At 31.7% G+C, this 57,671-nt stretch carries 49 protein-coding genes and 6 tRNA genes (1 of these 55 cut by a window edge); 21 read left to right on the top strand and 34 right to left on the bottom strand.

Features of this window, described 5'->3' with window-relative positions; translation table 11 throughout:
* Positions 1-1,352, top strand: the 3' portion of a protein-coding gene (locus L3J35_00670; GenBank protein MCF6364692.1) for an alkaline phosphatase family protein. 280 nt of this gene lie to the left of the window's left edge; 1,352 of the gene's 1,632 nt are visible here — the last part of the coding sequence; its start codon lies off the left edge, out of view; it ends in the stop codon at positions 1,350-1,352.
* On the opposite strand, the gene L3J35_00665 is transcribed toward L3J35_00670, so the two are convergent.
* Positions 1,344-1,961, bottom strand: coding sequence for a WbqC family protein (locus tag L3J35_00665; protein ID MCF6364691.1), 618 nt, complete (start codon positions 1,959-1,961; stop codon positions 1,344-1,346). The genes L3J35_00670 and L3J35_00665 overlap by 9 nt on opposite strands.
* 153 nt (positions 1,962-2,114) lie before the next feature.
* Between L3J35_00665 and L3J35_00660 the strand changes: the two genes are divergently transcribed.
* Positions 2,115-2,756 carry a peroxiredoxin gene (locus tag L3J35_00660; GenBank protein MCF6364690.1) on the top strand — a complete coding sequence of 214 codons (642 nt, stop codon included), beginning with the start codon at positions 2,115-2,117 and terminating at the stop codon, positions 2,754-2,756.
* Positions 2,757-2,926: 170 nt separating this feature from the next.
* On the opposite strand, the gene L3J35_00655 is transcribed toward L3J35_00660, so the two are convergent.
* Positions 2,927-4,792 (bottom strand): T9SS type A sorting domain-containing protein, encoded by a 1,866-nt coding sequence (locus tag L3J35_00655; protein ID MCF6364689.1) that lies wholly within the window; start codon positions 4,790-4,792, stop codon positions 2,927-2,929.
* Between the two features lie 49 nt (positions 4,793-4,841).
* Positions 4,842-5,633, bottom strand: a complete 792-nt coding sequence (locus L3J35_00650) for a PASTA domain-containing protein (GenBank protein ID MCF6364688.1) — start codon at positions 5,631-5,633, stop codon at positions 4,842-4,844.
* Positions 5,634-5,806: 173 nt separating this feature from the next.
* Between L3J35_00650 and L3J35_00645 the strand changes: the two genes are divergently transcribed.
* Positions 5,807-6,766, top strand: coding sequence for a M23 family metallopeptidase (locus L3J35_00645; protein MCF6364687.1), 960 nt, complete (start codon positions 5,807-5,809; stop codon positions 6,764-6,766).
* Here L3J35_00645 and L3J35_00640 read toward each other — a convergent pair.
* The 3 genes from L3J35_00640 to L3J35_00630 all read right to left on the bottom strand — a co-directional run bounded on the left by L3J35_00640 (position 6,763) and on the right by L3J35_00630 (position 12,953).
* Positions 6,763-8,790 carry a leucine-rich repeat domain-containing protein gene (locus tag L3J35_00640; GenBank protein MCF6364686.1) on the bottom strand — a complete coding sequence of 676 codons (2,028 nt, stop codon included), beginning with the start codon at positions 8,788-8,790 and terminating at the stop codon, positions 6,763-6,765. The two genes, L3J35_00645 and L3J35_00640, sit on opposite strands and share 4 nt — an antisense overlap.
* A 99-nt stretch (positions 8,791-8,889) precedes the next feature.
* Complete coding sequence (locus L3J35_00635) at positions 8,890-11,547, bottom strand: tetratricopeptide repeat protein (GenBank protein ID MCF6364685.1); 2,658 nt, start codon at positions 11,545-11,547, stop codon at positions 8,890-8,892.
* A gap of 119 nt (positions 11,548-11,666) precedes the next feature.
* Positions 11,667-12,953: a bifunctional folylpolyglutamate synthase/dihydrofolate synthase gene (locus tag L3J35_00630; protein ID MCF6364684.1), complete on the bottom strand. Its 1,287-nt coding sequence runs from the start codon at positions 12,951-12,953 to the stop codon at positions 11,667-11,669.
* A 126-nt stretch (positions 12,954-13,079) separates the two neighbouring features.
* On the opposite strand from L3J35_00630, the gene L3J35_00625 reads away from it, so the two are divergent.
* Positions 13,080-14,399, top strand: coding sequence for a PhoH family protein (locus L3J35_00625; GenBank protein MCF6364683.1), 1,320 nt, complete (start codon positions 13,080-13,082; stop codon positions 14,397-14,399).
* Positions 14,400-14,444: 45 nt separating this feature from the next.
* Positions 14,445-15,383 carry an NAD(P)-binding domain-containing protein gene (locus L3J35_00620; protein ID MCF6364682.1) on the top strand — a complete coding sequence of 313 codons (939 nt, stop codon included), beginning with the start codon at positions 14,445-14,447 and terminating at the stop codon, positions 15,381-15,383.
* 44 nt (positions 15,384-15,427) lie between these two features.
* On the opposite strand, the gene L3J35_00615 is transcribed toward L3J35_00620, so the two are convergent.
* Positions 15,428-16,255, bottom strand: a complete 828-nt coding sequence (locus L3J35_00615; GenBank protein ID MCF6364681.1) for a CDP-alcohol phosphatidyltransferase family protein — start codon at positions 16,253-16,255, stop codon at positions 15,428-15,430.
* 83 nt (positions 16,256-16,338) lie between these two features.
* Between L3J35_00615 and L3J35_00610 the strand changes: the two genes are divergently transcribed.
* From L3J35_00610 to upp, 10 genes are all read left to right on the top strand, one after another.
* The gene (locus L3J35_00610) at positions 16,339-17,412 is read left to right on the top strand and encodes a hypothetical protein (protein ID MCF6364680.1); all 1,074 of its coding nucleotides are present in this window, start codon (positions 16,339-16,341) and stop codon (positions 17,410-17,412) included.
* Positions 17,413-17,521: 109 nt separating this feature from the next.
* Positions 17,522-18,343, top strand: coding sequence for an outer membrane protein assembly factor BamD (bamD, locus tag L3J35_00605; protein MCF6364679.1), 822 nt, complete (start codon positions 17,522-17,524; stop codon positions 18,341-18,343).
* A gap of 33 nt (positions 18,344-18,376) precedes the next feature.
* On the top strand, positions 18,377-18,709 hold the full coding sequence (locus tag L3J35_00600; protein ID MCF6364678.1) for a DNA-directed RNA polymerase subunit omega: 333 nt from the start codon (positions 18,377-18,379) through the stop codon (positions 18,707-18,709).
* A gap of 27 nt (positions 18,710-18,736) precedes the next feature.
* Positions 18,737-19,936, top strand: a complete 1,200-nt coding sequence (coaBC, locus tag L3J35_00595) for a bifunctional phosphopantothenoylcysteine decarboxylase/phosphopantothenate--cysteine ligase CoaBC (protein ID MCF6364677.1) — start codon at positions 18,737-18,739, stop codon at positions 19,934-19,936.
* Positions 19,936-20,847 carry a DUF4835 family protein gene (locus tag L3J35_00590; protein ID MCF6364676.1) on the top strand — a complete coding sequence of 304 codons (912 nt, stop codon included), beginning with the start codon at positions 19,936-19,938 and terminating at the stop codon, positions 20,845-20,847. Before coaBC ends, L3J35_00590 begins: the two co-directional genes overlap by 1 nt.
* A 93-nt stretch (positions 20,848-20,940) precedes the next feature.
* A complete protein-coding gene (gene udk / locus L3J35_00585) occupies positions 20,941-21,567 on the top strand; it encodes a uridine kinase (GenBank protein MCF6364675.1) in 627 nt (208 codons plus the stop codon).
* A complete protein-coding gene (locus L3J35_00580) occupies positions 21,557-22,264 on the top strand; it encodes a 3'-5' exonuclease (protein ID MCF6364674.1) in 708 nt (235 codons plus the stop codon). Before udk ends, L3J35_00580 begins: the two co-directional genes overlap by 11 nt.
* Before the next feature lie 62 nt (positions 22,265-22,326).
* On the top strand, positions 22,327-22,911 hold the full coding sequence (locus tag L3J35_00575; protein ID MCF6364673.1) for a bifunctional nuclease family protein: 585 nt from the start codon (positions 22,327-22,329) through the stop codon (positions 22,909-22,911).
* Positions 22,912-22,935: 24 nt separating this feature from the next.
* Complete coding sequence (locus L3J35_00570) at positions 22,936-24,195, top strand: nucleoside permease (GenBank protein ID MCF6364672.1); 1,260 nt, start codon at positions 22,936-22,938, stop codon at positions 24,193-24,195.
* Positions 24,196-24,262: 67 nt separating this feature from the next.
* Entirely contained in the window at positions 24,263-24,913 is a 651-nt protein-coding gene (gene upp, locus L3J35_00565) for a uracil phosphoribosyltransferase (GenBank protein ID MCF6364671.1), read from the top strand.
* A gap of 52 nt (positions 24,914-24,965) precedes the next feature.
* Here the strand turns inward: upp and L3J35_00560 are convergent.
* Positions 24,966-25,039, bottom strand: a tRNA-Met gene (locus tag L3J35_00560).
* Between the two features lie 104 nt (positions 25,040-25,143).
* Between L3J35_00560 and L3J35_00555 the strand changes: the two genes are divergently transcribed.
* The 6 genes from L3J35_00555 to L3J35_00530 all read left to right on the top strand — a co-directional run bounded on the left by L3J35_00555 (position 25,144) and on the right by L3J35_00530 (position 31,737).
* Complete coding sequence (locus tag L3J35_00555; GenBank protein ID MCF6364670.1) at positions 25,144-25,524, top strand: START-like domain-containing protein; 381 nt, start codon at positions 25,144-25,146, stop codon at positions 25,522-25,524.
* 168 nt (positions 25,525-25,692) lie between these two features.
* Positions 25,693-27,177: an LptF/LptG family permease gene (locus tag L3J35_00550; protein ID MCF6364669.1), complete on the top strand. Its 1,485-nt coding sequence runs from the start codon at positions 25,693-25,695 to the stop codon at positions 27,175-27,177.
* Between the two features lies 1 nt (position 27,178).
* On the top strand, positions 27,179-28,390 hold the full coding sequence (locus tag L3J35_00545) for a glycosyltransferase family 4 protein (protein ID MCF6364668.1): 1,212 nt from the start codon (positions 27,179-27,181) through the stop codon (positions 28,388-28,390).
* Between the two features lie 91 nt (positions 28,391-28,481).
* Positions 28,482-29,582, top strand: a complete 1,101-nt coding sequence (locus L3J35_00540; protein ID MCF6364667.1) for a glycosyltransferase — start codon at positions 28,482-28,484, stop codon at positions 29,580-29,582.
* 28 nt (positions 29,583-29,610) lie between these two features.
* Positions 29,611-30,828: a bifunctional 3,4-dihydroxy-2-butanone-4-phosphate synthase/GTP cyclohydrolase II gene (locus L3J35_00535; GenBank protein ID MCF6364666.1), complete on the top strand. Its 1,218-nt coding sequence runs from the start codon at positions 29,611-29,613 to the stop codon at positions 30,826-30,828.
* A gap of 12 nt (positions 30,829-30,840) precedes the next feature.
* Positions 30,841-31,737, top strand: a complete 897-nt coding sequence (locus tag L3J35_00530; protein ID MCF6364665.1) for a hypothetical protein — start codon at positions 30,841-30,843, stop codon at positions 31,735-31,737.
* A 4-nt stretch (positions 31,738-31,741) separates the two neighbouring features.
* On the opposite strand, the gene L3J35_00525 is transcribed toward L3J35_00530, so the two are convergent.
* The 26 genes from L3J35_00525 to L3J35_00400 form a co-directional block, all read right to left on the bottom strand.
* Positions 31,742-32,053, bottom strand: a complete 312-nt coding sequence (locus L3J35_00525) for a DUF3467 domain-containing protein (GenBank protein ID MCF6364664.1) — start codon at positions 32,051-32,053, stop codon at positions 31,742-31,744.
* Positions 32,054-32,145: 92 nt separating this feature from the next.
* A complete protein-coding gene (gene rpoC / locus L3J35_00520; GenBank protein MCF6364663.1) occupies positions 32,146-36,396 on the bottom strand; it encodes a DNA-directed RNA polymerase subunit beta' in 4,251 nt (1,416 codons plus the stop codon).
* 64 nt (positions 36,397-36,460) lie between these two features.
* Complete coding sequence (rpoB, locus tag L3J35_00515) at positions 36,461-40,267, bottom strand: DNA-directed RNA polymerase subunit beta (protein MCF6364662.1); 3,807 nt, start codon at positions 40,265-40,267, stop codon at positions 36,461-36,463.
* 96 nt (positions 40,268-40,363) lie between these two features.
* Positions 40,364-40,738, bottom strand: a complete 375-nt coding sequence (gene rplL, locus L3J35_00510) for a 50S ribosomal protein L7/L12 (protein MCF6364661.1) — start codon at positions 40,736-40,738, stop codon at positions 40,364-40,366.
* 36 nt (positions 40,739-40,774) lie between these two features.
* Positions 40,775-41,299 carry a 50S ribosomal protein L10 gene (gene rplJ / locus L3J35_00505; protein MCF6364660.1) on the bottom strand — a complete coding sequence of 175 codons (525 nt, stop codon included), beginning with the start codon at positions 41,297-41,299 and terminating at the stop codon, positions 40,775-40,777.
* Positions 41,300-41,326: 27 nt separating this feature from the next.
* Positions 41,327-42,025, bottom strand: coding sequence for a 50S ribosomal protein L1 (rplA, locus tag L3J35_00500; protein MCF6364659.1), 699 nt, complete (start codon positions 42,023-42,025; stop codon positions 41,327-41,329).
* A gap of 27 nt (positions 42,026-42,052) precedes the next feature.
* Positions 42,053-42,490: a 50S ribosomal protein L11 gene (gene rplK / locus L3J35_00495; GenBank protein ID MCF6364658.1), complete on the bottom strand. Its 438-nt coding sequence runs from the start codon at positions 42,488-42,490 to the stop codon at positions 42,053-42,055.
* Between the two features lie 66 nt (positions 42,491-42,556).
* Complete coding sequence (gene nusG, locus L3J35_00490) at positions 42,557-43,114, bottom strand: transcription termination/antitermination protein NusG (protein ID MCF6364657.1); 558 nt, start codon at positions 43,112-43,114, stop codon at positions 42,557-42,559.
* 7 nt (positions 43,115-43,121) lie between these two features.
* A complete protein-coding gene (gene secE, locus L3J35_00485; protein ID MCF6364656.1) occupies positions 43,122-43,310 on the bottom strand; it encodes a preprotein translocase subunit SecE in 189 nt (62 codons plus the stop codon).
* Positions 43,311-43,323: 13 nt separating this feature from the next.
* A tRNA-Trp gene (locus L3J35_00480) sits at positions 43,324-43,396 on the bottom strand.
* 64 nt (positions 43,397-43,460) lie between these two features.
* On the bottom strand, positions 43,461-44,648 hold the full coding sequence (tuf, locus tag L3J35_00475; protein MCF6364655.1) for an elongation factor Tu: 1,188 nt from the start codon (positions 44,646-44,648) through the stop codon (positions 43,461-43,463).
* A gap of 61 nt (positions 44,649-44,709) precedes the next feature.
* Positions 44,710-44,781, bottom strand: a tRNA-Thr gene (locus tag L3J35_00470).
* A gap of 13 nt (positions 44,782-44,794) precedes the next feature.
* A tRNA-Gly gene (locus L3J35_00465) sits at positions 44,795-44,867 on the bottom strand.
* A gap of 30 nt (positions 44,868-44,897) precedes the next feature.
* A tRNA-Tyr gene (locus tag L3J35_00460) sits at positions 44,898-44,979 on the bottom strand.
* A gap of 15 nt (positions 44,980-44,994) precedes the next feature.
* A tRNA-Thr gene (locus L3J35_00455) sits at positions 44,995-45,068 on the bottom strand.
* A 139-nt stretch (positions 45,069-45,207) separates the two neighbouring features.
* On the bottom strand, positions 45,208-45,507 hold the full coding sequence (raiA, locus tag L3J35_00450; protein ID MCF6364654.1) for a ribosome-associated translation inhibitor RaiA: 300 nt from the start codon (positions 45,505-45,507) through the stop codon (positions 45,208-45,210).
* Between the two features lie 5 nt (positions 45,508-45,512).
* Positions 45,513-46,403 carry a tyrosine-type recombinase/integrase gene (locus L3J35_00445; GenBank protein MCF6364653.1) on the bottom strand — a complete coding sequence of 297 codons (891 nt, stop codon included), beginning with the start codon at positions 46,401-46,403 and terminating at the stop codon, positions 45,513-45,515.
* Positions 46,404-46,503: 100 nt separating this feature from the next.
* Positions 46,504-46,698 carry a 30S ribosomal protein S21 gene (gene rpsU / locus L3J35_00440; protein ID MCF6364652.1) on the bottom strand — a complete coding sequence of 65 codons (195 nt, stop codon included), beginning with the start codon at positions 46,696-46,698 and terminating at the stop codon, positions 46,504-46,506.
* 108 nt (positions 46,699-46,806) lie between these two features.
* Positions 46,807-47,952 carry an acyl-CoA dehydrogenase family protein gene (locus L3J35_00435; GenBank protein MCF6364651.1) on the bottom strand — a complete coding sequence of 382 codons (1,146 nt, stop codon included), beginning with the start codon at positions 47,950-47,952 and terminating at the stop codon, positions 46,807-46,809.
* Positions 47,953-48,030: 78 nt separating this feature from the next.
* A complete protein-coding gene (locus L3J35_00430) occupies positions 48,031-48,309 on the bottom strand; it encodes a hypothetical protein (protein MCF6364650.1) in 279 nt (92 codons plus the stop codon).
* A 3-nt stretch (positions 48,310-48,312) separates the two neighbouring features.
* Positions 48,313-49,479 carry a helix-hairpin-helix domain-containing protein gene (locus L3J35_00425; GenBank protein MCF6364649.1) on the bottom strand — a complete coding sequence of 389 codons (1,167 nt, stop codon included), beginning with the start codon at positions 49,477-49,479 and terminating at the stop codon, positions 48,313-48,315.
* Between the two features lie 4 nt (positions 49,480-49,483).
* A complete protein-coding gene (locus tag L3J35_00420; GenBank protein ID MCF6364648.1) occupies positions 49,484-51,325 on the bottom strand; it encodes an amino acid carrier protein in 1,842 nt (613 codons plus the stop codon).
* A 73-nt stretch (positions 51,326-51,398) separates the two neighbouring features.
* The gene (gene accD, locus L3J35_00415; GenBank protein ID MCF6364647.1) at positions 51,399-52,256 is read right to left on the bottom strand and encodes an acetyl-CoA carboxylase, carboxyltransferase subunit beta; all 858 of its coding nucleotides are present in this window, start codon (positions 52,254-52,256) and stop codon (positions 51,399-51,401) included.
* Between the two features lie 75 nt (positions 52,257-52,331).
* Entirely contained in the window at positions 52,332-53,414 is a 1,083-nt protein-coding gene (gene fbaA, locus L3J35_00410; GenBank protein MCF6364646.1) for a class II fructose-bisphosphate aldolase, read from the bottom strand.
* 99 nt (positions 53,415-53,513) lie between these two features.
* Entirely contained in the window at positions 53,514-54,167 is a 654-nt protein-coding gene (locus tag L3J35_00405; protein ID MCF6364645.1) for a hypothetical protein, read from the bottom strand.
* A gap of 12 nt (positions 54,168-54,179) precedes the next feature.
* Positions 54,180-57,560 (bottom strand): methylmalonyl-CoA mutase family protein, encoded by a 3,381-nt coding sequence (locus tag L3J35_00400; protein ID MCF6364644.1) that lies wholly within the window; start codon positions 57,558-57,560, stop codon positions 54,180-54,182.
* Between the last annotated feature and the right edge of the window lie 111 nt (positions 57,561-57,671).

Below are 57,671 nucleotides of genomic sequence, written 5' to 3'. Positions count from 1 at the left end.
CTTCACAACACGGCATTGTAAATGATTGGTGGTATAAACGTCTTTCAAACAAAAAAGTATATTGCGTTTATGATAAAAACGTAACAGCACTCGGAACCGATTCCGAAAATTATAAAAACTCACCGAAATCATTACTTGCATCAACTTTCTCTGACGAATTAAGGCTCTCAAATTTCAAACAATCAAAAGTTATAAGTATTTCACCTAAAGATTATGCAGCCGTATTACCTGCAGGACATCTCGGAAATGCTGCTTACTGGTTTGATAAAAAAACAGGAAACTGGATTTCAAGCAGTTATTATTTTCCGCAACTTCCGAAATGGGTAAACAGATTTAACAGTAAAAAATTTCCCGATATTTATTTATTTAAAGAATGGGATACTTTTTTGCCGAAAGAAAAATACAATGAATGCTTAGGTGATGATAACTCTTTTGAAATAGGTTATTTAGGAGGTCACAATACTTTTCCGTATCAACTTCCGATGTTAAAAAAAGATGCAGGCAATTACGATATTCTTAATTATACTCCTTTCGGAAATACATATACAAAAGATTTTGCCGTATCGGCTATTGTAAATGAAAATCTCGGAAAAGATGAATATTGCGATTATTTAAATATAAGTTTTACGGCAAGTTCAAATATTACAAAAAAATTCAGCATTCGTTCTATGGAAATTGCAGACACCTACATAAGGTTAGACCGTGATTTACAGCATTTTATAAATTTTATTGACGATTTTGTCGGAATTGAAAATACGGTTATAATACTTATTTCCGACAGAGGTTCAACCGATTCTCCCAGATTATTGAAAAATATTAATATGCCCGGCGGTTATTTTAAAGATAAAAACGCCGAAACCCTAATAAAAAGTTTTGTAAAAGCAATATATAATAACGATAATTTCATTGAATATTTTGACGGTTCTTATATGTACTTAAACCGAAACAGAATTGAAGACGAAAAATTTAAATTAGCCGAAATTCAAAATAAAATTGCAAGTTTTATTGTTGATTTTACCGGTGTTGCAAATAGTGTAACTTCAAACGATTTAGAAAGCAGAAATTATACATCGGGAATGTTAATGAGAGCACAAAACAGTTATCATAAAAAACGTTCGGGCGACATTTCAATTATTTTAGAACCCGGTTATGTTCCCGGCAGCGACAATGAATACGGCTCAGGTTACAGAAATTTCACAAATGTTCCTCTGATTTTCTACGGTTGGAAAATAAAAGCGGGAGAAAGCTATAAATCTGTTTCAATTACAGATGTTGCTCCTACACTTGCACGATTTCTGCAAATTGCATATCCTAACGCTTCAACAGGTAAAGTTTTGGAAGAATTATTTTAATAACAAATAGTTTATAGAATCGGGACCTTCATTAAACAACAAATCTAATATTGATAAATTCGGTATAAAGTCGAACTTTTCAAAAAACACTTGCGTATATCTTTTTACGACAAATTTATTGCATGCTGTTAGAAAACTTTTCTTCGGATGAATTGAACTTCTGAAATCCGAATAATTATAAGTGGTTTTATATTCATTCGTTAAAGTTATTTTCTTTTTAATTTGCAGTTCTTCCAAAATTGTCATAATAATTTCCAAATTCAAATCAAATAAAAATTTATACTTTTTTTCAAAAAAAGGCAACAAAGCATCAATATAAAATTCATAAAAAGGAGAAGAAAGGTATGCAGCCTGCAAACTTTTTAAATGAATGTTTTGCCAATCGTTTTTATAATCAATCTTTACGTCTTTAATTAATTGTTTATTACCTGACTTTTTTATTATCGGAATACTTAGAGTTTGTTTTACGTTCGAAGACAATATCTCGCAACGATTTCTGTATGACTGCTTTGTGTAGTTTTCATTTTGTTCAATAATATTTTCTTCAGAATTAATTAACTCTGAAAAATATTGTACCGGCGGAAAATATGCAATTGAAAATATAGCCATTACTAAAAATAATAATTCTCAAAAGTAATAAATTAGCATGATTTCAAAAAAAACAAAATTATTCTTATTTATAATTTGTCTAAATAAGAATAATTTCATACATTTGCATCTGTAAATATTTTATTCATATAAATAACTTTAAAAAAATAGATTATGGCAGTTTTAACAGGGAAAAAAGCTCCTTTATTTACGGCTCCGGCTGTATCAAACGGAGGCGAAATGATAGACGCATTCAAATTAGAAGATTATATAGGAAAGAAATATGTTGTTCTTTTCTTTTATCCTGCAGATTTTACTTTTGTATGTCCCACGGAAATTATTGCATTCCAAGAAAAAATGGAAGAATTTGACAAAAGAAACGTTCAAGTAATAGGAGTATCAACCGATTCTCAATTCTCACACTGGAAATGGTTACAAACCGAATTAAACGACGGCGGAATTAAAGGTGTAAAATATCCTTTGGTTGCAGATCAAAATAAAACAATTTCATTAGATTATGATGTTCTTGCAGGAAATTATGATTTTGAAGAAGGTTCTGATGATTACAAAATGGTTTTTAACGGAACACCTATGGCATACAGAGGCTTATTTTTAATTGATAAAGAAGGAACGGTTCAGCACCAAGTTGTAAACAATATGCCTTTGGGAAGAAGCATTAACGAAACATTAAGAATGATTGATGCTTTACAATATTTTGAAAAAAACGGTGAAGTTTGTCCGGCAGACTGGAAACAAGGCGACGAAGGATTAGTTGCAACACAAGTAGGAATTGCTGAATATCTCGGCAAAAAATAATTAGTTATCAATACAAATTTTAAGACCGCTGTTTTAGGCGGTCTTTTTTATTAATATTGTCGGGTGTAAGAAATAAAACTAAAACCTGAAATAAACCGTACAAACTTTATTTTTTAACTGTTTTTTGTTTAACCGAGAATTTTTCGCATGTTTATTAAGTTGGCAATATTTTATTGCTTAATAAATTTTGTGTTAAAAAATTCATTGGCAGAATCGGTAATTCTTACAAAATACAATCCTTTCACTAAATTACTGATGTCAATTGTATTTTCTTCAAAATTATTTTTAACAAATACTTGCTTACCTTGTATATTATATATTGAAATTGTATAATTTTCAGCAGGATTTTTATTATAATCTATATGCAAAAAATTACTTGCCGGATTAGGATATATATTTATTTCAAATTTTTCGGGTTTCGAAATTCCGGCATAAACTTCACCGAAAACAGGCCTTATCATTACGGAACCTTCAATTAATGACGGAATCCATTCGCCCGAGATATTATAAAATAAGTTTTCGTTCTTAATATTGTTATAATCAAAACCTATATTTAATTTATCATCGGTTGTTTGTGTCCAACCTATAAAAATTGTTCCTTCCAAAAAAACAGGTTCTTCAAATTTGTAATATATAAATTTATTAAGTTCATCGTCATATTCAGGAAGTTGCCCTTCAAACGAAATTATTGTTGTGTCGGGTTTTCCGTCGTTACCTTGATTCCAAACATTCAGCCAAAAATATTTTTGACTTGCATCTTGAAATGTTTGCGTAAAATACATTTTCACACCTTGTATATAATCTGCTTTTAAAGGAGTAAATTTATATGCAACAGAACCGTATTTTGTTCCGTTTCCGAAAATTCCGTAACCGGCTTCTGCACTTCCGTCGTCATAAGCATAATAATCTCTGAACTTTTGTGTATATTTTATTACATTATTTTGTGCCGAATCAAAAGAACTTGTAACTATTCTTGCTTGAAGTTCAAAATCACAGAAGTAATCATTATTGTAAGGAAATAAAAAAGGATGCCCGATAATATCATTTGCTTGTCTTGAAAAAGCTGTCGGGAAAAAAGTTCCTGCAAAATAGTTTTGTGTTGCGGCATTTCCGCTTAAATCTGTTAAAGAAAAATTAAGGCTGTCGATTATTCTAATAACATTATCGTTATTCATAAATTCAATTGATATTTTATCTTTTACATCTTGTGAAGATAATGATTTATAATGCGACCAAGGAACTGCTTCAAAATTATTTATAAGAGAACGAAACGGTTTTGTAAAAGCAATATCGTGAAAAATATTATCGTTTTCTGTTCTGTCTTTATTCAAATAAACATAATCAATATGCCAAAAATCACAATTACCTGCTAAACTCGGGTATGTAGCAGAGCCGAAACTTGCAATATTTTTAAATCTGAATTTAAAACCGTCTTTCAAAAACTTATCATCAATAACATTTATTATAACAAATTGAAATTCCGGATTATTATTTCCTTCTTTCGACCATATTTGATACCAAGCATCTTCTTCGGATGCATAAAATTCCAATATTAATGAATCTTGTGTTTCAGGTTCTGCACCTACATCTCCGAAATCTTCATCAACACTCGGTCTGTAATAAAAACTTAAATATATTGAATTTTCACTCGGATAATTCAAGTTAATTGCTTGCGAGGTAAGCGTATCTGCAAAAAACGGTGTTAAATAATCGGCATGTTCATATACCGTACCTTTATCATTAATCGCATCAAAAGTTGCAACACCTATTGAGGGAGAGTTTGATACTAATGTTGAATTAATATAAACATAATTATCTTGCCACAGTTCAGCTTTCGGATAAATTTGACTGTCGGAAAAATCGTCCCAAAAAGGAAGTTCTAAAGAACTTTTTATTTCTTTTTCGGCATTACGGTTTTGCTTTGATTTTTCTTTAATTTGTGCATTTACGGTAACTCCTGATATATATTCTTGTGCAAGAACAAAGTTTAAATTTATGAATAAAAACAGAGTTATAAATACAAAAAGTCTTTTCATGTTCTTAAAATATATAGCAAAAACGACAAATTAATAATATTATTACTAATTACTCAGGAATTGTATCAGTAATCATGCTCAGAACAATATCAATTTCATTTCCGGGTTGAGAAGATATATTTGCTTTAGGTCTTTGCCGTAAAACTCTTGCCGAAACGGAATCGTTATATGAAATAACTGTTTCGTCATAAAGTACGGTTCCTATATTCATCATAAATTCGGCAGCTTCCAATTCTGCGTTTTCTAATGTTAATCCGTATAAATCAGGCGTTATTGTTCTTCCCATATCTTCCGACCTTCCGAGTACAAGTTCTATTTCTGCTCCTTGCGGGATTTCAGTTCCTGCCGCAATAGGAAAATCTCTGTATTTTTGTTCAAGAACAACATTATCATAAATTGAAGGTTCGTAAGTAATTTTACCTATCCTTAAACCGTAAGTTTCAATATCAGATTTTGCTTGTACTAATGTTGTATGAATAAAATCGGGCATTTTTATTATTTTCGGAGAAACAGATTTTATTGTGATAAAAATTTTCCTGTGAGATTTTACCTTAAAATCAGGCGGAGGGTTTTGGTCAATAACTGTCCCTCTCCTCCCGAGTCCGTTATAAACAGAATCAATAACTTCAATTTTGAGGTTTAAATCATCTCCTTTTTTAAGAGCTTGGTTTACCGTTAAACCCGTAAAATCAGGTAAAGAAAATGCTTCTCCGTGATTTGTTGAAATTCTTAATGATAAAAATGTTATTGAAATAACTGCTATTATAAATAAAACTGCTATTCCGTACTGAATTAAAAACTTTTTACTAAAAATAACTTTAAAGAAACCTTTTATTTTCATGTGACTTTTATATTAATGCTTACTTTTTGTTTAAGATTTTGTAAGAATATTGAAAAGAAGCACAATTTTACAAAAAAATATTAAATAAATCGAATTTGAATTTTTGAATTTTTTAATATATATGCAAGAATAAGAAATAAGTTTATTTAAATTTGTCGAAATTTTATTGAGAAATGACCGAAAATAAATATAATTTCAATCCTGAGACATTGGATTTTGAAGAAAAATCAATGCCAAAATCAAAACGTTTATTGATTTCGGGAATATCAATTTTCATAGGAGCAATTTTTATTTTTATTATAATTTTTATTGCGTTCTCATATTATTTTGAAGCAAAAAACTCAAAACAAACTGAAGCGGAATATGCAATTTTAGAAGAGCAATATAAAAACTTACTGGACAGGAAAAAGCAAAACGATGAATATTTAAACGAGTTGGTAGAAAAAGATAAGAAAATTTATCAAGCCGTATTTAAAAGCGAGCCGGATAACAGTGTTTTTGAAAGAAAAAATCCTTACACAAAATTTTCGGATGTTGATGTTAATATAGTAATACAACAAAATAACGAAAGGATGTCTTCTTTTGAAAAAGAAACAGATACACAACGAAAAGAGTATAAAAAAATATTGAATATCCTAAAGTCTTCAAAATCCGAGGAATTAATGCGTATTCCTGCTATTCAACCAATTTTCAATAAAAACTTAAAGTTTCCTGTTTACGGTTTCGGCAAGCGAATTGATCAAGTTTATAAATCATTGGTTTTTCACCCCGGAATAGATTATGCCGCTCCTGAAGGAACAGCTGTTTTTGCAACTGCTGACGGAAAAATTGAACAAGCAGGCACAAAAAGGGGTTTAGGAAAACGCATTATTATCAATCACGAAAACGGATATAAAACTATTTATGCTCATTTGGGAAGAATAAATGTAAGCAAAGGAAAGAAAATAAAAAGGGGAGATAAAATAGGTTCGATAGGCATGACAGGAAAATCATTAATACCTCATTTGCATTATGAATTGCATTATAACGGCAAACCGATTAATCCGGTAAATTATTTTTTTATTGATTTATCTCCGGAAGAATTTTATCAAATAAGATTGCTTTCTGCAAAATCGGGTCTCAGTTTAGATTAATTTGAGTCGAATCTTACTTCGGCACCTTCAACATATCTTCTTATTTTGTATTTATCGCCTTCGTTTATCGGGTTCATTCTCAAATCAATGAGCCTTATATTTGTGCAACTTGAAATTTCTTGCGGTAATGTTTTTATTTTATTAGCGAATAAATTAAGGATTGATAATGACTCCATTCCTGCAATTTCGGCAGGTATATCGGTTAATTGATTTCCGAACAAATCAAATTCCTCCACAAAAACCAAGTTTTGAATATCCGGAGGTAATGTTTTAATTTTATTATCGCTGATTGATAACTTATTCAAACCGGGAATATTCATAAGGCTTAAAGGAATTTCCTCAAACTTATTTGAACTTAAATCAATTATTATTAAATATTGCAAATTTTCGATACTTGCGGGCAAGTCTGTCAAAAAGTTACCTCTTACGTCAATATCTGAGAGGTTCGAGATGTTTCCTATTTCAGAAGGTAATGAATCAAGATTATTGTTTCCTGCAGAAAACTTTATCAAATTATCCATATTACTTATTTCGGCAGGTATTGAACTTAAGTTTACATTTTGGCTTACATCAAATTCGGTAACATTTTTCAGCTTTCCGATTGATGCCGGTAAACTTTCCAGTTTATTTTTTGCTGCATATAAAGTTACAAGTTTTTTTAAGTTTCCTATTTCTTCAGGAAGTTGAGTTATGCTGTTTTCTTCAATACTTAATACTTCTAAATTCTCAAGATTCCCTATTTCGGGCGGTAATGAAGTTAAATTATTTTGTCTGAAGTCTATATATTCTAATTTTTTAAGTTCTCCTATCTCATGCGGTATTTCGCTTAATTGATTGTCTCTCATATCAAGCATTTTTAAATACTTGAGGTCTTTTATTGATTTAGGAATATATGTTATGCTGTTTCGTGCTAATTTTAATATTTCTAAGTTAGTTAATCGACCTAAAAATGAAGGAATATTTGTAATATTATTTTCTTCTAAATTAAGTGATTGAAGATTTGAAAGCATCTTTAATTCATTCGGAATTACGGGTGTATTTATCAAAGTGAGAATATATACTTTTTCAGGATTTTTTAAAGCTTCTTCCATTGATGTAAATTCAATTGCTTCCTGCAACTCTGCTGTATTTAACTTCATATTAACCTCGCAACTTTTTAAAGAGTCTCTTAATTGCTTAACTTGATAATACGGAATTTTATTTCCTCTTAAATCAATATATTTTAATGCTGTCATTTCTAACAGACCTTTCGGAACGGCTTTTAATTTGTTGAATCCGAAATTTAAATACGGTATATTTGTTTCTTTATAAATTACAGGATGAATTATTGCGATTTTATTATACTCGAGGTTAAGAGTCTGCAATTTATTCATATCTTTAATTTTCTCACTTAATTCTACTATCCTGTTATTGTTAAGATACAGCTCTTTCAGATTTATATTTTTTGTGACATTTTTAGGAAATTCAGTAATTTTATTTTTATTTAAATATAGTACTTCTAAATTCAACATTTTAGCGAAAGACGGAACTTCAATAATTTTATTTTCGCCAAGATTCAGTTTTTTAATTTGTTCAAGCTTGAGTAATTCTTTCGGAATTTCTAATATCCTGTTATGTCGAAGATTTAATTCGGTTAGTGAAGTTAGTCCTATAAAATCTTTCGGTAATGATGTAATTTTGTTATTTCTTAAATTTAATTTTTTCAAACTTTTTAAATTCCCGAAGCCTGACGGTAATTCTTTAATTTGATTATCTTCAATAATTAAAGTTTCTAATTTTGTTAGCTTTGTAATTCCTGACGGCAATTTTTTCAGGTTATTAAAACTAATATCCAAATACTTTAAGTTTACTAACTTTCCTATATCTTTAGGCAAAGTTCCCAGAAAAGCACTGTTTAAATCCAAGGAATCAACACTTTCGGGATCGGTAAGTGCTACATTTATGTTATAATATACTTGTGCATTTAAAAAAAATGAACTTAAACTTAAAATAACAACCAAAAAAAATCTCATATGTGTTTTCATTAGAAAAGTATTATAATTTATCGCCTTAAATAATTTAAAAATATTATTTCCTGAAATCGTATTAAATTTCAAGCCACTAAAGTATAGTTTTTTATGATTTTATTCAATTTTAATTCCTAAAAAAGTAATATCGTCTCTTTGGTAAACATCTTTTTTGTGTGAATTAAGAAGTTTAATCATTATTTCTTTTTGTTGTTTAAGGGGTAATAAGCCTATTTTATTAAGAAGCCCTGCAACACCGGCACTTCCTATTTTTTTCCCTTCGGGAGAGTCTTGGTCAATGTAACCGTCGGTTAATAAATACAACATATCATTTTGTTCTAATCGAAAAGATTTATTTGAAAATTCTGCATCATCATAATAATGTCCGCCTATTGTTTTTACGTCTCCTCTTATTTTTATAAGTTTCTTTTGCTTTGTTTTATAATAATATACTGATTGCTTTGCACCGCTGAAAACAATATTGACAGAACTGTTTGATTTTTTTTCAATTCTGCATAACGAAATGTCCATACCGTCTTTATTGCCGGATAAGTTTTGTTTAAGTGCGATTTTAACAGAAACGTGCATTTGTTCTAAAATATCGGCAGGGTCTGATATATTTTTTTCGTTTACTATAAAATTCAAAAGCCTTGCTCCTATCATACTCATAAATGCACCGGGAACACCGTGTCCGGTGCAATCAACAACTGCAAAGAATGTGTAAGGACTGTTTTTTTGATCTGAAAACCAATAAAAATCGCCCGAAACGATATCTTTAGGTAAATATACAAGAAAAAAATCATGATTTTTTCTCATTGTTAGGGGTGCCGGTAAAATTGCTTTTTGAATTGTTTGAGCATAACGCAAACTGGAATCAATTTCTTCTTTTTGTTTTTCCAGTTCGTAATTTTTTTGTTCTAAAATTCGTCCGGTTTTCACTTTTTCGGAAACATCTGTGTCAATCACTATTAAATTCATAATATTTCCGGATAAATCCGTAACAGCTTTTATATTTGTTTGAATCCAAATTTTTTCGCCTTTTTTATTAAATGTTGAAAACTCATAGCTGCCCGATGTTTTATATTTAATACATTTTTTAATTACTTTTGACATAGTATCGTAATTACTTGATTTTTTTGAAGCATCGAGAATACCGGGATATTTTGCTCTGAATTCCTCAAAATTAACATCATATAATCTGTCAAATCCTTTATTCCCCCATTCAAAGTTGCCGTTTTTATCAAGTATTACAACTGCATTATCTGTTTCGTCAATTGCTGTTTTAAGTTGCATTAAATCATCGTTTATTGCATATAGCTGCTCTGTTTGATTTTTTATTTCTTCATTTTGCAAGGTTATTTCATAGTTTTTTTTGAGCAATATTTGTCGGTTTTTTTGCAATAAAGCAGTAGCTTTTCTATTTTTTCTTAATTGTATTTGAACAATTAAAAATGAAATTATTCCTATAATTACAAAAAATATAGTTCCGATAATATAAAACTTATTTTTTTTAAGTTTTTGTTCTTGCTTTTCGGCTTTAATTTTATTTAGTTCTGTTTCTGCATTTAATCTTTTTAATTCTTTTTCTTGTGATTCAAAGTCGAATTTTGCTTTTTGTTTTGCAATTTTATCGTTTATTTCTGTATTATGTAAACTGTCTTTCAATTGTGTGAAAATTTTATAATTCTTTAACGCAGTACCATAATTTCCTGTTGCTTCGTAATATTGAGATTTTACTTCATAAAATTCAGGAAATAATAACTTCTCCAGTTGATTATTCAACAATGAATCTGCCTGTTTAATATAATAAAATGCAGAATTGAATTTCTTATTCTTTATCAATACTTTTGCTAAATATATGTTTATAGTTACTTTATTTTTGTAGTTTCCGCCTTCAGAAAAAAGTTCGTAAGCAAGATTATAGTACTTCTCAGCTTTTAAATAATCTTTTGTTAAAAAATACACTTCTCCTATATTTTCGTATGTAAGAGCAAGTCCGTATTTTCCGCTGATAATTTTTTTAAGTTTTAATGCTTTGAAAAAATACTCTAATGCTTTATCATATTCTTCTTTATAAGTATAAATAACCCCGATATTAGCATAGGCTCTTGATTTATGTGCAATACTGTTAGTTTTATTTGCAAAAGCTAAAACTTTCAAATAATACTCATACGCCAAATCATAATCATTTAAATTTCTATACAGTAAACCTATATTATTGAAACAAGCCATCAAACCTAATGTATCATTCAATTGTTGATGAAGATTTAAACTCTGCATCTGAATTTCCAAACTTTCATCAAAATTTCCTGTCTCTTCATAAACAATTCCCAAGTTATTCATAGCAGCAGCCTGTTTATCTTTTAGTCCGGCTTTTTTACATAATTCTATACAAGCTTTAAAACTTTCAATAGATTTTTTATAATTCCCTATATTCCTGTAAACTAATGCAATCATTTTTAAAGCATCGGCTTTATATTGAAAACTTTTATTTTTATTACTAAGCTCTTCTAATTGCCGGAATATAAATATTGAAGAATCGTTATTGTTTAAATAATAAAACGAAAGTCCCTTTACCCATAATACTTTCATATATTCTTCCGAATCTTCATCTTCTGTTAAACTAATAATATTGTTAAGTATTATTAAAGAACTGTCCGGATTTATTTTTGATAAAGAATCTGCAATTGAAATTAGTTTTTCTGTTTCCTGAAGTGAATGTTGTTGGGACATTACTTCTTTTTCAACAAAAAAAACCAGTAATATTACAGGCATAATCTTGAAAAGAATGTATTTTAGGTTAGTTTTAAGCATTTCAGCTAATATAAATATAAAAAAGCTTAGTTCATAATTAATTTTATAATTTATTATTTTTATTTGATTCCGATATTATTCTATATCAGCTCTGCAACTATAAACGTACTGCCGCCTATTAGTATTAAATCTGAACTTTCTGCGTTTTGCTTTGCTGCAATAAAAGCATCTTTTGTTTTTAAATAAATATCTCCGTTTAAACAATGTTGCTCTGCTTTTTCCTTTAATAATTCAACATTTAATGCTCTCGGAATATCTGCCTGCGTAAAATAATAAACGGCATTCTTAGGTAAAAGTGTCAAAACGGAATCAATATTTTTATCATTCACAGTTCCGAAAACAAAATGCAGTTTTTTATATGCAATTGCTTTCAACTGTTTTAATATTTCTTTTATTCCTGCAACATTATGTCCCGTATCTGCTACAATTAACGGATTATGCCCTAAAATATGCCACCTTCCTGCAAATCCGGTATTTTTTCTTACATTTAAAATACCTGCAAAAATGTTTTTTTTAGAAATCTGAAAACTTTCCGGTAATAAATCTATTATTTTTAAAGAAGTAATAATATTTTTTTTCTGATATAACCCGATTAAATCTGTTGTTAAATTTTTATAAGTTAATTCTTTATTCTTCTCAACATTAAAAACTTGTTTGTAATCTTTATTTAAAAGAGCATAATTTATTTTATATTGAGAGTCTGCAAAATAAATAGGAGCATTTACACTTTCTGCTTTTTTGACAAAAACTTTTTTGCTTTCAGAACTTGTTTCTCCTATTACCACAGGGATTCTTTCTTTAATAATTCCCGCTTTTTCAAAAGCAATTTCTTCAACTGTTTCTCCTAAAAATTGAGTATGGTCTAAACTTATATTCGTTATTGCCGTTAAAATGGGGTTTAAAATATTCGTAGAATCCAGTCTGCCTCCCATTCCTGTTTCAATAATTGCAATATCAACTTCTTTTTCTGCAAAATAATTAAAAGCCATTGCTACAGTCATCTCAAAAAAAGAAGGTTTTATTCTTTCAAAAATGCTTTTATTCTCTTTCACGAAAAATATAACTTCTTGTTCAGAAATTATTTTACCGTTTATTCTGATACGTTCTCTGAAATCCTTTAAATGCGGCGATGTATATAACCCTGTTTTATATCCTGCTGATTGTAAAACAGATGCAAGAATATGAGAAACCGAACCTTTACCGTTTGTACCTGCAATATGTACACTTTTAAATCTATTTTGAGGACTTTTCAAATGTTTGCATAAAGCTTTTATATTTTTTAAATCTTTTTTAAAAGCTGTTTTCCCTTGTCTTTGGTACATCGGAAGTTGACTAAAAAGCCATTTTATTGTTTCGTTATAATTCATTAAATTTTGTTTTGTCCGAATACTTTCTGCAAAACTAAAATAAACCTGCAAATAGTTTGAAACAGAAAAAAGATTATTTAATTTTGAGAGATAATTTTACAATACTATTAATTAAAAATATAAGTAATGGCTAAAACATTTATATTAGATACGAATGTGATTTTACATGACTACAACAGTATCATGAAATTTGAAGAAAATGATGTTATTATTCCGATTGTTGTTTTGGAAGAATTAGACAACTTTAAAAAAGGGAATGAGGAGATTAATTTCAATGCAAGAGAGTTTATGAGAGAACTAGATAAATTAGCAGGCGACAGTTTATTTAACGGAGGCGTTTCTCTCGGAGAAGGAAAAGGAACATTAAAAATAGAATTGGGAAAAGAGTTTTCTGAAAAAATGAAATTATCATTTACAGAAAACAAACCTGACCATCAGATACTTGCAGTTGCAGATTATTATCACAGAACATATCCCGATAAAAACGTTGCATTGGTAAGTAAAGATATAAACCTGAGAATGAAAGCAAAATCTCTCGGAATTAATGCTGAAGACTATCAAACCGATAAGGTTAGAAATGTTGAAGAACTATACAAAGAAATTCATGTTCATGAAAATATAGACGATGCATTAGTCTCAAGATTATTTCAAGAAAAAGAAGGAATACCTGTTGAAGAATTCAAGTTTGAACATGAACCCGCAATAAACAGCTTCTTCATTTTAAAAGGCGGGGCTTCAAGTGCTTTGGCAAAATATAATCATATCGAAAAAACAGTTACTAAAGTAAGCAAGAAAAATGCCTATAACATTAAACCCCGTAATGCCGAACAAACTTTTGCTCTTGAAGCACTATTAGACGAAAAAATACAACTTATTTCTATAACAGGAAAAGCAGGAACAGGAAAAACCTTACTGGCACTTGCTGCTGCTCTTCAACAAAGACGTGATTTTGAACAAATTATGTTAGCACGGCCGATTGTTTCACTTTCCGATAAAGATTTAGGTTATCTGCCCGGAGACGAAAAGCAAAAAATAGGACCGTATATGCAACCTCTGTTTGATAATTTAACTGTCATAAAACATCAATTCGGAAGACAATCTAAAGATTTTGCAAGAATTGACGATTTACTTAAAGATGAAAAATTAATAATTACACCCCTTGCATATATAAGAGGAAGAAGTTTATCAAAAGTGTTTTTTATAATTGATGAAGCTCAAAACCTCACACCTCACGAAGTAAAAACCATTGTAACAAGAGCCGGAGAAGGAACTAAAATTATTTTTACAGGAGATATTGACCAAATTGACTCTCCGTATTTAGATACAAAATCTAACGGACTTTCATATTTAACCGATAAAATGAAAGGACAAGATATTTTTGCTCATATTAATTTAACAAAAGGAGAAAGAAGTTATTTAGCTGAACTTGCAAGTGATTTATTATAAAATAAAGTAACGGAATTATTAATTAACCCGAGTTCAATATAATAAATGTTTAAAATAATAATTGCCGAACCCACGCATAAAAACCTGCAAAAGAAACTTGAAATTGCAGGTTTTATTTGTGATTATAAACCGAATATTTCTTTTGAAGAATTGCTTAAAATAATACCCGGATATAACGGACTCGTTATTCGAAGCAAATTTATGATTGATAAAAATTTTATTGATAATTCCGGTTCATTAAAACTTATTGCTCGTGCAGGAGCAGGCACGGAAAACATTGATACTGAGCACGCTGCAAAAGTCGGAATATTATGTATTAATTCTCCCGAAGGCAACAGAGATTCCGTAGGAGAACACGCACTCGGTATGCTTCTCAGCTTATTTCATAAAATTAATATTGCAAATACAGAAGTAAAAAACGGCATTTGGAACAGGAAAAACATCGGTACGGAAATACAAGGAAAAACAATAGGAATTCTCGGTTACGGAAATATGGGAAGTGCTTTTGCTCAACGATTACAAGGTTTTGATTGTGATGTTTTGGCTTATGATAAATACAAAAAAAACTATTCAGACGAATTTGTTAAAGAAGTTTCCGAAGCAGAATATTTTGAGAAAACAGACATCCTCAGTATTCACATCCCTCTAACCGATGAAACTTTATTTATGATAAACGATAGTTATATCCGAAATTTTAAAAAATCGATTTACATAATTAATACCGCAAGAGGAAAAATTTTAAAAACAGATGACTTAGTAAAAAACCTTAAAAATAATAGAGTTATCGGTGTTGCATTAGATGTTTTGGAGTATGAAAAAGCATCTTTTACCGATATTTTCTCAGGGCAAGACTCTCCTACCCTAAATTATCTTATAAATTCCGAAAATGTAATATTAACACCTCATATTGCCGGAAGTTCAAATGCATCTTACCGAAAAATTGCAGAGGTTTTGGCTGATAAAATTATCTTGAACTTTAAATAAAATATCCGAACTCTGTCGAATTCGGATATTTTAATTTAAAAGTATTATTTTTTCTTAATAAAAAGCCCCACAACATCATCACCGGCAGAAAATAGTATATATAAAACTACAACAAACGGAATAATAAAACATTGCAAAAATATTATTAATAAGAACGATAAAATTATAAATACATATTTTGTAGCATTCTTTTTAAAACTGTAGCCTTCAAATTTAAATGAGAACATTGGTAAATTAATCAATTGTAAAATTGAAATTACAACTATTGATACAGTAAAAAACCAAACACTTGTTAAAATAAATACTTGTAAACCTATTATTGCCAAAATAAAATCAAAAGGTAAATTTACATCAAGCCAAACCTTTAAAATAAGTAAGTTATCAGGGTCAAACATATCTAATAAAGGTAACGATGCAAAAAACAAAGCAGAAACAGGTGTTGCCAAACCTAAGAAAACAGTTTTTTGTTTATCATCCGCCGTAAATTTTGCTAACCGTAAAGCTGCTGCAACAATTAATAAAACAGGCATCATCATCAACAAAATATCAGTAAAAGGCAAATCTAAAGAAAAGTCTTTTATCTCCAGTGCACCTTTCAGCATTTGAAATACAATAACAGCAGGAGCAATACCGAAACTTACAATGTCAGCAAGAGAATCTAATTGTTTTCCTATTTTCGAAACAGAATCGGTTAATCTGGCAACAAATCCGTCCAAAAAATCAAAAACTATTGCAATTAAAATAAATATTGATGCTACATATAATTGTTCTCCGCTCTTCTCAAACGCAAAAAACAAAGCAAAACTACCTGCAATCAAATTAAATAAAGTTAAAATATTAGGCAATGTAAAATATCGTAATTCTTTATTCATAATTATATTTTTTAGAAAAGGCAATATGTTTGCACTTTTATAGTTTAAATATTGTTTGGTAAAAATATCTTAAATTTAACGAAATGCCAAAATTATTAACACTGATTTTTATTTTTTCATTACAATTAGTTCATTCTCAAATAAGAATTTACAGTAATGAATTTTTATCCGTCGGTGTCGGAGCAAGAGCATTATCAATGTCTAACTCAGTTATTGCATCTTCCGGCGGTACAAATTCTGCTTATTGGAATCCTGCATCTTTAATTAATCAAAAAAACAAATACGAAGTTGCCGCAATGCATTCCGAATATTTTGCCGGAATTGCAAAATTCGATTATCTCGGGGCATCATACAAAACAACTGATTCAACAGCTCTTGCCGTAACTTTTTTAAGGTTCGGAGTTGATAACATTCCCAACACCCTAGAATTAATTGATGCAAACGGAAATGTTGATTACAACAGAATAAGTTATTTTTCTGTTGCAGACTACGCACTTTTATTGTCTTATGCAAAAAAAAGCAAAATTCCCGGCTTATCATACGGAGCAAACACAAAAATTATTTTCAGAAATCAAGCCGAATTTGCAAAAGCATTCGGCTTCGGTTTTGATATTGCTCTAAACTACAATAAAGGAAAATGGCTGTATGGTGCAAATTTAAAAGATGCAACATCAACCTTTAATGCTTGGTTCTACAATACCGAATCTCTCGAAAGTATTTTTACGGATACAGGAAATGAAATTCCCGAAAACAGTATTGAAATAACAATGCCGGAATTATTGCTCGGAGCAGGAAGAAAATTTACCTTAAATGACAAGTTCAACTTACTTACAGAAATCGGTGTCGATTTAAGTTTCGACGGAAAAAAACACGTTTTATTGTCAAGTAAACTTGCCTCAATTGACCCTCACATAGGATTTGAACTTGCTTATAAAAACTTTATTTTCGTCAGAGGAGGAACCGGTAATTATGCAATAATTAAAGATTTCGATAAAGATGTACTGAGTTTTCAACCGAGTATCGGGATAGGCGTAAATATATTCAACCTCAAGTTAGACTATGCTTTAACTGACATCGGCGACCAATCAATTGCACTATATTCTAATATTTTTTCATTAAGTTACGGATTTAATAAAATTCAAAAAACAAAAAAGTAATTAAAACCTGCGTAACTTTTTCTCACATAAATCGTTTTAACAATAATTAAGGCAAATAAATCTTTTTAAAAAGGTATATTTTTCGGAATAAAATTTTAATTTTGCAGCCATGTTTAAAAATAAGTTAAATCTTATATTAATAAGTATTTCTGTTATAGCATTGTTTCAATCTTGCGACTTTAACAGAGCTAAAAAAATTCAAAACCCTTCGAATAAATATGCAAGGGCTATGGAATATTATGATTTAGGCAAATATGCAAAAACGCAAATTATGCTGGAAGATGTTATTCTGTCTTTAAGAATGACCAAAGAAGGTGAAGATGCTCTTTATAAATACGCAGATTCTTATTACCACTTAAAAGATTATATCCTTGCCGGTTATTATTTCAGAAAATATGTAGGTGATTACCCTAAGGGAATTAAAGCTGAAAATGCACAATTTATGAGTGCTAAATGTTATTATCTTGATGCCCCAAAATCAAAATTATATCAAGGTGCAACATTAACAGCACTTCAAGAATTTGAATTATTTATTACAAAATACCCTGAAAGTGACAAAATCGCAGAATGCAACAACCTTGTGGATGAATTAAGAGATAAATTAGAATTAAAACATTTTGAAAACGCAAAACTCTATTATGATATAGGCTATTATAATGCTGCTGCAATTGCTTTAAAAGATAATTTAAAAGAATATCCTGACACAAAATATAAAGAGGAAATTTTATATTTAATCGCAATGTCTAAGTATAAATATGCTAAAAACAGTATTATCACAAAACAAGAAGAAAGATATAAGGAAGTAATTTCGGCTTATAATAAAATAATTTCAAAATATCCTAAAACAAAATTCTTAGATGAATTACAAATGATAAAATCTTTCTCCGAGAAAAAAATAAGAGAACTCAATAAAAAAGATAAACAAAGTTAATTTTTAAAGTAACGAAAGTAAAACAAACATAATATGGACTACAAAAAAACAACTGCATCAGATTCAACCATTACAAGAGATTTTTCTGAATTTGAAAAACAAACAGGAAATATTTATGAATCACTTACAATTATCTCAAAGCGAGCTAAACAAATTCAAAGAGAGCTAAAAGAAGAACTTGACAAAAAACTTCAAGAATTTGCTTCATATACCGATAATTTAGAAGAAATATTTGAAAACAGAGAACAAATTGAAATTTCTAAATTTTACGAACGCCTTCCTAAACCGATTTTAATTGCAACAAGAGAATATTTAGATGAAGATATTTATTTTAGAAGATCAGACGAAGAACTTGAAGAAAAATAATTAAATTTGTCAAATAATCGGCATTTGATGAAAGGAAAAAAAATACTCTTAGGTATCACAGGAGGAATAGCTGCTTATAAAGCGGCTATTCTTATAAGACTGCTTATAAAAAAAGAAGCCGAAGTGCAAGTTATCACAACACCTTTTGCAGAAAAGTTTATAACACCTTTAACCCTTGCCACACTTTCTAAAAGACCTGTTTTAAAAATGTTCTATAATCCCGAAAACGGTGATTGGAACAGCCACGTAGATTTAGGACTTTGGGCAGATGCTTTTATCATTGCACCCGCAACCGCTAACACAATAGGAAAAGCAGCAAACGGAATTGCCGACAACCTTTTGCTCACAACATATCTTTCAGCAAAGTGTCCTGTATTTTGGGCTCCTGCAATGGATTTAGATATGTTTAAACATACAGCCGTTCAATCAAATATTGCTAAATTAAAATCTTTCGGAAACCATATTATTGATGCAGAAACCGGTGAACTTGCAAGCGGTTTGGAAGGAAAAGGACGAATGGCAGAACCGGAACAAATAGTAGAAAAAATTGAAACCTTTTTCAACTCAAAAAAAAAACTGAATAATTTTAAAGTTTTAATTACTGCCGGACCTACGCACGAAAAAATTGACCCCGTAAGATTTATAGGAAATAACTCATCAGGTAAAATGGGATTTGCATTAGCCGAAACATTGGCAGAAAATGGCGGAGATATAACATTAATATCAGGTCCGGTATCAATTAAACCTATTAATAAATCAATAAATCTCATCAATGTTGAATCGGCTGACGAAATGTACAAACAAACAAAAAAACATTTTAACAAGCAAGATATTATAATTTTTGCTGCCGCAGTTGCTGATTACACCCCAAAACATCAAAAAAACTCAAAAATAAAAAAGAAAACAGACTCTTTAAACATAGAATTAATTCCAACAAAAGATATTGCCGCAGAACTGAGCAATAAAAAAAGAAAAAATCAACTAACCGTAGGTTTTGCATTAGAAACAGATAACGAGTTAAAAAATGCACAACAAAAAATTAAAAACAAAAACTTTGATTTTATAGTTCTGAACTCTCTAAAAGACAAAGGAGCAGGTTTTGCTTTTGATACAAATAAAATTACTGTTATTGATAAAGACAATAATATACAAAGATTTGAGTTAAAATCTAAAAAAGAAGTTGCAGAAGATATAACTGCTACAATAATTGAATTAATATATCAATAATGAAAAAAACAATAGTTTTTCTGTTTATAATTGTTTCTGCATATAATCTTTTCTCGCAAGAACTTAATTGCAGAATCAGTATTAACAGCAACCAAATTCAAGGAACAAACAGAGATTTGTATATTAAAATGCAACAAGATTTATACGAATTTATGAATAACAGAAAATGGACTAATAATGTTTTCTCTAACAATGAAAGAATCGAATGTCAAATTCAAATAAACCTTAAAAGTTATAACGGAATAGATAAATTTAAAGGAAATATATCAATCCAATCCACCAGAACAATTTTCAACACAAACTATAAATCAACTTTGTTCAATTACAAAGAAGACAAAGATTTTGAATTTACTTATGTCGAAGGGCAAGCATTAGACTTTAATGAAAATACTCATCTTTCCAACTTAACCTCCGTATTAGCATTTTATGCATATATAATAATCGGCTTAGATTACGATTCTTATTCAATGCTCGGAGGAACAGAATTTCTGCAAAAAGCCAAACAAATTAAAGACCATGCACAAGCAGACCCTTTTGATCAAACTTGGCAAGCATTCGGAACAAGCAGCAGAAAAAACAGATTCTACTTAATTGAACACATGACCTCAAACGACAATTCCGGAATACGAAAACTGTACTACAAATATCATCGATTAGGTTTAGACCAAATGACCGAAAAACTTATTCAAGGAAGAGCAGAAATTGCAAATTCAATTATGCTGCTGAAAAATGTCTATAACAGAAAACCTGATTCATATTTTTTAAGCATCTTTTTATCTACTAAAATGTCTGAAATCGTAAAAATATTCTCAGACGCTCCACCACAAGAAAAAAGAAAAGTTTATAATATTTTAAAAGAAATTGCCCCTACAAATTCAGAAGTTGATAACATAATGAAAACACAAAATTAATTTCTGTTTAACAATATTTTAATCATAACTTTTAAGTTAAGTAATTTTTATTAATTTTGAGAAGTAGTCAAAACTTCATAAAATTAATAAAGCATGTTAGTTATAGGAATTGCAGGCGGAACAGGTTCAGGCAAAACAACAGTGGTTAAAAAATTAGTAGAACAACTGCCGAAGGGCGAAGTTGCCGTACTTTCACAAGATTCATATTATAAAGATAACAGCTCGCTTCCTCTTGAAGAACGACAAAAAATTAACTTCGACCATCCTAATTCTATTGAATTTGAACTTTTAATAGAACATATAAAAAAACTGAAACAAAACAAATCTATTGAAGAGCCCAAATATTCCTACCTAACCTGCACAAGAGAAAAAGAAACAACAACCATTGAACCTCACGAAGTTGTAATTGTTGAAGGAATACTTGTACTCACAAATAAAAAACTTCGAGATTTATTCGATATAAAAATATTTGTATATGCAGATGACGACGACCGATTAGGAAGAGTAATAGAACGTGATATTATTGAACGAGGAAGAACCGTAAAAAAAGTTCTGGAACGCTATTCTAAATCTGTTAAACCCATGCACCTTCAATTTATAGAACCCTCAAAAAGCTATGCTGACATAATAATTCCGCAAGGCGGACATAACAAAGTTGCAATTGAAATGCTTTCAACCATCATCGAAAAAAACCTAAACAATAAATACAATGTTAAATAACATTAAAAACGAGCAAATTCTTTTTATTGATATTGAAACAGTTCCTAACTCCGAAAACTTTGATAACCTATCGGATAAAATGAAATATTTATGGGAAAAAAAAGCAAAACATTTTATCAAAGATGACGAAAAACCGGAAGATATTTGGCAAAGAGCAGGAATTTATGCCGAATTCGGAAAAATCATCTGTATTTCGGCAGGTTTTATTAATGATGGTAAATTAAGAATAAAATCATTCTTCGGAGATGATGAAAAAGAAATTCTCTCAGGTTTCAAAAATTTAGTAGAAAAATCATACAATACAAGCAACAAATATTTATGTGCACATAACGGAAAAGAATTTGATTATCCGTATATAGCGAGAAGAATGCTGATTAACAATATCCCGATTCCTAAAATATTAAATTTTGCAGGAAAAAAACCTTGGGAGGTAAGACATTTAGATACACTTGAACTCTGGAAATTCGGTGATTACAAACACTATACGTCATTAGAACTTTTAACCGAAATATTCAACATCCCCACACCGAAAGATGATATTGACGGAAGTATGGTTGCCGATATTTATTATAAAGAAAAAGATATTAAAAGAATTGCAAAATATTGCGAAAAAGATGTTGCAGCAGTTGTTCAACTTTATTTAAGATATAAAAATAAAGAACTGCTGAAACCGGAAAATATAATAAGTGTAAATTAAAAAATTGCAAATTTAAAGCTATTGTTTACTTTTGCTGTTAAGAACAGAGACGCCGAATATAAATGAAAAAAATTCGTTTAAAAATTGCAGGATTATCATACAGCCAAACAAGGCACGGAGCCTACGCATTAATACTCGAGGAAGAAGACGGAAACAGAAGACTCCCCGTAATAATCGGCACATCCGAAGCTCAATCTATTGCCATTCAACTTGAAGGTTTAAAACCGTTCAGACCTTTAACTCATGATTTGTTTGTAAATATGGCTAATTCATTTCGTATTGAAGTGGTTGAAGTTAATATTGTTAAATTAGAAGAAGGAATATTTTATTCGGAAATTATTTGCAAAAAAGAACATACAAAAATTAAAATAGATTCCAGAACTTCCGATGCCATTGCTATTGCATTGAGGTTTCATGCACCTATTTTTGTAAAAGAAAGCATTATTGATAAAGCCGGAATGATGATTAATGAAGATATACAAAAAACAAGTTCTGAACCGAGCAAAGATAAATCTGATGAGAAAAGAGATTATAAAAGCTTGTCAGATAAAGAATTAAAAAAAATGATGCAAGAAGCAATTAATAATGAAGATTATGAAACGGCATCAAAAATTCGAGACGAGTTAAAGAAAAGAAAAGAAAAGTAGAAATATAATAATTAAGAATAAAGTATGGGAATAAAACTAAGATTAACGATAATGAACTTCCTGCAATTCTTTGTATGGGGTTCTTGGCTGATAACTTTTGCAAACTATTGGTTCGGAACAATGGGATGGGGACCTACCGAATTTGGTGCAGTATTCCTGACATTAGGAATTGCATCATTGTTTATGCCTACTATCACCGGAATCATTGCCGACAGATGGGTTAATGCAGAAATAGTTTATGCCGTTTCACATATTATAGCAGGAGCGGCAGTAGCAAGCTTTCCGTTTATAAACAACCCCGATACATTTTTTTGGGTAATGCTGCTTGCTATGAGTTTTTATATGCCGACAATTGCATTAACCAACACAGTAGCATACAATGCACTTAATATTGCAAAATTAGATGTTGTTAAATCGTTCCCGCCAATACGTGTTTGGGGAACAATCGGTTTTATAGCTGCCATGTGGTTTACTAATTTAACAGGAAACAAAGCAAGTGAAAATCAATTTTATATTTCAGCAATTGCTTCGCTTATTTTAGGAATATACTCTTTCTCTTTGCCTAAATGCCGGCCGCAACAAAAAGTTGCCGAAAAATCTTCATTTGTAAAACTATTCGGATTAGAAGCCTTTAAGTTATTCGGCAACTATAAAATGGCAATTTTCTTTATATTTTCAATGATGCTGGGTGCATCTTTGCAATTAACTAATATGTACGGCGACCGGTTCCTTGACCATTTCAAAGAAATACCTAAATATGCGGACTCATTTGTTATTAAATATTCAACAATTGTCATGTCTATTTCTCAAATATCCGAAACTCTTTTTATTCTTACAATTCCGTTTTTCTTAAAACGTTTCGGCATAAAAAAAGTTATGATATTCAGTATGTTTGCATGGGTTCTCAGGTTTGCTTTGTTCGGAATCGGAGAACCCGAAGGATTCGGACTTATTTTCATTATTCTTTCAATGATAATTTACGGATTGGCTTTTGACTTCTTTAATATCTCAGGCTCTTTATTTATTGAAACAGAAACAGACAGCAAAATGCGCGGTAGTGCTCAAGGACTGTTTATGATGATGACTAACGGTTTCGGAACAATGATAGGAGCTTTAGGAAGCGGTATCATTATTGATAAATTTTATGTATTATCTGACGGCACATGGGATTGGAAAAATATCTGGTTAGGATTTGCATTATACGCACTAATTGTTGCCGTTTTATTTATATTCTTATTTAAGCATAAACACAATCCGGATAAAATTAAAGATATAAGCCATTAAAGACTTTAATCTTAGACGTTTTAAACTTAAAATATAAGATATTTATTTATTATTATAATCATAAAATATGATACATATTCTTGGCGAGCAAAACTCAATCTTAAATAAGTTTATTTCTGAATTAAGAGATGTCAATATTCAAAACGACAGGCTTCGGTTTAGAAAAAACTTAGAACGTATAGGAGAAATTTTTGCTTATGAACTGAGTAAAGAGTTAGAATTTGAGAAAAAAGAAGTTACAACTCCGCTCGGAACAACCGATATGCAAATTATGAAAGATAATATTGTATTAGCAACAGTTTTGCGTGCAGGTTTACCGCTTCACCAAGGTTTATTAAACTATTTTGATTATGCACAAAATGCTTTTGTCGGTTCTTTCAGAAAATATCATAAAGATAACAGCTTTGAAATAAAATCGGGGTATTTATCAACCCCGAATATAGACGATAAATTTTTAATCCTCTCTGATCCGATGTTAGCAAGCGGTTCATCCTTAGTATTAGCATATAAAGATTTGACAAAAAATGAAGACCCAAAACATACTCATATAGTTACGATTATTGCCGCGAAAGAAGGAGTAGAATATATGCAGGAAAACTTACCGGAAGGTAAATACACAATTTGGGTCGGTGCAATGGATAATGAACTAACGGCAAAATCATATATTGTTCCCGGCTTAGGCGATGCAGGAGATTTGGCATACGGAGATAAGATTTAACCTTTCGTACATTAAATAAAAAAGACTTCTAGAAAAAAGAAGTCTTTTTTTGTGGCGAGAACGAGAATTGAACTCGTGACCTCCGGGTTATGAATCCGACGCTCTAACCGACTGAGCTACCTCGCCTTTTTTTGCGGATGCAAATATATAAACTTTGATTAAAACTGAAAGAAAATATTTTTTTTATTTGTTTTTTTTTCTTAAATTGCAGACACTATAAATAAAAATATATGGAGAATTTAGAGAGGATTGACTTAGAATATTCGATTAACACCATTCCTAAAATATTATTTTACAGATTAAGCAACCCTTCCGGCTTAGAAGAATGGTTTGCAAACAAAGTTACATTAGAAGACGGGATATATACTTTTATATGGGATCGTTCAGAGCAACAAGCAAAATTGATTGAAAAAAAATCTGACAATTACATCCGATTCAAATGGTTAGATTCAGAAGAAGGTACTTACTTTGAATTTAGCATTCACAAACAAGAACTTACAGGAGATGTTGCTCTTCAAATTATTGACTTTGCAGAACAGGACGAAAAAGAAAGTATAATTGAAATGTGGAATGAGCAAGTTGAGGGCTTAAAGCATACTTTAGGTGTATAAATATTAATTAAACATTTCTTCGCTGACAATTTAGAAACCAACCCCAATATCTCATTTTTAGTGTGCTCACATAATTAATGAAATTTAATCTTTTTTAATTAAAATTAACTTATGATAATAAAGTTTTATTTATAATTTTTCTACTTTTGTATTATATTCAAAGTATAAGTGAAAAAAATACACATACTAATAATTAAATCTTTCATAGGTCCGTTTATTATAACCTTTGCAATTTCTATCTTTTTTTTCTTAATGCAATTTATATGGCTGTGGATAGAGGATATGGTAGGAAAAGGTTTAGAATGGTACTTTATTCTCAAAGTCCTTTTTTATTCAGCAGCAATGTTAGTTCCTATGGCTTTGCCTTTGGCAGTTTTGCTTGCTTCCGTGATGACATTCGGCAACTTAGGAGAACATTTTGAACTTACCGCAATGAAAACTTCAGGAATTTCATTATGGAGAATTATGAGTTCATTAATTGTTTTTATTATCTTACTTAGTATAGGTGCTTTTTACTTCTCAAATAATGTGCTTCCTTATACAAACTTAAAATATGCCGGCTTATTATATGATTTATCAAGGAAACGCCCTGAATTAAACATTAAAACAGGTGTTTTTAATAATGACATAGACGGCTACAGTATTAAAATTGAAGATAAAGACCCGGATACCGGAATGATGTACGGCTTTATGATATATAATCATACAAAACAAAAAGGAAATAAAGATGTTACCGTTGCCGACTCCGGAGAAATGAATATTACAAGAGACCAAAAAAATATGATTGTAACCTTATACAGTGGCAGCAATTATACAGAAATGAAAGAAAAACATAACAGCTCCGTAAAAGAATATCCGTACAGGCATGACCGTTTTACAAAACAAACCATTGTTTTTAAATTACCTGATATTTCTATGAAAAAAAGCGATGAAAGTTTATTTGAAAAACATTATGAGATTATGGATACAAAGCAACTTTCCTATGCAATTGACTCGTTAAAAAAAGAATATTACAACAGAGCAGAAAGTTATAATAGGAAATTAATTGAATTTAATTATTTCAAACATGAAAAAAGATTAGCTGAAATTAAAGACAATAAGATAAAACATAGAGACTCAATAAGCAGATACCAAAATCCTGAAAAATTAATATCAAGAATGAACTTAGACAGTATATATGAAAAAATGTCAATAAGTGAAAAACAAAAAGCATTACAAAGTTCTTTAACTTCTGCAAACAGGTTAAAAACAAATATTGAAAACAACAGTCAATCTCTCAGTAATCGTTTAAAATGGTTAAAAAAGCACCAATTAGCTTGGTATAAGAAATTTTCGCTTTCATTTGCTTGTTTGGTCTTCTTCTTTATAGGAGCACCCTTAGGAGCAATAATTAGAAAAGGCGGATTCGGTCTTCCCATCTTAGTTTCTGTCCTGTTATTCATGTTTTATTATGTATTATTCAGTTTCGGAGAAAAAGCTGCAATAGAAAGTGCTGTTCCTGTTTTTCTCGGAGCTTGGCTTGCACCCGGCATTTTATTCCCAATCGGCGTTTACGTTTCATACCAAGCTACAAAAGACTCAAAAATTATAAACATCCAGAAATTTGAAGAAATTCTTAAAAAAATATCTCGTATATTAAGATTGAATACATAAGATGAAAATTCTTCAAATACACAATAAAGTCCCTTTTCCCCCGAAAGACGGAGGCTCAATTGCTGTTTACAATTTAAGCTTAGGATTTGCAGAAGCCGGTTGTCGAGTTGAAATATTATCCTGCAATACAAAGAAGCATTATGTTGATTTGAATTCTGTTAAAAATAAAGTTCATAAAAATATAAATATAAAAACCGTAAATATTAATACGGAAATCAGAATATTAAAAGCATTAAAGAATTTATTCTTCTCAAAGATACCGTATAACGCAGAACGATTTATAAATGAAGACTTTAAAAAAGAACTTAAAAAACTGTTAATAAACAATAAATATGATTTTATTCAAATAGAAGGTTTATATATGATGCCTTATATTGAAACAATAAAAAAACATTCAAAAGCAAAAATTGTATTCAGAGCACATAATATTGAACACGAAATTTGGGAACAAACATTGAAGCAAGAAAAAAGTTTTCTCAAAAAAATATATTTGCAAATTATTGCAAAAAGAATGAAAAAATTTGAATTATCATTCTCAAATAAATACGACATTCTTATTCCTATTACACAGAGAGATGCCGACTATTTCAATAAAACAGGAAACAAAAAAAGTACCATTGTTTGCCCGACGGGTGTTAATGCATCAAAATACAAATCAAAAGAAAAAGATTTTAAAGAAATAGAAATATTCCATATCGGTTCTTTGGATTGGACACCGAACCAAGAAGGATTAATTTGGTTTTTAGAAAATGTTTGGACTGAAATTTCAAAAAAATACAAAAATTTAACATTCTCAATAGCAGGCAGAAATGCTCCGGATTGGTTAGAAAAAACTTTTAAAAATTATAAAAACATAAACTACCTCGGAGAAATTGACAATGCAGTTTCCTTTATGAAAAGTCACGATGTTATGATTGTGCCGTTATTATCCGGCAGTGGTATGAGAATAAAAATAATTGAAGGAATGGCATCAGGCAATATTATATTATCTACAAGTAAAGGAGCAGAAGGTATTAACGGTAAGAACGGAACAGATTTTTTAATTGCAAATACAATTAATGAGTTTAAGCAAACAATAACTGAAATTTACGAAAACAAAATAGATTTAAAAAGTATTTCATTCAATGCACAACAGTTTATTCTGAATAATTTTGATAATTTTGCAATCTCAAAATCATTAATTGAGTTTTATAAAAAGCAATTAAAAAATTAAATTGGAAATTTTCTTTCAAATACTATTTTGGCTTTCCGTTTCTGCTATTCTGCATTCTTATGTATTTTTTCCGTTAATTTTAAAAGTTTTGGTGAAGAATAAAAAAGAACCTTACAATTTTCATTCTTCCGACTCTGACAATTTGCCTACGGTTTCAATTTTAATGTCTTTATATAACGAAGAAGCTGTTATTGAAGAAAAAATTAAATCTGTATTTAGTTCCGAATACCCTTCCGAAAAGTTAGAACTAATAATCGGCTCTGATAATTCTGATGATAATACAAATAACATAGTAGAAAAATATTCCGAAAAACATAAAAATCTGTTTTTTACAATTTTTAAAGAAAGACAAGGAAAACCGAGCATTATTAATCAACTTCAAAAAAAAGCAACAGGAAATATTCTCATTATTACAGATGCAAATGTTATTTTTTCAAAAAATACAATTTTTGAAATGGTAAAATATTACAAAGATAAATCCATAGGTTTAGTTGATTCTCAAATGAGAAATACAAAAGAATCCATTTCAAATACCGGAATATCAATTCCTGAGAGCAACTACATTTCGGGTGAAGTTAAAATTAAGCAAAACGAAAGTATTTTATTCGGTACAATGATGGGACCCTTCGGCGGTTGTTATTCAATAAGAGCCGGTTTATATAAACCTGTTCCCTCAAATTTTTTGGTTGACGATTTTTATATCTGTATGAATATTCTAAAACAAGGCAGGAAAGCCGTTAACTGCAAGCAAGCTGTTGTTTATGAGGATGTTTCCAATGATTTAAAAGAAGAGTTCAGAAGAAAAATAAGAATCTCAACAGGAAACTTCCAAAACCTTATTGCTTACAGAAAATTGCTGTTTTCATCAATGAAAGGACTGTCATTTTGTTTCTTTTCACATAAAGTTTTAAGATGGTTCGGACCTTTTTTTATTCTTTCTGCACTTATCGCAAATATATTTCTGCTGAATTTTAACATATATATTGTCAGCATTTATTTAATTACTATTACTTTCGCAGTTCTTTTTATTGACTTAATTTTAAAAAGACTAAAAATACATCTGCCTGTACTTAGGTATATTACGCATTTTTACTCAATGAATGCAGCATTATTAATCGGCTTTTTAAAATATTTAACAGGAGTAAAAAGCGGCATCTGGCAACCGACAAAAAGAAATCAATTAAATAACTGAAAAACAATACATAATAATGAGCAAAAATATAAAAGAACAACTCAATACAATACCCGAAGCAATCGAAGCAATTAAAAACGGAGAAATAATAATTGTTGTTGATGATGAAGACAGAGAGAATGAAGGCGATTTTATTACTTCTGCCGAATTAATAACACCCGAAAAAGTCAATTTTATGGCAAAATACGGAAGAGGTTTAATTTGTGCAGCAATTCCGGAAACAAAATGCGTAGAATTAGACTTGGAATTAATGATAGGCAAACAGAACAATACATCTTTGCATGAAACACCCTTTACGGTTTCGGTAGATTTAATAGGCGAAGGATGTACAACAGGGATTTCTGCTTCTGACCGTGCAAAAACAATAAAAGCTCTTGTTGCCGATGACACAAAATCGGAAGACCTCGGAAGACCCGGACATATTTTTCCGCTTAAATCTAAAAACATGGGCGTTTTACGACGTGCAGGACACACCGAAGCAACCGTTGACCTCACAAGACTTGCCGGCTTAAAACACGGAGGAGCATTAGTCGAAATTATGAATGATGACGGAACAATGGCTCGTTTACCCGAGTTGTTTAAAGTTGCCGAAAAGCACAATCTCAAAATTGTAACCATAAAAGATCTTATTTCATACAGATTAAAAGAAGAAACTTTAATTGAAAGAGGCGAAAGAGTTAAAATGCCGACAAGTTTCGGAAATTTTGACTTAATTCCTTATAAACAATTATCAAACGGGCTTGAACATTCCGCTCTTATCAAAGGAACATGGAAAAAAGAAGAACCTGTTTTGGTAAGAGTCCATTCATCCTGCGTTACGGGTGATATTTTTGGTTCTCAACGTTGCGATTGCGGCGACCAACTTCATGAATCTATGAAAATGGTTGATAAAGAAGGTAAGGGTTTAATTTTGTATATGGATCAAGAAGGAAGAGGAATAGGATATTTCAATAAAATAAAAACCTACAAATTGCAAGAGCAAGGTTATGATACTGTTGAAGCAAATCACAAACTCGGTTTTGATGATGACGAAAGAGATTACGGCGTAGGTGCTCAAATTTTAAGAGATTTAGGTATCTGCAAAATAAGATTAATGACCAACAATCCCGTAAAACGTGCCGGATTAGAAGGTTACGGATTAGAAATAATAGAAGTTGTTCCTATTGAAATTGAAACCAATAAACATAATAAATTTTATATGGAAACAAAAAAGGCTAAAATGGGACACGATTTAAAGAAAATCTGATATTTTCCGTTTATGAAGAATTACGATGTTGTTATTTTAACTCAAAAAAGTTTCTGCAAACCGATAAACCCGGATTGGTATATAAAACAGGTTCTTCAAGAAGATGAACTTGTAAAAAAAGCACTCAAAAAAAAAGGATTAAAAGTTACAAGAACTTATTGGGATAATCCCGATTTTGACTTTTCTACTGCAAAAATTACACTTTTCAGAACCGTTTGGGATTATTTTCATCGTTTTGAGGAATTCTCAAAATGGTTAGACAATACAAAACACAAAACTACATTTATTAATTCCCCCGAAACAATTCGTTGGAATATTGGCAAACATTATCTTAAATACCTGCACGAAAAAGGTATAAATATTCCGAACACCTACTTTATAAAAAGGTACGATAACAGAACTTTAAAAAACATCTTCAAATATTGCAATTGGAAAGAAGCCGTTTTAAAACCGACAGTTTCAGGAGCAGGCAGACATACTTATAAGTTGACTGCAGAAAATGTAAATTTGCATGAAGAAGTATTCAAAAAATTAATTTTTGAAGAAGATATGATGCTTCAAGAATTTCAATACAATATTTACGAAAAAGGAGAACTTGCTTTTATGATTTTTGACGGAAAATTCAGTCATGCAATTTTAAAAAAAGCTAAGAAAGGAGAATTTAAAGTTCAAGATGATTTCGGAGGTAGTGTTTATGAATACACTGCTTCTTCAAATGAAATCAAATTTGCAGAAGAAGTTGTTTCGGCATGTAATCCTAAACCGATATATGCTCGTGTTGATATTATTTTTGATAATAACAACAAACCGGCAGTAGGTGAGCTTGAAATGATTGAACCCGAATTATGGTTCAGGTTTTATCCGCCTGCTGCTGATTTATTTGCAAATGCAATCTCAAAAATACTGTAAGACCTTAAGCTTTTGCAGTAGGTCCTCCAAAATTCATAGGAATCTTCGGTCCTTTATTTTCTTTAATCACACCGAAAGTATTTTCATATTTTTTCACATTTTCACTTAATGCATTTAATAATCTCTTAGCATTATCCGGTGTCATTATTATTCTTGATTTAACAGGAGTTTTCGGTATTCCGGGCATCATTCTTGCAAAATCAACAATAAATTCTGACGCAGAATGTGATATAACCGCTAAATTTGAATAAGTCCCTTGTGCAATTTCCTCAGATAACTCGATATTTAATCCGCCTTTGTTTTCTGTATTTTCCATTATTTTATTTTTTAAAGAAAAAGCTTAAATCTCCCGACTTAAGCTTTTTATATTATTAAAGTAAGAAGCCTGACGACTCAATATAAACATTTTTAAGCATCTTCATTTATCGAATCTTCTTTCAACTTATCATATTCTTGCTTCGATCCTACAATTAATGAACTATACTCTCTCATTCCTGTACCTGCAGGAATCTTGTGTCCTACAATTACATTCTCTTTTAATCCTAATAAATAATCTGTTTTACCGGAAATAGCAGCCATATTCAGAACCTTTGTTGTTTCTTGGAATGACGCTGCCGACAAGAAGCTTTTGGTTGCCAGGGACGCTTTGGTAATCCCTTGTAATACAGGGCTTGACGTAGCTTGTATTGCATCTCTTGCAACCATTTGAGCCATATCTTTTCTTTTAAGCATCGAATTTTCATTTCCGAGTTTTCTGTTCGAAAGAATCTCTCCTACTTTGTAATTTACAGAGTCACCATGATCTTCAATTACTTTCATTCCGAAAATGTTATCATTCTCATCAATAAAATCCCATTTATCAACAACTTGTTTTTCTCGGAATATTGTATCTCCGGCATCTTCTATTTCAACTTTTTTCATCATTTGACGTACAATTACCTCAAAATGCTTATCATTAATTTTCACACCTTGTAAACGGTAAACCTCTTGAACTTCATTAACAATATGTTCCTGAACTTTTGTTGTTCCTTTTATATCCAAAATATCTTTCGGTGTAATTGCACCGTCTGATAACGGCATACCGGCTTTTACAAAATCGCCTGATTGTACTAAAATTTGTTTTGAAAGAGAAATGTAATATAATTTTTTCTCTCCGGTTTTAGACGTAACAATTACTCCTTTCTTACCTCTTTTTATTTTATCGAAAGAAACAATTCCGTCAATTTCTGATACTGCTGCAGGGTTAGAAGGGTTTCTTGCTTCAACAAGTTCAGTTACTCTCGGAAGACCTCCTGTAATATCACCTGCTTTACCGGCTGCTCTCGGAATTTTTGCAATAATATCACCTTGACCTATTTTATCGCCGTTTTCAACAGATAAATGTGCACCTGCCGGAATATTATATTCTCTTATAACTTCTCCGTCTTTATCCAGAATTACAATTTCCGGGTTTTTTCTTTTATCTTTTGACTCTATAATTACTTTTTCAATATAGTTTGTTTGTTCGTCTTTTTCAATTTTATAAGTAACTCCCTCTTCAAGATTTTTAAAAGCTATTTGACCCGAAAATTCAGAAATAATAAGAGCATTATAAGGATCCCACTCACAAATCAGCATACCTTTTGAAATTTCGCCTTCTTTTACATATAGTCTTGAAGCATAAGGTATTGAATAACTCGTCAACATGGTATCTGTATTCTTATCATGAACTTTCAACTCTGTCATTCTGCTTACAACAATATCATATTTTTTACCGTCTTTTTCAACAGGAACAGTTCTTAAATCTTCAAAATGGGCAATACCGTCATATTTTGCAGTAATACTGTTTTCAGAGGCTGCACCACCGGCAACACCTCCTACGTGGAATGTTCTTAATGTAAGCTGTGTACCCGGTTCTCCGATTGATTGAGCAGCAATAACACCTACTGCCTCGCCTCTTTGAACCATTCGACCGGTTGATAAATTACGACCGTAACATTTTGCACAAACACCTTGTCTGGTTTCACAGGTTAAAACTGATCTGATCTCAACTCTCTCAATAGGAGAATCTTCAATTAGTTTTGCAACATCTTCTGTAATCTCAACACCTGCTTTAATAATTAGGCTGTTATCACTCGGGTGGCAGATATCATGAACTGTAGTTCTTCCTAAAATCCTTTCTCCGAGAGTTACAACAATTTCATCTTTTTTCATAACGGTGCTTGCCATAAGTCCCCTTAATGTATTGCAATCTTCTTCCGTTATTACAACATCTTGAGCAACATCTACAAGTCTTCTGGTTAAATAACCGGCATCTGCAGTTTTAAGAGCCGTATCTGCAAGTCCTTTTCTGGCACCGTGAGTAGAAACAAAATATTCCAAAACTGAAAGTCCTTCTTTAAAGTTAGAAAGAATCGGGTTTTCAATAATTTGCCCGGTTGTTGCACCGGATTTTTGAGGTTTCGCCATCAATCCTCTCATTCCTGAAAGTTGACGAATTTGCTCTCTTGACCCCCTTGCTCCGGAATCAAGCATCATATAAACTGAGTTAAACCCTTCTTTATCCGAACTGATTTCGTTCATCACTTGTTGGGTCAATCTTGCATTCGTATGTGTCCATATATCAATAATTTGGTTATATCTTTCATTATTAGCAATAAATCCCATATTGAAGTTATTCATTACTTCTTCAACTTGTTTATAACCGTCTTCAACCATTTCGCTTTTTACTTTCGGAATAATTACATCATCTAAATTAAATGATAAGCCGCCTTCAAAAGCTGTTTTATAACCAAGACTTTTAATATCATCCAAAAATTTAGCAGTTTTAGCAATACCGCAAGTGCTTAATACATTTCCGATAATTGTTCGTAACGATTTTTTAGTTAAAACTTCATTAATATAACCTACTTCTTCCGGAACTAATTTATTAAAAATTACACGACCTACAGTTGTTTCAATTAATTCATCGTTTACCAATACATTAATAACAGAATGCATATCAACTGCTTTTTCATTATATGCAATTATTACTTCTTCTGCTGAATAGAAAGTTAAACCTTCACCTTTTACGGTATGAATTTTTGAATTTTTCTTAGCTTTTGTAATATAATACAACCCTAAAACCATGTCTTGCGAAGGAACTGTAATTGGTGCTCCGTTTGCGGGATTTAATATATTATGAGATGCTAACATTAACATTTGAGCCTCTATAACAGCATCATTTCCTAAGGGTAAATGAACGGCCATTTGATCACCGTCAAAGTCGGCATTAAAAGCAGTACAAACCAATGGGTGTAATTGTATTGCTTTTCCTTCAATTAGTTTTGGCTGAAATGCCTGAATCCCAAGTTTATGAAGAGTAGGAGCACGATTCAGCAAAATAGGATGTCCTTTTAATACATTTTCAAGAATATCCCAAACAACTGCATCTCTTCTGTCAACAATTTTCTTTGCAGATTTAACCGTTTTTACAATTCCTCTTTCAATGAGTTTTCTTATGATAAAAGGCTTATAAAGTTCAGCAGCCATTTCTTTCGGCAAACCGCATTCGTGAAGTTTTAACTCAGGACCTACAACAATAACCGAACGTGCAGAATAATCAACACGCTTACCCAGTAAATTTTGACGAAAACGACCTTGTTTACCTTTTAAGCTGTCACTTAACGACTTTAAAGGTCTGTTTGCATCAGTTTTAACAGCACTTGATTTTCTTGAATTGTCAAATAATGAATCAACGGCTTCCTGTAGCATTCTTTTCTCATTTCTGAGAATAACTTCCGGTGCTTTTATTTCTATTAATCTTTTAAGTCTGTTATTTCTGATAATAACCCTTCTGTATAAATCATTTAAATCTGAAGTTGCAAAACGTCCTCCGTCTAAAGGTACTAATGGTCTTAATTCAGGCGGAATTACCGGCAAAACTTTAACTATAAGCCATTCGGGTTTATTAACATTTTTTGAGGCTTGAAAAGCATTTACAACTCTTAATCTTTTTAGTGCTTGACTTTTTCTTTGTTGAGAAGTTTCGTTATTTGCTTTATCTTTTAAGTCAATAGCCAGTTCATCTAAGTTAATTCTGTTGAGTAATAATTCAACAGCTCCGGCACCCATTTTTGCAATAAATTTATTCGGATCGTTATCTTCAAGCATATTGTTATCGCTCGGCAAAGAATCCAGAATATCCATATATTCTTCTTCCGAAAGAAAATCAAGCTCATTAATGCCGTCTTCTTTTTTAACACCGGGTTGAATTACAACATATTTTTCGTAATAAATAATTGTATTTAGTTTTTTAGTAGGGATTCCTAATAAATAACCTAATTTATTCGGTAAAGACCTAAAATACCAAAGATGGACAACCGGAACAACAAGAGCAATATGCCCTACCCTGTCTCGTCTTACTTTTTTCTCGGTAACTTCAACACCACATCTGTCACAAACAATTCCTTTGTATCGAATTCTTTTGTATTTGCCGCAATGACATTCATAATCCTTTACAGGTCCGAATATTCTTTCGCAGAATAATCCGTCTCTTTCGGGTTTATATGTTCTATAGTTTATTGTTTCCGGTTTTAAAACTTCGCCGCTTGAGCGTTCTAAAATTTCTTCCGGAGAAGATAAACTTATTACAACTTTTGAAAATTCTTTTGTAGCTTTTGTTTTTTGTCTGAAAGCCATATTATAATATTAAAAACTGTTATACTAGAAAACTTTTATAATCTGAATATTAAACATTTAGATTTTATTCTAAACTAATGCGTAAGCCCAAACCTCTTAATTCATGTAAAATGACTTTAAAAGATTCCGGTGTTCCCGGTTTCGGCAACGGTTTTCCTTTCACTATTGCTTCATAAGCTTTTGCTCTTCCCACAACATCATCTGACTTAATTGTCAGCATCTCTTGGAGGATATTAGACGCACCGAATGCTTCAAGTGCCCACACCTCCATTTCTCCGAATCTCTGACCGCCGAACTGAGCTTTACCTCCTAAAGGTTGTTGTGTTATTAAAGAGTATGGTCCGATAGAACGAGCATGCATTTTATCATCTACCATATGCCCTAATTTTAACATATAAATAACTCCTACTGTTGCAGGCTGGTGGAATTTCATTCCTGTGCCGCCATCGTATAGATATGTTTTACCATATCTCGGGATACCGGCTTTATCAGTATATTCATTGATATCTTCAAGAGTTGCTCCGTCAAAAATAGGAGTAAAAAACTTAACGCCTAATTTTAAGCCTGCCCAACCCAGAACTGTTTCATAAATTTGTCCCAAATTCATCCTTGACGGTACACCAAGCGGATTAAGAACAATATCAACAGTAGTTCCGTCTTCGAGGAAAGGCATATCTTCATCTTTTACAATTCTTGCTACAATTCCTTTATTCCCGTGACGTCCCGCCATTTTATCTCCAACCTTTATCTTTCTTTTTTTGGCAATATAAACTTTTGCTAATTGTACAATACCTATAGGTAATTCATCCCCTACTGAAATGCTGTATTTCTTTCTTTTATATTTACCTTGTATTTCTTTATTCCTTGTTGCGTAGTTATGAAGTAAACGCTCAATCAACTTATTTGTCTTTTCTTCGGTAGTCCAGTTATTAGGATTAACCGACATAAAATCAATTTCTTTTAATTTCTTCAATGCAAACTTTTTACCTTTAGGAATAAGCTCAACATTAATAAAATCAAATACACCTTGCGATGTTTTACCGTTAACCAATATAAATAATTTATCAATTAATTTTTCGGTTAAAATAATAAGTTCTCTTTCCAGTTCTGCATCAATTTTATCAAGTAATGGTTTATCGGCATTTCTCATTTTTCTGTTCTTCATAGAACGAGAAAATAATTTTTTATTAATAATAACACCTTTTAATGAAGGGGATGCTTTTAAAGATGCATCTTTAACATCTCCTGCTTTATCTCCGAAAATTGCTCTCAATAATTTTTCTTCCGGTGAAGGGTCAGACTCTCCTTTCGGTGTAATTTTTCCTATTAAAATATCACCGGGGTTAACATGAGCACCTATTCTGATCATACCGTTTTCGTCAAGTTGTCTCGTTGCTTCTTCACTGACATTCGGAATATCCGGAGTTAATTCTTCTGCTCCTCTTTTAGTGTCACGAACTTGCAAAACATGTTCTTCAACGTGTATTGAGGTAAATATATCTTCACGAACTACTCTTTCAGAAATTACGATTGCATCCTCAAAGTTATAACCTTTCCAAGGCATAAAAGCAACTTTCAAGTTTTTGCCGAGGGCTAATTCTGCATTATCTGTTGAATATCCATCGGTTAAAATTTGTCCGTTTGTTACTTTATCTCCTTTTTTTACAATGGGGATAAGATTAACTGTTGTATTTTGATTAGTTTTTCTGAACTTAGGAAGTTTATATCTTTTTGTATCATCATCAAAACTTACAAATTTTTCATCATCAGATCTTGAATACCTTATAACTATCTCGTCAGCATCAACATATTCAACAACACCATCACCTTCTGCAAAGATGTGAATTCTTCCGTCTCTGATTACAACAGGTTCAATTCCTGTACCTACAATAGGAGAGTCACAAGTTATTAAAGGAACCGCCTGACGCATCATATTTGATCCCATCAACGCACGGTTTGCATCGTTATGTTCTAAGAAAGGAATTAAAGATGCTGCAATAGATGCTATTTGATTAGGTGCAACATCCATATAATCTAATTTTTCCTTTTCAATATATGGGAAATCACCATGTGAACGAGCTCTTACTCTTTCAGTTAATAATTGTCCGTCTTTATCTATTTCAGAATTTGCTTGTCCTATTATTTTATTATCTTCTTCTTCTGCACTTAAATAAATAACACCTTTATCAGTAATGTCAAGTTTTCCTGTTTCAACTTTTCTGTACGGTGTTTCAATAAAACCTAAATCATTTATTTTTGCATACACACATAAAGAAGAAATCAAACCGATATTCGGTCCTTCCGGTGTTTCAATCGGACATAATCTTCCGTAATGAGTATAATGAACATCTCTTACCTCAAATCCTGCTCTTTCACGCGACAAACCGCCGGGTCCGAGAGCAGACATTCTTCTTTTATGGGTCATCTCCGCTAAAGGATTTGTTTGATCCATAAATTGAGACAGTTGGTTTGTTCCGAAGAATGAATTTATTACTGAGGACAGTGTTTTTGCATTTATCAAGTCAACAGGTGTAAATACCTCATTGTCACGAACATTCATTCTTTCTCTGATAGTTCTTGCCATACGAGCAAGCCCTACACCAAATTGATTTCCTAATTGTTCACCAACAGTTCTTACACGTCTGTTACTTAAATGGTCAATATCATCAACATCTATTTTAGAATTAATCAATTCAATTAAATATTTGATAATAGCAACAATATCTTCTTTTGTTAATACTCGGGTTTCTTGCGGTATGTTAAGATTAAGTTTTTTGTTCATCTTATATCTTCCCACATCACCAAGGTCATATCTTTTATCAGAAAAGAACAGATTATCAATTACTTCACGAGCTGTTGATTCATCCGGGGGCTCAGCACTCCTTAATTGTCTGTAAATATATAAAACAGCTTCTTTTTCAGAGTTACAGGGGTCTTTTTGTAATGTGCTGTAAATCAGTGCGTAGTCAATTGGACTTTTAGATTCTCTGTGAAGTAAAACGGTTTTAACACCGGAATCAAGAATCTGAGCAACATGTTCTTCTTCTATAACAGTTTCTCTGTCAATTATAACTTCATTTCTTTCAATAGAAACAACTTCTCCGGTATCTTCATCTACAAAATCTTCAATCCATGATTTTAATACTCTGGCTGCTAACTTAGTTCCGACAGCAGCTTTCATTGAAGTTTTAGTTACTTTTATTTCATCTGCTAAATCGAATATTTCGAGAATTTCTTTATCGCTTTCATATCCGATTGCTCTTAAAAGAGTTGTAACAGGTAATTTCTTTTTTCTGTCAATGTATGCAAACATTACATTGTTAATATCCGTTGCAAATTCAATCCATGAACCTTTAAACGGAATAATTCTGGCTGAGTATAATTTAGTTCCGTTTGCATGCAAACTCTGACTAAAAAACACACCGGGAGATCTGTGCAGTTGAGAAACGATAGCTCGTTCTGCACCATTAATAATAAATGTTCCTTTTGGTGTCATATAAGGAACTTGATCCAAATAAACATCTTGAATAACAGTATCAAAATCTTCATGCTCAGGATCGGTACAATAGAGTTTTAATTTTGCTCTAAAAGGTAAACTATATGATAAACCTCTTGCAAGACATTCATCTATTGAATATTTAGGAGGGTCTAAGCTATAATCTAAAAATTCAAGAACAAAATTATTTCTTGTGTCCGTAATCGGAAAGTTTTCAGAAAAGACTTTATATAATCCTTCTGATTTTCTCTCTTCATATGTTGAATTAAGTTGATAGAATTCCTGAAATGTTTTTAATTGAATCTCAAGAAAATCCGGGTAATTTAATTTTGCACCTGTTGATGCAAAATTTATTCTTTTAGTTGGAGTAGTCATCAGAAATATTGATTTTATAATTATTTATAAATTACAACAAAAGGTTTAGAGTTAAATTTCTTTAACTCTAAACCCTACTTAACCGAAAATAAATAGTTATTTCAGTTCTATTTCAGCGCCTTCTCCTTCTAATTCAGTCTTTAAAGCTTCGGCTTCTTCTTTTGAAACTCCTTCTTTAATTGTTGAAGGTGCACTATCTACGATATCTTTAGCTTCTTTTAAACCTACACTTGTTAATTCCTTAACTTTCTTAACTACTTTAAGTTTAGCTGAACCTGCTGCTTTTAAAATTACATCAAATTCAGTTTTTTCAGCAGCGGCATCACCACCACCGGCAGCAGCTGCAGCAACTGCAACAGGTGCAGCTGCGGGTTCAATTCCGTATTCGTCTTTAAGAATATCTGCTAATTCTTTAACTTCTTTTACTGTTAAGCTAACTAATTGCTCTGCAAAATCTTTAATATTTGCCATTTTATTCAATTTTATTAGTTTAATTTACTTAATTATTTATTCTTTTTCTTCAAGAGTTTTTAATATACCTGTAAGAGTATTTCCTCCTGATTGCAATGCTGAGAGCACATTTACGGCAGGTGCTTGTAATAAGCCGATAACATCAGCAATAAGCTCTTCTTTCGATTTAATAGAAGCTAATACATCTATTTGATCGTCTCCAAAATAGAAACCTTCTTCAACATAAGCACCTTTTAATAAGGGTTTATCCAGATTAAATTTCTTTTTAAAGTCTTTTATGAGCTTAGCCGGTTTATTTCCCACTTCAGAAAACATAATTGAAGTGGGACCCGCAAGTGCCTCAAACAATTCTGATAAGTCTTTATCAGACTTTTCAATCGCTTTTTTTAATAAGGTATTTTTAGCGATAACTAACTCGATTTCATTTTTATAACACTCCTTTCTTAATTTAACAGTATCTCCTGCATTTAATCCTAAAGAATTAGTTACATAGATATGCGAAGCATTATTAATTTTATCGGTTAATATACCAATTACCTGATTTTTTTCTTCACGTGTCATAATCAGATTATTTGAAAATTATTTATACTATTCAGCAATAAATGATTTTTCATCTATACTGATACTCGGACTCATTGTACTGGACATATAGATACTTTCCATATAACTTCCTTTTGCTGATGTCGGTCTTAATTTAAGAATTGTATTTAAAAATTCTTTTGCATTCTCAGCAATTTTTGAAGCATCAAAGGAAACTTTACCTATTGAAGAATGGATAATTCCATACTTATCAACTTTAAAGTCTATTTTCCCTTGTTTTAATTCATTTACGGTGTTCGCAATATCCATTGTAACTGTTCCGATTTTTGGGTTCGGCATTAAACCTCTTGGTCCTAAAATTCGACCTAAGGGACCTACCTTTCCCATAACAGACGGAGTTGCTACAATAACATCAATATCTGTCCAACCACCTTTGATTTTTTCGACATATTCATCCAACCCTACATGATCTGCACCTGCTGATTTAGCTTCGTCTTCTTTATCAGGTGTGCATAGCACGAGAACTCTTACGTCTTTACCTGTTCCGTTAGGTAATGACACTGTTCCTCTTACCATTTGATCTGCTTTTCGCGGATCTACACCTAATTTGACATCAATATCAACAGATGAATCAAATTTTGCGAATGTTATCTCTTTTACCAAAGATGAAGCTTCAGACAATGAGTACTTTCTGCCTTTTTCTACTTTAGCAAAGGCTGCCTTTACATTTTTAGTTATTCTTGCCATTTTATTAGGAAGATTAATTAATTCATCTTATCCGGGAAATTCGCCTTTCACGACAATTCCCATACTTCTAGCCGTACCTGCAACCATTTTCATTGCTGATTCAATTTTAAAGGCATTTAAATCTGCCATTTTATCTTCAGCAATTGCTCTGATTTGATCCCAAGTTACTTTAGCTACTTTATCTACGTTAGGTTCACCTGAACCGGACTTAATTTTAGCAGCTTGCAATAACTGGACTGCAGCGGGTGAAGTTTTTGTTACAAAATCAAAAGACTTATCTTTGTAAACCTGTATCTCTACCGGAATAACTTGTCCTGCTTTATCTTGCGTTCTGGCGTTAAATTGCTTACAGAATTCCATAATATTAACGCCTGCAGCACCTAATGCAGGTCCAACCGGTGGTGATGGGTTTGCAGCACCGCCTTTTATTTGTAATTTAACAACTTTTGTTACTTCTTTAGCCATTTTCTTTCTTTTTGAAAGTGTTTAAAAAGTGTATGTGGAAGCATTTATAATAAATAAACGTAACAGCTATTCTTTTTCTACTTGCATAAAACTTAATTCTAAAGGTGTTTTTCTACCGAAGATTTTAACCATAACTTTTAATTTTTTCTTTTCTTCGTTAACTTCTTCTATTACACCCGTGAACCCGTTAAAGGGTCCATCTGTAACTTTAACATTCTCTCCTGCAAAATAAGGTATTGATATAGATTCTTGGCTTTCTGTTAATTCATCAACTTTTCCAAGCATTCTGTTTACCTCTGTTTGTCTGAGTGGCACAGGCTCTCCTCCTTTTGTTTCACTTAAAAAATTGATAACATTAGGAACACCTTTTAAAATATGGGGGATTTCACCCACCAAAATTGCTTCAACGAAAACATAGCCCGGGAAATAGTTTCTCTCCCTGCTTACTTTCTTCCCGTTTCTTACTTGAAAAACTTTCTCTGTAGGAATAATTACCTGTATAATAAAGTCTTCAAGATTTAATCGACTGATTTCACTTTCGATGTAAAGTTTTACTTTTTTCTCTTTACCTCCGATTGCTCTCAGAACATACCATTTTGCTTTATTTTCAATTACTTCACTCATATCTTACTTAAAGAGCTTTATAAATAAAATCCATAATAAATTTAAACGATATATCCATAAGATATATAACCAAAGCAATGATAAATGATGCAATCATCACAACTATTGCACTATTTTGTAAATCTGACCATGTAGGCCAAGTAACTTTATTTACAAGTTCATTATATGACTGCTTTACGTAACCTTTAATTTTCATATCTGAAATTTAGCACGGGAGGAGAGACTCGAACTCCCGGCACTCGGTTTTGGAGACCGATGCTCTACCAACTGAGCTACTCCCGTTTGTTATACAAATTAATTCGGCAGCCGAAACAACTACCGAATTAATATTATTTTGACAAAATTATTATTCAATAATTTCAGTTACTTGACCGGCTCCTACTGTACGTCCGCCTTCACGAATAGCAAAAGTTAAACCATTATCAAGAGCAACAGGTGTAATCAAATTAACTTGAATTGTAACATTATCACCGGGCATAACCATTTCAGTTCCTTCCGGTAACATAATTTCTCCTGTAACATCAAGTGTTCTTAGATAAAACTGGGGTCTATAGTTATTATGGAACGGAGTATGACGTCCGCCTTCTTCTTTTTTCAAAACATAAACTTCAGCTTTAAATTTTGTATGAGGGTTAACTGAACCTGGTTTACAAATAACCATACCTCTTGAAATATCTTCTTTTTTTACACCTCTGAGAAGTAAACCTACATTATCACCTGCTTGTCCGTCATCAAGAATTTTTCTGAACATTTCAACTCCTGTAATTACTGATTTCATTTTTTCAGCACCAAGACCTATAATCTGAACTTCATCTCCTGTATGTATCAGTCCGGTTTCAATTCTTCCTGTTGCAACAGTACCTCTGCCTGTAATTGAGAATACATCTTCTACCGGCATTAAGAAATCTTTATCAACATCTCTCGGAGGAAGCGGAATCCATTCATCAACAGCATCCATAAGTTCCATTATTTTTTCTTCCCATTTTGCTTCTCCGTTTAATGCACCAAGAGCAGATCCCATAATAACAGGAGTATTATCTCCGTCATATTTATAGAAATCAAGAAGTTCTCTCATTTCCATTTCAACTAATTCAAGAAGTTCATCATCGTCAACCATATCAACTTTATTGATAAAAACAACGATTTTAGGAACGTTTACTTGTCTAGCTAAAAGAATATGTTCACGAGTTTGAGGCATAGGACCGTCAGTTCCGGCGACAACAATAATAGCACCGTCCATTTGAGCAGCACCTGTTACCATATTTTTCACGTAATCGGCGTGACCGGGACAGTCAACATGTGCATAGTGTCTTTTTTCAGTTGAATATTCAACGTGAGCAGTATTAATAGTAATACCCCTTTCTTTTTCTTCCGGAGCATTATCAATAGAATCAAAATCTTTAACTTCGCATAAACCTTTTTTACTTAGTGTTAAGGTAATCGCTGCTGTTAAAGTAGTTTTTCCGTGGTCAACGTGACCGATTGTTCCGATATTTAGGTGTGGTTTTGACCTGTCAAATTTTTCTTTAGCCATGATTATTTAAATTTATTATAAAGTGATTGAAAAACTTTTTTACATATATTTTTTAATGTTGAGCCGATGACGAGAATTGAACTCGTGACCTCTTCCTTACCAAGGAAACGCTCTACCCCTGAGCTACATCGGCTAATAAAAAAAAGAGCGGAAGACGAGGCTCGAACCCGCGACCTGCAGCTTGGAAGGCTGCCGCTCTACCAACTGAGCTACTCCCGCATTTTTTTATTATCTCCTTTTTTTGATTTGTGGGGGGAGGAGGATTCGAACCTCCGAAGGCTATGCCAACAGATTTACAGTCTGCCCCGTTTGACCGCTCCGGAATCCCCCCTTATTTCAAAAAAAGAGCCGATAGACGGATTCGAACCGCCGACCGGCTGATTACAAATCAGCTGCTCTGGCCAACTGAGCTATATCGGCAAAACTCTTTTAAAGATAAACTATTTCCTATAAAGAACTGTCTCGATTTCTTCGTTACTCTCAAAAATCGGTTTGCAAATGTAAAGATTATTTTTTAAGCAACCAAAATGTTTTTTTAATATTTTAATATTTTTTTAATTTACTTCAATTTACTTTTGTATTTTTTAACTTGTTTTTCAAGAGCATCAAGGGTTAGGTCAATAGCTTCTTCAAATGTTGTTGCTTCTTTTTCTGCAAATAAATCACTGCCGGGTATTTCAATTTTGATTTTAGCTTCTTTATTTTCCGTAAATTTTTTCTTTGATTTGTTATAATTAAGAGAAACTTCTGACCTTATTATTCCGTCAAAATATTTATCCAGTTTATTGACTTTATTGTTTACAAAATCAATTAATTTTTTGTCTGCATCGAAATGCGTAGTTTTTATGTTTATATCCATAATATTTATTTTTTTGCTCTGGGGTGAGCTTGTTTATAAATTTTATTTAGTTTTTCAAATGTATTGTGTGTGTATATTTGTGTTGCCGATAAATTTGCATGTCCTAATAATTCTTTTACGGCATTTATATCTGCCCCGTTGTTTAATAAATGTGTCGCGTAAGAATGTCTTAAAGTATGCGGGCTTCTCTTTTTAACGGAAGAAACAAGTGAAATATTTTTAGTAACAACTCGATATACCAAATTCGGATATATTTCTTTACCTGATTTAGTTATAAAAAAATGGTTTGTTTCGGGGGTTTGCTCTTCTCGCAACTTTGTATATCTTTTTATTAATGATTTAAAAACAACCGGGAAGGGAATAATTCTCTGTTTGTTTCCTTTACCTGTAACTTTTACTGTCATTTTATCTATATCTATATCAAATATTTTAATTACTATCAATTCGGCCCTTCTCATTCCTGTTCCGTATAAGAGTTCTATCATTAGTTTATTTCTGACACCTTCAAAATTGTCATCAAATAAATCACTGTCTAATAATACGTTAATTTTTTCTTCACTGATAAATTCGGGTAACTTTTTTTCGGTTTTAGGACGAACAACTTTCACGGCAGGATTTGTTTCGGTAAGTCCCTCTCGCATTAAAAAATTATAATATGTTCTGAGAGTTGATAATTTTCTGTTTATTGTTTTTGTACTTATTCCTTTTTCGGCTAATGAAGAAATCCATCTTCTGATAATTTTAAAATCAACGACTATTCCGTTAACTTTATTTTCAGGGAAGAAGTCTGAACAGAAATTTTCAAATTGGGCTAAATCACGTGCATAAGAATTTATTGTATGGAGAGAATATTTTTTTCGGAATTCTAAATATTTTAAGAATTTCTCCTTATGCATTGACAATAAAATTTTCGAGATTCTACAGAAATAAAATTCAATCGAGAAAATTACTTTCCCGAAGTAAAAAAACCTCAGAAAAGTAATGTGAAAAACTAAACTACTCGTTTTCTTCTCTTCTTAACTGCTCAACATATATAGCTTTAATAAGTTGTTGACGTTTTAAAACAGAAGGTTTATTAAATTGTTTTCTGATACGAACTTCTTTAATAACACCTGTTCTGTCAATTTTTCGTTTTAATCTTTTTAAAGCTCTTTCAATGCTTTCGCCTTCTTTAACGGGTATTTTAATCATAAAAATCTCCTTTTTTTAATTATTGTTATAAAAATTTTAAACGGCAAATTTATTAATTACTATAAAAATAACAAATATTTTTCACAAAAACAACAAATTGTTAAAATTTTATTTTAATACTTCTCTTGCAATTACTAATCTTTGAATTTCTGACGTTCCCTCTCCTATTTGCAATAACCTCTGGTCTCTGAAAAACCTTTCAATCGGATAATCCTTCATCAAGCCGTAACCTCCGTGAATTTGAACAGCGTCGTCTGCAACTTCTTTTGCAATTTCTGAACAGTATAATTTGGACATAGCAGCCTCTTTTCCGAAAGGTTTTTTATTATCTTTCAACCAACATGCTTTATATAATAAGTTTCTGCCGAGTTCAACTTTCATTGCCATGTCAGCAAGACGAAAAGAAATTGCTTGAAACTTATTAATTTCTCTTCCGAATTGTTTTCTTTCTTTTGAGTATTGAACTGCCATTTCTAATGCTCCTTGTGCCAACCCAAGTCCCATTGCAGCAATAGACAAGCGACCGTTATCAAGCGTGCTCAACATAATTTTAGAACCTTGCCCCTCTTTTCCGAGAATATTCTCCTTCGGAACTCTGCAATCATCAAAATACAATTCAGCAGTATCTGATGCTCGCCACATCATTTTTCCGTGCATGGGTATAGTGCTGTATCCTTTTGTTCCTTTATCAACAAGGATTGTTGTAAACTTTCGTTCTCTTCCTTCTGTTTTTGCAACTGTTTGCACCGTTGCTCCCATTGCAATCTTCGAAGCTCCGTTTGTAATAAAAATCTTTGAACCGTTTATAACCCACTCTCCGTTTACGAGTTTGCCTGTTGTTTTGGTTCCTCTGGAATCTGAACCTGCATCGGGTTCGGTTAAACCGAATGCCCAAAGATGCTCTCCTGTACAAAGCTTCGGCAAATATTTTTCTTTTTGTTCTTTTGTTCCGAAATAATAGATTGGACCGATACCCAATGAGTTATGTGCTGCAAGTGTTGCCGCTTGTGAACTGTCGATTCTTGCAAGTTCCTCAACAGCTATAATATATGAAAGTGTATCAAGTCCCTGCCCTCCGAATTTTTCAGGTAAATACATTCCGAACAAACCTAATTCTCCCATTTTTTTTGTTAAATCAACAGAGAATTCTCCTTTTTCGTCTAATTCTTGTGCAACAGGTTTAATCTCTCTTTCGGCAAAATTTCTTACGGTTTGGCGTATTAATTTATGTTCTTCTGATAAATCGAAATTCATTTTAAATATATTTAGAATTTTTATTTTGTAAATATAAATAAAATAAAAATGAAAAAAGATTACCTTAAAAGAATAAAATCATATCCTTTTCAAAAGTTTTTTTCCTTTAATAATTTTCTTTAAAAACATTTCTGCTTCTTCTGCTAAATTGTTTTCAAGTGCACTTGTTACGCTTCCTCTTAAAACCGAAACAGCATGTTCTAATTCAGGAATTGTATATTCATTTTCTGCCACAAGTCTTTTTATTTCAGCCAAAGATCCTCCGAAGATACAAGCCCTGTTTAATTTTAAAGTTATCTTTGAAGGTTCTTTTTGTTGTTTCAGAAATATTTCTTTTTTATTTTTTTTCCTGTTCATTTTTTATTTCACTTTTAAATAAGGACTTATTTTGTCGTATAATGATTTTGTAACGATCTCTTTATTTATTAAATCTTCAAGATTTTTATACGACCCTTTTCTATTTCTGTATTTCAATATTTTTTCTGCCTCTTTATAAGTTATGTAAGGATGCCTGCCGAGTTCTGAAACTTCGGCAAAGTTAATATTGATTTTTTCAAGTTTTGATTTATCTATAGTAATATCATCTGCAACTTTCAGGTAGTATTCTCTTTTCATACCGTAAACTTCAAGAAGTTGTTCTTTTTTGTAATATCCGCCGAGTAAATTTCTGTATTTTACAATTCTTGTTGCGTTGAATTGCCAAAATTTACCGTATTTTTTCATTTCTTCAATCGATAAATTGTTTATATTAACTTTCGGTTTAATATTAACTTCTTTTTCCTTTATTTCAGTACTGTCTTCTTTTATCGGAATTTTTATATAATTTTTTATTCTCTCGTATTGAAATTCTTTAATTCCGTATATCTTTTTCAAATCTTCTTTTTTATAAAACTTGCCGCCTTTGTCTAAATATTTTCGGATTACAGTAATTTGCTTTGTTGAAAATCCCAATCTTTTCCATTCAAAATCTGAAATTATATTAGGGTTAAAATCAATATAATTTTCTACATCAGGAATAAAATATTCCGAATTATTTTCTTTATTGCCATCATCAGAAAATTCCGAATTATAACTTCCTTCCTTTTCAGGTAAATCAATGTATGGATTTAATTTTTGAAATTGAAATGCCGAGATACCGTAAATCTTCTTAAAATCATTTTTATAGATAAACTTTCCGCCTTTGTTCAGGTAGTTATTAACAGTTTTTATTTGTTTTTCCGACAAACCCAATAATTCCCATTTATTTTTTGATGTATTATTCGGATTAAAAGAAAACAGTTGCAGAGTATCATACTTTAACTCGAAGTATGATTTGTTGTTATCTTTCTCTTTCAATACTAATGATTTTTCAAATTCGTTGATTTGTTTTTTAAATTCGGAAAAATCAATTTTTTCTTCTTTTATTAAAAGGTGTGAAAATTGGTTAATTAGAATTACGGTTAACACAAGAATAATAAGAACAATTATTCCCTTTTTTTCGCCTTTTGTGAACGTAAGAAATTCCTTTATTTGTTCTTTTCGAGACACTTAATTATTTGTATTTTTTAATAACTCCGTTTTTAATATCTGAAAGGTATTTTTTTAAATCTTGTTTTACTTCCGGAGCCAAAATTAATAAACCCAGAATATTTGGAATTGCCATGCTCAGTATCATAAAATCAGAAAAATCAACCACAGCACCAAGACTTGAAGCAGAACCTATCACTATAAATATCAAAAAAATAATATAATAAACTAATGAACTTAAATATAGATTTTTCGTTACTTTTTTATTTCCGAACCATTTTCCGAATAAATATTTAAAACCGTTTAAACCGTAATAAGACCAAGATATCATCGTTGAAAAAGCAAAAAGCAAAACGGCAATTAACAATATCCATGAAAACCAAGGAAAAACACTTTCAAATGCTTTTGAAGTCAGTTCGACACCTGCAAGTCCGTTTGCTAATGTCGGATCATAAAATCCCGTAAAAATAATTACAAGTGCTGTCATTGTGCAAATAACAACAGTATCAATAAACGGTTCAAGTAAAGCAACAAAGCCCTCACTTACAGGTCGGTCTGTTTTTACGGCAGAATGAGCAATTGAAGCTGAACCGACGCCGGCTTCATTAGAAAAAGCAGCTCTTTGAAAACCTACAATAAGCACTCCTACAAACCCACCTTTCATTGCATCGGCAGCAAAAGCACCGTTAAATATTAATCCGAAAGCATGCCCTGTTTCTGTAATATTAATTCCGATTATAATTAATGCAGCACCGACATACAAAACTGCCATAAAAGGTACAATTTTTTCCGTAACATTTGCAATACTTTTAATACCGCCTATTACAACAATACCGACAAAAATTGCAATTAGTATCCCGAAATATGCTCCGTACCCTTCAATTCCCATAAAATAAGGTGATAATTTACCCGATAATTGTGAAAATGCTTGATTTGCCTGAAACATATTTCCTCCTCCGAGAGAACCTCCGATTACAAGAACTGCAAATATTGCCGCAAGAACTTTTCCGAGCTTTCCGAGATTTTTCTTTTTTAATGCTTTACTTAAATAATACATCGGTCCTCCGGCAACTTGACCGTCTTCATCTATTGTTCTGTATTTTACGCCTAATGTAACTTCCGTAAATTTTGATGCCATACCGAGAAGTCCTGCAAGTATCATCCAAAATGTTGCACCGGGACCTCCTATTGTAATAGCAATTGCAACACCGGCAATGTTACCCAAGCCCACAGTTGCCGAAAGAGCAGTTGTCAATGCCTGAAAATGAGACACTTCCCCCTTATCCTTAGGATTGTCATATTTACCTCTTATTAAGTCGATTGCATGTTTAAATCCTTTGAAATTTATAAACTTCATTTTTATAGTAAAAAACAATGCACCGAAAACAAGCCACACAACTACAAAAGGAATTTTCATTTTTTTAGGGTCACCGTTTGCATGTTTTAAAACATTACCGCTGTCATCATGTAGTATAGGATTATAAATATGTAATGTTGCAAAAATATCAAACATCAAAACAGTTGCTATTGCATCAACAATAGGAGTGAAAAACGAATTTATTTTTTCGTCAGCAGATGTTGTTTCTATTACAAAAGTTTTTTTTGCTTTTATACCTTTTGCATCAGTTATTTCAATTGAATATTCTTTTCCTTCGGTTAAGCCGTCGGCAATTAAAGAGTTTAGAGAAGTTGATTGGTTTGACCAATAATAAGTATAAGGTGCTGTTCCGCCTTTTACAATAATACTTGCCACACCGTTATTAATTTTTTTTGATTTGTTTGATGTTTTTATTTCAAATTCAAAATTTTGACCGAATGATAAAACTGATATAAAAATAAATAATAAATTAAACAGAAAACTTCTCATTTTATTATGATTTTATTTATACAAAAACTGTCAGTATATTTACCTGACAGTTAGTTTTTATATTTTGATTTACTTAATTTGCAAACATTTTTAATTGTTGTGTAAGTTTCTTCTTCAGATTTTTTCTTTCAACAATATAATCCAAGAAACCGTGCTCCAAAACAAATTCAGAACGCTGAAAACCCTCGGGCAAATCATGACCGACCGTATCTCTTATTACACGCGGACCTGCAAAGCCTATTAATGCTTCGGGTTCTGCAATATTTACATCTCCCAGCATTGCATAAGAGGCTGTTACACCGCCGGTTGTAGGATCTAATAATAAAGAAATATATGGAATTTTTGCATCAGATAATTGATTTAATTTTGCTGATGTTTTTGCCATTTGCATTAATGAAAATGCGGCTTCCATCATTCTTGCACCTCCTGACTTTGAAATAATCATAAAAGGTATTTTATGCTCCAAACTGTAATCAATTGCTCTTGCAATTTTCTCTCCGACTACCGCACCCATTGAACCTCCTATAAATTCAAAATTCATTGCGGCAATAACAATATCATATCCTCCTATTTTTCCGGTAACAGAAGTCATTGCATCTTTTAAACCGGTCTTTTTTTCCATAGCGACTAATCTGTCGGTATATTTTTTTCTGTCATGGAAGTTTAAAGGGTCTGCTGATGTCAGATTTTTATCAAGTTCTGTATATTTATTATCATCAAATAAAATTTCAAAGTATTTTTTTGCAGGGATTCTGTCATGATAACCGCATTTACATACGTTAAGATTTTCTTCATGTTCCTCTGTAGTAACAACAGTCTTGCATTTCGGACATTTATACCACATACCTTCTTTTATTTCTTTTTTATCTTTGGTTTCGGTAACAATTCCTTGTTCTTTTCTGCTAAACCAACCTGCTTTTTCTTCAGCCATATCTTTTTAGTTGAAAGTTAAAAGTTAAAAGTTGAAAAGGAAATAAAAATCCTTTCAACAAAATTATATTTTCAATTATAAAAGTTCATTTCTGTTAATACAATTCAAATCTTCAAAAGCAATTTGTAATCTTTCTGCTAATGATTTTTCACCTTCTCGAAGCCAAACTCTCGGATCGTATTTTTTCTTATTCGGTTTGTCATCTCCTTCGGGATTTCCAATTTGTCCTTGTAAATAATCGTGATTTGCAGCTTCGTATTTTCTTACACCGTTCCAAAATGCCCACTGTGTGTCTGTATCAATATTCATTTTAATTACTCCGTATGAAACTGCCTCTCTTATTTCTTCGTGAGAAGAACCTGAGCCTCCGTGAAAAACAAAATTAACAGGCTCACTGTCTGTAAGATTATGTTTTTCTTGAATATATTTTTGAGAATTTAAAAGAATTTTCGGGGTAAGTTTTACATTTCCGGGTTTATAAACTCCATGCACATTTCCGAAAGATGCTGCGACTGTAAATTTATCACTTATTGCTGATAGTTTTGTGTAAGCATAATCAACATGTTCAGGTTGTGTGTAAAGTTTTGATTCGTCAACATCCTCATTATCAACACCGTCTTCTTCTCCACCTGTAATACCGAGTTCAATTTCCAAAGTCATTCCTATTTTGCTCATGTCTTTAAGGTATTTTTCGGAAATTTCAATATTTTCTTCGAGAGTTTCTTCCGATAAATCTAACATGTGCGAACTGAAAAGAGGTTTACCGTATTTCATGAAATGTTTGTGCCCTTCTTCAAGAAGTCCGTCAATCCAAGGAAGTAGTTTTTTTGCTGCATGGTCGGTATGTAAAATTACGGGAACACCGTATGCTTCCGCTACCGAATGAACATATTTTGCTCCTGCGATTCCTCCGAGAATTTGTGCTGAATGATTATCATTATTTAAGCTTTTACCTGCAAAAAACTGGGCTCCTCCGCTTGAAAACTGAATCATAACGGGAGAATTTGCTTTTGCGGCAGCTTCAAGCACTGCATTTACGGAATGAGAACCGACTACATTTACTGCCGGTATTGCAAAGTTGTTTTCTTGTGCAATTTTAAAAAGTTTTTGAATATCTTCTCCATGAAGAACTCCGGGTTTTATATTTTTGAATGCCATATCTTTTTGAATTATGAATTATAAATTTTGATTTAATAAATTAATTTTCTGAAAATAAAATTCAAAGATAATAATTTGATTATTTAGGGCAAGATTTTTTTATCTATAATAGATTGGTTTAAGAACTTTCATAAGATCTCTTTCTAATAACTCTTTTATTCTTGGGTCATTTGCAGAGGAAATAAAATTATAATATAAAACTTCTTTGTTTTCATTAAATAATAATACTCCTATTTCTTTATCAGCAAATCTTGTAGGCGGAAGGTATATTCTTACGCCATCTCCTAATATTCCGGGTGGTCCATATGGTCCTACTCCTAAAGTATAATGTCCTTTTAGATAAATGAGTAAAAAACATTTATCTGTTTTAATCTCATAGTTTTGAAAAATAGTGCCGGGAAAAAATAAATTATTTATCGGATTTGGAGAATTCTTAATTTTCATAACTAAACTCCGTATGTCTTCAATATTTTCATCATTATATTCTTTTCTATAAAGATTTTCTTTGATTTCATACTTTTGTATAAGCATATCATATGTCTTATTTACAATTTTTTCTCTAATATCTTTTTCAAGTTTGTCGTCAGCCATCCTTTTACCCTGAAAGTCAACCTCATCTATTATCACCATCGGTAATAACACAACAAGTGTATCAATTGACTTCTTTATTTGCTTATAATCAGAAACATATTTACCTGTACTGCAACCAAATATAAGAATTGACATTAATGTAATAAGAATTGTTTTATTCATAACTTTTATCTCTTACATATTCCTCCTATACTGCCCACCGACTTGAAATAATGCTCCCGTTATTTGCCCGATTGAGCAAACTTTTGCGGTTTCCATAAGTTCGGCAAAAATATTTTTATTTTGTTTTGATGCCTGTTTTAAGCTTTCAAGTCTATCCCCTGCTCTATTTTCTTTTGTTTTATGAAGTTGTTCAAGCATTTTAATTTGATATTCTTTTTCTTCTTCAGTTGCTCTTATAACTTCACCTGGTGTAACCGTTGGTGAGCCTTGTGATGATAAGAAAGTATTTACACCCATAATAGGAAGTTCGCCCGTATGTTTTAAATTTTCATAATACAAACTTTCTTCTTGTATTTTACTGCGTTGATACATGGTTTCCATTGCTCCGAGAACTCCGCCACGTTCAGTAATGCGGTCAAATTCCGTTAAAACGGCTTCTTCAACTAAATCGGTAAGTTCTTCAATAATGAAAGCTCCTTGCAGCGGATTTTGATTTTTTGCCAAACCAAGTTCATGATTTATAATAAGTTGTATTGCCATTGCACGTCTTACACTTTCCTCTGTAGGTGTTGTAATCGCCTCATCATAAGCATTGGTATGCAAGGAGTTACAATTATCATAAATTGCATAAAGTGCTTGCAAACTTGTGCGAATATCATTAAAATCAATTTCTTGTGCATGTAAAGAACGACCGGAAGTTTGGATATGATATTTTAATTTTTGCGAACGGTCGTCCGCACCATATTTTTGCTTCATTGCTTTTGCCCAAATTAAACGTGCAACTCGTCCCATAACAGAATATTCGGGGTCTAATCCGTTCGAAAAAAAGAATGATAGGTTCGGTGCAAATTTATTAATATCCATTCCTCTGGAAACATAATATTCCACGTAAGTGAAACCGTTGGCAAGCGTAAATGCAAGCTGGCTGATAGGATTTGCTCCTGCTTCGGCAATATGATAACCTGAAATTGAAACAGAATAAAAATTACGGACACCATTATTTATGAAATATTCTTGCATATCGCCCATTAATTTCAATGAAAAATCGGTTGAATAAATGCAAGTGTTTTGTGCTTGGTCTTCTTTTAAAATATCAGCTTGAACGGTTCCTCTTACTTTTGTAATTGTTTCTGTTTTTATTTTTTCGTAAACATCTTTCGGCAGAACTTCATCTCCCGTTACACCGAGAAGCATTAATCCCAAACCGTTATTTCCTTCGGGTAAATCTCCTTGATATTTGGGTCGTTGCGTTCCTTCTGCTTTATAAATTGCATTTATTTTTTCTTCAATTTCTTTTTCTAAGCCGTTTTCTTTAATGTATTTTTCGCATTCTTGGTCAATTGCGGCATTCATAAAATATGCCGTCATAATAGGAGCCGGTCCGTTGATTGTCATTGAAACCGAAGTTGCAGAATCTGTAAGTTCAAAACCTGAATATAATTTTTTTGCATCATCAAGGCAAGCTATCGAAACACCGGAGTTTCCTATTTTTCCGTAAATATCGGGTCTGCGGTCAGGATTTTCGCCGTAAAGAGTTACACTGTCGAATGCAGTTGATAATCTTTTTGCAGGCATTCCGAATGAAACGTAATGAAATCGTTTATTTGTTCTTTCGGGTCCGCCTTCGCCTGCAAACATTCTTGTAGGGTCTTCTCCTTCACGTTTAAACGGAAAAACTCCTGCTGCATACGGAAATTCTCCCGGAACATTTTCACGTAAGTTCCATTTTAAAATTTCGCCCCAATCTTTATATTTAGGTAATGAAATTTTTGGAATTTTTAAATGCGAAAGACTTTCAGAAAAAGTTTTAACTTTAATTTCTTTGTTTCTTACTTTGTAAATAAATTCATCTCCTGCATAATTCTCAACTTTCTCTTCCCAGCTTTCAATGATTTTTTTGTTTCGCAGGTCGAGGTCGAGTTCTGTTTCTTCATAAAGTTTTTTTATAGTTTCAGATGCTTCAAGGTCTTTCAGGTGCTCAAAGGTTGTTTTGTAAGCAAATAAATTTCGTGCAATCTCTGCTTGCTTCTCTGTCCAATCATTATAAGAACGAATAGTTTCAGAAATTTCTGACAAATACCTCACTCGCTTCGGCAGAATAATTTGCAATTTTTCATGTTTAACTTCCTTTATATTTTCTTTATTGATAAAATTAACAGATGTTTTTTCTGTAATTAATTTCATTAAAGCAAAATACAATTCATTAACCCCGCTGTCATTAAATTGCGAAGCAACCGTTCCGTAAACCGGCATTTTATCTGTTTCAATATCAAAAAGTTCGTGATTTCTTTGATACTGTTTTTTAACGTCTCTGATTGCATCAACTGCACCTCTTTTATCTGATTTATTTACTGCAATAATATCTGCAAAATCAAGCATATCTATTTTCTCTAACTGTGTTGCAGCACCGTATTCGGGTGTCATAACGTACATTGCAATATCGCTGTGTTCTGTGATTTCAGTATCAGACTGCCCTATACCTGAAGTTTCTAGAATAATTAAATCGTAATCTGCAATTTTTGCAATATCAACCGCATCTTTAACAAAAGGAGACATCGCCAAATTTGCCTGACGAGTTGCCAAAGAACGCATATAAACACGCTTATCGTTTATACTGTTCATACGAATACGATCACCGAGTAATGCTCCGCCTGTTTTGCGTTTTGAAGGGTCAACCGAAATTATTGCAACTGTTTTTTCGTTAAAATCATCAAGGTATCTGCGAACAAGCTCGTCAACCAAAGATGATTTGCCTGAACCTCCCGTACCTGTAATTCCAAGAACCGGTATTTTTTTAGTTTTTACAATTTTTCGTATTTCTTGTAAAATACCGGAAACTTTATTATTACAACATTCGGCAATAGTTATTAAACGAGCAATTGAATTTACATCTTTCTTTTTTATATTTGCAATACTATGGTAATCAGAAAGTTCAAAAGAGAAGTCAGACTTTTGCAAAAGGTCGTTAATCATACCTTGCAATCCCATTTCTCTACCGTCATCGGGCGAATATATTCTTGTTATACCGTATTCTTGCAGTTCTTTTATTTCTTCAGGAAGGATAACTCCGCCGCCGCCGCCAAAAATTTTAATATCAGGTCTGCCTTTTTCTTCGAGCAAATCTTTCATATATTTAAAAAACTCAATATGCCCGCCTTGATAGGATGTTATTGCAATTGCCTGAACATCTTCTTGTACGGCACAGTCAACAATTTCTTGTACGGAGCGATTATGTCCGAGATGAATTACTTCTGCTCCCGTACTTTGAATTATTCTTCGCATTACGTTAATTGCCGCATCATGCCCGTCGAAAAGCGATGCTGCCGTTACTATTCTTATATGATTCTTTGCTTGATATTTTTTTTGAGATTTGATATTTGAGATGTTAGACATAAGATTATAGATATTTGATGTTTGATACTTAAGTTTTGAGTTGTCAAAAATACAAAAAATAGGCTTATTTTAAGAATGTCGTATTAAGCAATTGTTTCAAAAGGATTTTTT

This window comes from Bacteroidales bacterium, assembly GCA_021648725.1.
Lineage (GTDB): Bacteria > Bacteroidota > Bacteroidia > Bacteroidales > JAADGE01 > JAADGE01.
Note: the sequence above shows the minus strand (reverse complement) of the source record. Positions and strands in the feature narration are given on the sequence as shown.

Bases quoted from the DNA above. Each gene is read 5' to 3' on its own strand.
- L3J35_00655 (MCF6364689.1), bottom strand. From the start codon at position 4,792: ATGAAAAGACTTTTTGTATTTATAACTCTGTTTTTATTCATAAATTTA.
- L3J35_00430 (MCF6364650.1), bottom strand. From the start codon at position 48,309: ATGAACAGGAAAAAAAATAAAAAAGAAATATTTCTGAAACAACAAAAA.
- L3J35_00610 (MCF6364680.1), top strand. From the start codon at position 16,339: ATGCCAAAATTATTAACACTGATTTTTATTTTTTCATTACAATTAGTT.
- L3J35_00635 (MCF6364685.1), bottom strand. From the start codon at position 11,547: ATGCCTGTAATATTACTGGTTTTTTTTGTTGAAAAAGAAGTAATGTCC.
- accD (MCF6364647.1), bottom strand. From the start codon at position 52,256: ATGGCTGAAGAAAAAGCAGGTTGGTTTAGCAGAAAAGAACAAGGAATT.
- secE (MCF6364656.1), bottom strand. From the start codon at position 43,310: ATGAAAATTAAAGGTTACGTAAAGCAGTCATATAATGAACTTGTAAAT.
- L3J35_00570 (MCF6364672.1), top strand. From the start codon at position 22,936: ATGGGAATAAAACTAAGATTAACGATAATGAACTTCCTGCAATTCTTT.
- rplA (MCF6364659.1), bottom strand. From the start codon at position 42,025: ATGGCAAGAATAACTAAAAATGTAAAGGCAGCCTTTGCTAAAGTAGAA.
- L3J35_00625 (MCF6364683.1), top strand. From the start codon at position 13,080: ATGGCTAAAACATTTATATTAGATACGAATGTGATTTTACATGACTAC.
- rpoB (MCF6364662.1), bottom strand. From the start codon at position 40,267: ATGACTACTCCAACTAAAAGAATAAATTTTGCATCAACAGGTGCAAAA.
- L3J35_00525 (MCF6364664.1), bottom strand. From the start codon at position 32,053: ATGGAAAATACAGAAAACAAAGGCGGATTAAATATCGAGTTATCTGAG.
- L3J35_00665 (MCF6364691.1), bottom strand. From the start codon at position 1,961: ATGGCTATATTTTCAATTGCATATTTTCCGCCGGTACAATATTTTTCA.
- raiA (MCF6364654.1), bottom strand. From the start codon at position 45,507: ATGGATATAAACATAAAAACTACGCATTTCGATGCAGACAAAAAATTA.
- tuf (MCF6364655.1), bottom strand. From the start codon at position 44,648: ATGGCTAAAGAAAAATTTGACAGGTCAAAACCACACCTAAATATCGGA.
- L3J35_00445 (MCF6364653.1), bottom strand. From the start codon at position 46,403: ATGCATAAGGAGAAATTCTTAAAATATTTAGAATTCCGAAAAAAATAT.
- L3J35_00580 (MCF6364674.1), top strand. From the start codon at position 21,557: ATGTTAAATAACATTAAAAACGAGCAAATTCTTTTTATTGATATTGAA.
- nusG (MCF6364657.1), bottom strand. From the start codon at position 43,114: ATGAGTGAAGTAATTGAAAATAAAGCAAAATGGTATGTTCTGAGAGCA.
- coaBC (MCF6364677.1), top strand. From the start codon at position 18,737: ATGAAAGGAAAAAAAATACTCTTAGGTATCACAGGAGGAATAGCTGCT.
- rplK (MCF6364658.1), bottom strand. From the start codon at position 42,490: ATGGCTAAAGAAGTAACAAAAGTTGTTAAATTACAAATAAAAGGCGGT.
- L3J35_00400 (MCF6364644.1), bottom strand. From the start codon at position 57,560: ATGTCTAACATCTCAAATATCAAATCTCAAAAAAAATATCAAGCAAAG.
- bamD (MCF6364679.1), top strand. From the start codon at position 17,522: ATGTTTAAAAATAAGTTAAATCTTATATTAATAAGTATTTCTGTTATA.
- L3J35_00420 (MCF6364648.1), bottom strand. From the start codon at position 51,325: ATGAGAAGTTTTCTGTTTAATTTATTATTTATTTTTATATCAGTTTTA.
- L3J35_00630 (MCF6364684.1), bottom strand. From the start codon at position 12,953: ATGAATTATAACGAAACAATAAAATGGCTTTTTAGTCAACTTCCGATG.
- L3J35_00575 (MCF6364673.1), top strand. From the start codon at position 22,327: ATGAAAAAAATTCGTTTAAAAATTGCAGGATTATCATACAGCCAAACA.
- L3J35_00640 (MCF6364686.1), bottom strand. From the start codon at position 8,790: ATGAAAACACATATGAGATTTTTTTTGGTTGTTATTTTAAGTTTAAGT.
- L3J35_00645 (MCF6364687.1), top strand. From the start codon at position 5,807: ATGACCGAAAATAAATATAATTTCAATCCTGAGACATTGGATTTTGAA.
- rpoC (MCF6364663.1), bottom strand. From the start codon at position 36,396: ATGGCTTTCAGACAAAAAACAAAAGCTACAAAAGAATTTTCAAAAGTT.
- rplJ (MCF6364660.1), bottom strand. From the start codon at position 41,299: ATGACACGTGAAGAAAAAAATCAGGTAATTGGTATATTAACCGATAAA.
- rplL (MCF6364661.1), bottom strand. From the start codon at position 40,738: ATGGCAAATATTAAAGATTTTGCAGAGCAATTAGTTAGCTTAACAGTA.
- L3J35_00590 (MCF6364676.1), top strand. From the start codon at position 19,936: ATGAAAAAAACAATAGTTTTTCTGTTTATAATTGTTTCTGCATATAAT.
- L3J35_00620 (MCF6364682.1), top strand. From the start codon at position 14,445: ATGTTTAAAATAATAATTGCCGAACCCACGCATAAAAACCTGCAAAAG.
- L3J35_00600 (MCF6364678.1), top strand. From the start codon at position 18,377: ATGGACTACAAAAAAACAACTGCATCAGATTCAACCATTACAAGAGAT.
- L3J35_00615 (MCF6364681.1), bottom strand. From the start codon at position 16,255: ATGAATAAAGAATTACGATATTTTACATTGCCTAATATTTTAACTTTA.
- udk (MCF6364675.1), top strand. From the start codon at position 20,941: ATGTTAGTTATAGGAATTGCAGGCGGAACAGGTTCAGGCAAAACAACA.
- L3J35_00555 (MCF6364670.1), top strand. From the start codon at position 25,144: ATGGAGAATTTAGAGAGGATTGACTTAGAATATTCGATTAACACCATT.
- upp (MCF6364671.1), top strand. From the start codon at position 24,263: ATGATACATATTCTTGGCGAGCAAAACTCAATCTTAAATAAGTTTATT.
- L3J35_00650 (MCF6364688.1), bottom strand. From the start codon at position 5,633: ATGAAAATAAAAGGTTTCTTTAAAGTTATTTTTAGTAAAAAGTTTTTA.
- fbaA (MCF6364646.1), bottom strand. From the start codon at position 53,414: ATGGCATTCAAAAATATAAAACCCGGAGTTCTTCATGGAGAAGATATT.
- L3J35_00530 (MCF6364665.1), top strand. From the start codon at position 30,841: ATGAAGAATTACGATGTTGTTATTTTAACTCAAAAAAGTTTCTGCAAA.
- L3J35_00405 (MCF6364645.1), bottom strand. From the start codon at position 54,167: ATGAATAAAACAATTCTTATTACATTAATGTCAATTCTTATATTTGGT.
- rpsU (MCF6364652.1), bottom strand. From the start codon at position 46,698: ATGATTAAAATACCCGTTAAAGAAGGCGAAAGCATTGAAAGAGCTTTA.
- L3J35_00660 (MCF6364690.1), top strand. From the start codon at position 2,115: ATGGCAGTTTTAACAGGGAAAAAAGCTCCTTTATTTACGGCTCCGGCT.
- L3J35_00435 (MCF6364651.1), bottom strand. From the start codon at position 47,952: ATGAATTTCGATTTATCAGAAGAACATAAATTAATACGCCAAACCGTA.
- L3J35_00545 (MCF6364668.1), top strand. From the start codon at position 27,179: ATGAAAATTCTTCAAATACACAATAAAGTCCCTTTTCCCCCGAAAGAC.